The following is a 56,159-nucleotide window of genomic DNA, read 5'->3' as shown; positions in this document are numbered from 1 at the left end:
GACTGGGATCCTGGTTTTTGATCTCCGGAGATAACGGTAACCCAACGGCGAACGCTATGTGGATTGGTGTGATTAGCCTGTTTCCAGAGATGTTTCGTGCGATTACCGATTACGGGGTAACTGGCCGGGCTGTCAAAAATGGTCTGCTCAGTATTCAGTGCTGGAGTCCCAGAGACTTCACACATGACAGGCATCGTACTGTCGACGACCGCCCCTACGGTGGCGGGCCGGGAATGCTGATGATGGTACAACCCTTACGGGATGCTATCCATGCAGCCAAAGCAGCGGCAGGTGAGGGCGCTAAGGTAATTTACCTGTCACCTCAGGGGCGCAAACTTGACCAACAGGGGGTTTGCGAACTAGCGACGGATCAGAAATTAATTCTGGTCTGTGGTCGTTACGAAGGTATTGATGAGCGGGTAATAGACGCCGAAATTGATGAAGAATGGTCAATCGGTGATTATGTGCTCAGTGGCGGGGAACTGCCGGCAATGACGATGATTGACTCGGTGGCCCGGTTTATTCCGGGAGTACTGGGAAAACAGGCATCGGCTGACGAAGATTCGTTTTCTGAAGGATTGCTGGATTGTCCGCATTATACCCGGCCTGAAGTGTTAGAGGGTGTGGAGGTTCCGCCGGTTTTACTGTCGGGCAACCATGCTGAAATTCGCCGCTGGCGCATGAAACAGTCGCTGGGTCGCACCTGGCTGAGAAGACCTGAACTTCTGGAAAACCTGGCTCTGACTGAAGAGCAAGCTAAATTGCTGCGTGAATTTCGTCATGAAAATCAGCAGCAGCAACATGATGATACGGAAGAATAGTCTTCCCTGAATATCAGTTTACCCAGGATAAGAGATTTAATTATGAGCAACATTATTAAGCAAATTGAACAAGAACAGATGAAACAGGATGTACCTTCATTCCGTCCGGGTGATTCCGTGGAAGTGAAAGTATGGGTCGTTGAAGGTTCTAAAAAACGTCTGCAGGCATTTGAGGGCGTGGTTATCGCAATCCGTAACCGCGGTCTGCACTCTGCATTCACTGTTCGCAAAATGTCTAACGGCGAAGGTGTTGAGCGTGTATTCCAGACTCACTCACCGGTAATTGACAGCATTACTGTCAAACGTCGTGGTGCTGTACGTCAGGCCAAACTGTACTACCTGCGTGAGCGTACTGGTAAGGCTGCTCGTATCAAAGAGCGTCTTAACTAAGGTATCGCTAACGCGACATCTGAAAGTTAATAGAGAACAAGGGGTTGACCAATGGTCAGCCCCTTTTTTTTTATTCATTATTCTGTGACCAGCAATCACAACTGTTCAGTGTTATTTAATCGTTCAATTTTTGCTATCAATCAGGCCAGGTGCCATGACAGAGTGTTATAATATAGCAATAACTGCCGTGAAATCAGGTAACTCACCTGCACGGCCCGTCACCCGCCACCGCAGGTGATGGGGACAACGATTACAGGAACGGTCTATGAGTGACGGTAAAACATTAAAAACCCGCCAGGGTGAACATCAGCTCCACCCGGAAACATTAATGACCAGCTACGGCTATGATCCGATGTTATCCGAGGGGGCGGTGAAACCCCCGGTGTTTCTGACGTCCACATTTATTTTCCGTACAGCAGAAGAAGGGCAGGCATTCTTTGATGTCGCCAGTGGTCGTAAGCCCGCGCCTGAAGGCAGCAGGGAAGGGCTGGTCTATTCCAGGTTTAATCACCCGAACAGTGAAATCGCAGAAGACCGGCTGGCCCTGTATGAAGGCGCGGAGCGCTGTGCTCTTTTTTCGTCGGGGATGTCGGCAATAAGCTCGGTACTGCTGACTCTGTGTCAGCCGGGGGATGTGGTCTTAAAAACTCAGCCGTTATACGGTGGTACTGAAACTCTGTTTAATAAAACACTGGCAGGTCTGGGGATCAGCAGCAGTCCGCTGAGCAACTCGCTGGATTATCCGCAGATGCTGTTATCTGCCATGCAGGCGGCGACCGGTGGCCGTATCAGCGTGATTTTTGCCGAAACACCGGCTAATCCGACCAATTCACTGGCGGATGTTCGCTTACTGGCGAAACTGGCGGATGAGCTGGAAACATTACAGGGTTTCCGGCCAGTGGTGGTGTGTGACAATACGCTACTGGGCCCGGTCTTCCAGCGCCCTCTGGCGCTGGGTGCAGATATCAGCGTTTATTCCCTGACGAAATATGTCGGAGGTCATTCGGATCTGGTGGCCGGTGCCGCGATGGGCAGCCGGGCACTGATGGCACCCATCCGCCAGATGCGCAGCGCGATTGGTACTCAGCTGGATCCGCACTCCTGCTGGATGCTGGGCCGCTCACTGGAAACACTGCAGTTACGCATGGAAAAAGCCAATAATAATGCGCAACAGGTAGCTGAATTCCTGCAACAGCACCCGAAAATTACCGCAGTGAATTATTTGCCCTTTAAAGACGCCACCACCGCTGAAGGTAAACTGTTTGCTGAGCAATGTCAGGGGGCGGGCTCAACCTTCTCGTTTGATGTCGGTCATGGCCGGGAAGAGGCATTCCGTTTTCTGAATCACCTGCAGATTTTCCGTCTGGCGGTCAGTCTGGGAGGGACCGAGTCTCTGGCCAGTCATCCGGCCACTACTACCCACTCAGGTGTTGCCCGGGAAACCCGTGAAGCTTTTGCTATTTACGATACCACTGTACGGGTGTCGATTGGTATTGAGCATCCGGCGGATTTAATCGCCGATTTGCAGCAGGCGCTGGATGCTCTGACGTCTGACTGAGTCGAAAAAATCAGGGCCGGTTATTGTGACCGGCCCTGAGATCAGAGTGTATTAACGGGCAACAATAAAACGCTGCTTATCGTCAATATAGCCTTTTTCACCCGCAGGCGCTTCCACCGAGCCGAAGTTCATCTGAGCACGCAATGTCCAGGATGCCGGTATATTCCAGGTCTGCCGGACATCGTCATCTACCAGCGGATTGTAGTGCTGTAGATTTGCCCCGATACCTTTTTCGGCCAGAGCCAGCCAGACGGCATACTGGGCAATACCACTGCTCTGTTCTGACCAGACTGGGAAGTTATCCGCATATGCCGCAAACTGCTGTTGTAATTCGCTAACCACCTGCTGGTCTTCAAAAAACAGTACTGAGCCTGCCGCAGCGGCAAAACTATCAATTTTTTTATCGGTCGCTGCAAATGCATCCGCAGGAACACGTTTTCTCAGCTGTTCTTTGGTCAGGGACCAGAAATGTTTGTGTTGTTCACCGAGCAGAATCAGGGCCCGCGAACTCTGGGAATTAAACGCAGACGGTGAATTTCTGATTGCTGTCTGAATCAGGGCAATAACATCATCTTCTGCCAGTGGCAGTGCCGGACCCAGTGCATAAATAGTTCTGCGTTTTTCAGCCAGTGCATTGAAACCTTGTGACATATGATCTCCTTACTCTTGGGATAACCATTCCGGTATCAGTTCCGGGAGTGGTGAGGATATAAGCTGTCGGAACACAGGATAGCTCATTGCCGGTAGCTCTACCTGTTTATCTTAAGTAATAAACCCGGCGAATAGCATTAAATGTCAGGGGAGCCATTAGTTTAGCTATACTGTTAGCGCAGATTCCGTTCAAAGGATCAATTTAATTAACCTTTACGTGATGCGAATCAAGGCTTATCTGCAGCAGGTCAGTTAACCTTGTGGCCAGCAGATATTACGTGGTCTTTTTACCCTTTTAACAGGAGTTCCATTATGAAAGCAGCAGTCGTTACTAAAGATCATAGTGTTGAAATTGTTGATAAAAAGTTACGTCCCCTGGAGCATGGCGAAGCGCTGCTGCAGATGGAGTATTGCGGTGTGTGTCATACGGACCTCCACGTTAAAAATGGTGATTTTGGCGATAAAACCGGGGTTATCCTCGGTCATGAAGGTATCGGGATTGTTAAACAGATTGGTCCGGGTGTAACCTCGCTTAAACCCGGTGACCGGGCCAGCGTCGCCTGGTTTTTCCAGGGCTGCGGCCACTGTGAATACTGTGACAGTGGTAATGAGACTCTGTGTCGCAGCGTAAAAAATGCCGGTTACAGCGTGGATGGCGGTATGGCCGAAGAGTGCATTGTGGTGGCAGATTATGCGGTGAAAGTACCGGAAGGCCTTGACCCGGCGGCCGCCAGCAGTATTACCTGTGCCGGGGTTACGACTTATAAAGCAGTGAAAGTGTCTAAAATTCGTCCCGGACAGTGGATTGCGATTTATGGCCTGGGCGGGCTGGGTAATCTGGCATTACAGTATGCAAAAAATGTATTCAATGCCAAAGTCGTGGCGATTGATGTCAATGAAGCACAACTGGAGTTTGCCCGTGAAATGGGGGCAGACCTGACCATCAACCCTCTGAAAGATGATGCTGCCAAAGTGATGCAGGAAAAGTTCGGCGGCGCTCATGCGGCGGTAGTCACTGCGGTAGCAAAATCGGCGTTTAACTCAGCAGTATACTGCGTCCGCGCCGGTGGCCGTGTGGTTGCTGTCGGTCTGCCGCCGGAAGCTATGAGTCTGGATATTCCCCGTCTGGTTCTGGACGGTATCGAAGTTGTCGGGTCACTGGTCGGTACCCGTGGTGATCTGGCGGAAGCCTTCCAGTTTGCCGCTGAGGGGAAAGTAGTACCGAAAGTCGAAAAGCGTCAGGTTGAAGATATAAATACTATTTTCCACGAAATGGAGAACGGGAAAATCAAAGGCCGGATGGTGATTGATTTCTGTTCGCACCAGCATTAAGGGTAATCCGTAAGCGGTGTCAGGCACCGGAAAAGGCTCTGACCACAGGTCGGGGCCTTTTTTTTGGTTATCACTCTGCGCTCAGGCGATGCTCCGGGGCAGATAGCGTATTAATAACGGCTCACAGTTTCTGCCAGTTCAGACTATTTTGGTCAGACCAGTTTGTCGGGAAAAGTAATATCATTCACAAAACTCATATGAAGTCTGTGATCTGTGCTGAATATACTTAACAAACGTTTTACCCGGTCGTTAGGATACCGCTGACAACACTGCGTTAACATCAGCAGAACACTTATCTACAGACTGACCGGCAGCCTGATCTATTCAGGAGGAGCTAATGAATAAATCGCCAGAAAAACTCACTGATATGCTGGTGAATCGCCTGCAGCTATTGATTAAACAGCAGTCGCTGCAGGCAGGGATGCGGCTACCTTCTGAACGTCAGCTGGCCAGTGATTTGCAGGTTTCCCGCGCATCTGTACGGGAAGCGCTGCAAAAACTGAATAGTGCCGGGATTGTCTGTACTCAGCGCGGCGGTGGCACCTTTATCCGCAAGCAAATCACCCCCTGGTCTGAACGGGTGATTGTCGAGCCTCTGAAAGCATTACTGAGAGATGACCCGGAATACCGTCTGGATATTCTCGAGGCCAGACATGCGCTGGAAGGCGGAACGGCATGGCATGCCGCGCTGCGGGCGACAGCAGAAGATAAGCAGCGCCTGCAATACTGTTTTGATGCCATGAGTGAGTTACAGGCCGGCAGTGATGCCAGTCTGGTCGCTCAGGCGGATGCACGGTTTCATCTGATGATTGCAGAAGCGTCTCATAACGCGGTGTTGTTACAGACTATGCGCGGACTGTTCGATTTATTACACAGTTCGGTGTTACAGAGCCGCCAGCAAATGTTTGCCAGGCAGGATATTGTTGAGCAGTTGTGCGGACAACACTATCAGCTGCTGCAGGCTATCCTGTCAGGCGATGCTGCAGCGGCAAAGAATGCCGCTAACTGTCACCTTAGTTTCGTGCATAAAACCACCCAGCAACTCGATGAAGACTATGCCAGACAACTCAGAATCATTCGTTTGCCTGACGATCTTCCGCAAAGCCCAGAGAATTGATCATGATTATTTCTGCTTCATCTGATTACCGCGCCGCTGCTGAGCGACGTCTGCCGCCCTTTCTGTTTCATTATATTGATGGTGGTGCTTACAGCGAATACACAATGAAACGCAATACGGATGATCTTTCGCAAATCGCCTTACGCCAGCGAGTCTTAAGGAATATGTCATCCCTGAGTCTGGAAACCCGGCTGTTTAACGAAACATTATCAATGCCGGTGGCTCTGGGGCCGGTGGGTCTGACGGGAATGTATGCCCGCCGCGGAGAAGTACAGGCAGCCAAAGCCGCTTCGGACGCCGGAATACCTTTTACCTTGTCGACAGTCTCTGTTTGTCCGATCGAAGAAGTGGCGCCGGCGATGTCCCGGCCAATGTGGTTCCAGTTATATGTCCTGCGCGATCGCGGATTTATGCGTAATGCACTGGAAAGGGCAAAAGCAGCCGGCTGTACCACCCTGGTCTTTACGGTAGATATGCCCACCCCCGGCGCACGTTACCGTGATGCTCATTCAGGAATGAGCGGGCCGTTTGCAGCATCACGGCGTTACTTACAGTCGGTTCAGCACCCTCGCTGGGCATGGGATGTGGGTGTACTTGGCAGGCCCCATGATCTCGGTAATGTATCGGCTTACCTGGGGAAACCGACCGCACTGGAAGACTATATTGGCTGGCTGGCGAAAAACTTTGATCCGTCGATTTCCTGGAAAGACCTGGAGTGGATCCGTGATTTCTGGGACGGTCCGATGGTGATTAAAGGCATTCTGGATCCTGAAGATGCAAAAGATGCCGTCCGCTTTGGTGCTGATGGTATTGTGGTATCGAATCATGGTGGCCGGCAACTGGATGGTGTCTTATCGACGGCACGGGCAATGCCGGCAATTGCTGATGCAGTAAAAGGTGATCTTACCCTGCTGGCAGACAGTGGTATCCGCAACGGTCTGGATGTGGTGCGGATGCTGGCACTGGGTGCAGATACCGTATTACTGGGCCGGGCATTTATTTATGCACTGGCTGCCCATGGGCAGCAGGGTGTGGAAAATCTGCTGACGCTGATCGCGAATGAAATGCGTGTGGCGATGACACTGACCGGGGCTAAATCGGTGAGTGATATCAGCCGGGAATTACTGGCGGCTAATCACCTGCTGGTGGGATAAATCGTAAATGCAGGCCGCAGTTTGTTACTGCGGCTATACTTAAGTTTTACGAACCTGAACCGGAGGAACTGATGACTATTCATAAACAAGGCTCGGCCCATTGGGAAGGTGATATTAAGGGCAAAGGAACGGTAAGTACCCTCAGCGGTGCTCTGAGCCAGCAGCCTTACGGGTTTAATACCCGCTTTGAAGATAAGCCCGGTACTAACCCCGAAGAACTGATTGGTGCAGCCCATGCCGCCTGCTTTTCTATGGCTCTTTCCCTGATGCTCGGACAGGCAGGTTATACGCCGAAAAGTATTGATACCGTTGCCGACGTGTCACTGGATAAAAAAGGCGAAGGCTTTGCGATTACCCGTATCGCGCTGGCCAGTGAGGTCGAATTACCGGGCATTGATGAGAAAAAATTTGAAGAAATCATCCTGAAAGCGAAAGCCGGATGTCCGGTGTCGCAGTTACTGGATACGGAAATCACCCTCGACTACACGCTAATGAACTGACAGTGATATGTGCCCGCGCTCAGCGGGCCATTATTCTTCATTTTCCGTATCTTCCTTCACCTGGCGGATAAGCCGTTCCCGGCCGGCCAGCGGGCTCAGTGCTGTACCCTTTACCGGACGCCGCACCCGGGTTACGCGGGCAGGATCGGCAGCAATAAATTCAAAGGTCGGGGCATAGTAAAATGGCAGCCAGCCACCGAATCCGCTTTCCCATTCCCAGCGGACAGGGCAGGGCCAGAGAATCTCCTGATACAGCAGATAATATACCCAGCGCCCGGAGGGTTTACGCGGCCGGGATTTTTTTGTTTTCATCTGTTACCCCGGGTCAGCAAAAAGAGTCACCGCACAAATCGCGGGTGACAGACCGCAGCCGGTTTATTGTGGCTGACGATCACGGTGAACTTCTCCGCAGATCAGTACCGCATGGGGGCGCACTTTATGTATGCGGTCGGCCATCTGCTCACAGCTGACCTGGTCCGGAAATATATGTTCAGATACGGGTAATGCATCACAGGCATCGTTACCACAGGCACTGACTAATAATACAAATCCGATTAACATGACTGGCTCCTTAGCGCAGTGTCCTTGTATCGTGATGACCGGAATCTCAGTATAGCATTGTGATTGGTAACATTTTGCTAATCGACTGTTGCTGCCGTTGTCACTGTTGTTTTGTATAAAAAAACTGAAAAAGACGGCGGTTATTCTGCCAGAGATTAAATAACTGCGTTACACTTCCGCCCTGTATATCGTTAATATTATTTCTACAGGTAACATTATGAAAGAAACCAGTTCTCAGCCGATACAGCACCTTAATGAAGCGATCTCCCAGCCCGCACAGCATCCTAAACAGGCGGCATTGCAGTTAGTTATTGAACTGGTTCGCGCCGGAAAACTGAGTCCGTTACAAGGGGATGCTGCCAATATGATTTCGATTTATGAACAGTTCAAAACCCATTTTGAACAGGAACGTGATCGCTGAAACGCCCTGATTTCTCGCGGGCAGGTTGCGGCCTGTCCCCGGTGCCTGCATGCGGTTACAGGGCCGACAGATAGAAAGCCGGTACCAGTGCTATCAGATTATTTAGTGTATGTAAAAATACCGGCAGCGCCAGCCCGCGGCTTTTCAGTCTTGCCCAGCACAGCAACAGTGAAAATAACGTTAATGCGGCCACCGACTGCCAGTGAACATACTGGGTATGCATGGCAGCAAACAGTAAAGACGTCAGTAACATGGCGGCAAAACGGCTTTTCGGAGCCCACAGCAGAAACGTTTGTAATAAAAAACCGCGAAATAATACCTCTTCAAAAACCGGCGCCAGACAGACTGCGGTGATTAACAGGATAAGCTGTGAACTGCGGGGCTGATTTGCCTGCTCGGATAGCCAGATTTCGGGCAGCAGATATTGTGTTTCTGCCACAATCAGTAGCAACAGCAGCAGACTGAATAGCAGTGTTTGCCACGGCTGCAGTGTGCTGAAAGGAATATCGTTCCGGCGCTGACAATAAAAACGGTATAACGGATAAATCACCGCAAATTCAAACACGCAGAGTACCGGAACCAGCAAACCGCTGGCCCGCAGGGCGGCAAAATTAGGAAACAGCGTAATCATCAGTGTTATCAGGTAGTAGATAACAAAACTACCCAGATAAAACGCAGTCAGTGTAATTTTATCTGATTGAGTGTTCATTGTTCGCCCGGTAGTAGGAATCTTCTGAATAGTATCAATGGCACAAATCACTGTCGAGTCAGGCGATGCAATCACCGCCGGGTTTTGTTAATGCATCGGTACAGGCTGAGGTTATAATCACATCTGAGTCTGCCCGGGTCTGCGGGCCAGGTTGTAAAGGTAATATCCGTCCTTTCGGCGGGGGATTTTGTACCATAGATGTTATTAGATGAAGGGCTGTGCCCTGCAATATCAGGACCCGGTAGCGATGTAAAGGCCCGCAACTGTATTACCGGTCCTGTACCTGAGGAATAAAGATGAAAACATATGGCAGAGTATTACTTATCACTGGCTTTCTGTTACTGGCGGGCTGCCAGTCGTCCGCTAAGCCATCACAGACAGCCTATGTCCCTGATGATGATATGTGTGGTGCTTCTGATTATCAGCAGTACCTCGGTAAACCACTGTCGTCGGTGAATAATCTGCGTTTTGATAATCCGGTTCGGGCAATTGGCTATCATTCTGTGGTCGCCATGGATTTTAACCTGCGCCGCCTGAATTTCTTTGCTGACAGCCAGGGAATGATCAGCAGGGTATACTGCGGATAAAAGTGCTGCTGTCATCAGAAAGTCATTATTCACCTCTATACTCTGATGCTGTTCGTTATCAGATGTATTTCCCGCTCCGGCGGGCTTTTTCTGGCGCATCACTTCTGTCACTCTGTTATCCGCAGGGTGAACTTACGTTATTTTCAGCCCGTTTCTGCGTGACGTCCGCCGTTTACCATCACTTTTTTGTCTGCCCGCTGTAAGATAATTGTCAGGTTGTATGTCATAAAATCAATGGCCCGTTGAAACGGATAATTCTTATCATCTGCGCGGATATACTGACGGCGATTTCAGAGAACAATTATCAGCGGGGTCATTATGTTACGTTTGATTAAAATTTCTGCAGTGCTGGGCGTTGTTGTGATGCTTAACGGTTGTATTTTCCCGCCGCCGGGTGGCGGGGGCTGGGGAGGCGGAAGGCCTGGCGGCGGCGGATGGGGCGTCGGCGGGCCTCACTATGGCGATAACGGACGCTGAATAACTGCCGGCAGATAATTGCCGGAGGGCACCCTGGATACCAGGGCCCTCCGGAGATAATATCGCATCTGATCTTTTCTCACCGTTCTGCGTGGCATGATCTGCTGGTATGTCTGCCGCTGACCTGTCGCAAGCAATGATTTCCCGCGAACCCCGTCTTTTTTTGTTTTTTTCTCCTCGTTTGCCAGCCATTTAGTAAAAAAATCTGCATTTTTATTTATTTAATGTTACCGTCAGCAGCAGATAATGCTGAGGTTAATTATGAACAACCTAATCGCTGAGCTGTTAATCAAACTGGCAGAGAAAGACGAAGAGTATAAGCTTCAGACCGAGCGAATGGCAGCTATGGAAGTGATTTTATCGCTCATACTGGAAAGTTTACCTGCGGAGACTGTTTCTTTATTTGAGGAAAAGTTTCAGCAGCAGCTATTGAGTAATAATGATCCATTTTCAATAAAGGCTGAGTCTTTTTCATATAGCCGTTGCCTGGACGCTATATCGGCAATAAAATATCCGTTGTCTGACGGATAATAGCTGTTAAATTACGAATAATATGACTTCCCGCAACACGGGGGGGCTATGGCTATCCGGCCGATACTGTTATTACAGGAGTAAGTAATGAATAAACTGATCAGCAGGTTAATACTGTGTGGGTGCTGCGTCACGGCGTCAGTAACAGCAACTGCAGCCGAAAAAACAGCACAACAACAAAAAATGACTGACTGTAATCATCAGGCCAGTTCTCAGAGCCTGAAAGGGGATGCCCGTAAGGGTTTTATGAGTACCTGCCTGAAAAAAGAGAATAACAAAGCTGGTCTGACCACACAGCAGCAAAAAATGAAAACCTGTAACGCTGATGCCAAACAAAAAGCATTGAAAGGTGATGCGCGTAAGTCATTTATGAGTGGCTGCCTGAAAAAAAGCTGAGTATACCCTTGTTGCTATGATGTCTCTGACAGACAGTCTCAGTCAGAGACTGTCTGTCAGATTTTTATTTGTAACATTTATTCTGTGATATATATTCGCACTTGCGGCTAAGAAAATCTTCCGTATTACCCTAAAATTCCGCCGCAGTTTAATTTACCGCTATTTAATTACGGTAATGCTTTGCTTATTCTCAGCATAATTAAGGAAGAGAACGATGGCAGCGCTTATTATTATTTGCGTTTTTTTTATCAGTGTATTTTATGCCCATTCCCGCGGAAAAATAAGACAGAAGTTTTCCAGGCAATTATTTGATCATTCAACCTTTATGGCCCCGGTAAACATGTTTATGACCGGGTTCTCGGCATTGCCATCAAAGCAGGCATGGTTTCCCGCAGATACGTTTGCTGAGCTGCAGCCTTTACGTGATAACTGGCAGGTTATCAGAGATGAAGCGGTGAACCTGCAAAGCCATATTAAAGCCGCGACGGCAAACAACGATGCCGGTTTTAATACCTTCTTTAAGCGCGGCTGGAAGCGTTTTTATCTCAAATGGTACGGTGATGCTCACCCGTCCGCTGAGCAGCTTTGCCCGGTGACCACCCGGCTGGTCAGTTCTATTCCCTGTATCAAAGCTGCAATGTTTGCAGAGTTGCCCGCCGGCAGCTATTTAGGCAAACACCGCGACCCTTATGCCGGATCAGTGCGTTACCATCTGGGGTTATCAACACCGAATGATGAACAGTGCTTTATTGAGGTCGATGGTGTGCGCCGTAGCTGGCATGATGGTGAGGCGATGATTTTTGACGAAACTTTTGTTCACTGGGCACAGAATGATACCGGACAGACCCGCATTATTTTGTTCTGTGATATAGAAAGACCGATGAAATGGCGCTGGGCGCAGGCAGTAAACCACTGGGCAGGACAAACATTAATGTCAGCGGCGGCATCGCCTAATGATGATAGTGACCGTACCGGCACCATTAATCGGTTATTTAAATACGTAAATGCCGCCCGTGATGCGGGACAAAGACTCAAAAAGCGGAACCGTAAACTTTATTACCTGCTGAAAAATGGTGTGATTACACTGATTTTTCTGGGACTGATTATCTCGGTCTTTAAACACTGGTGATCCGTGTTGCCGGATACTTTGCGGTATCCGGCAATACACAACCGCTATTTTTTACTTAATGCTTCTGACTTTTCGATACATTTCTGCATTGCCAGCATAATAGCCGAACGGAAGCCCTGACTTTCCAGAGTCTGAACCGCTTCGATAGTGGTGCCGCCGGGCGAACATACACTGTCTTTTAACTGTGCAGGATGCTGCCCGGTTTCCAGTACCATCTGTGCTGCCCCTTTGACGGCCTGTGCCGCGAAAGAATAAGCCTGCTGCCTCGGCATCCCGCCCAGAACGGCGGCATCCGCCATGGCTTCAATCATCATAAACACATAGGCCGGTGATGATCCGCTGACGCCGACGACCGGATGAATCAGGTATTCGCTGACCTGTTCTGCTTGACCGAAGCTGCGGAATATTTCGAGGATCGTTGCGGTTTCTTCCGGACTGACCAGGGCATTCGGGGTGACCGAACTCATTCCTTCACCGACTAATGCCGGCGTGTTCGGCATGATACGGATAATTTTACGATCATGACCAAGGATATCGGCTAAGGAATCCAGAGTGACACCGGCTGCAATCGAAACCACCAGGGTCTGTTTACTGATCTGCCCGGCAATGTCGCCCAGTACTTTACGGATAACATTGGGTTTCACTGCCACGACCAGAATATCCGTTTCGCGGGCAATCACTTCGGCACTTTCGGCAGCATGCAGACCATACTCCGCGGACATCTGCTGGTTAGTTGCCACTTTACGGTCAAACACCCAGATATTTTCCGGCGTAATCACCTGGCTTTTAACAATACCGTTAATGATTGCTTTGGTCATATTACCGCAACCGATGAAACCAATTTTTTTATTCAGCATTACCTGTCCTTTGTTGTCGTCGGAAAGCCGCAGTGTGCCTGCGTGATATCAGGTTATCTTTTCCCGGGGGCTGACAGCAACCGGTAAACGGATAAACAGTTGTCCCCGGTGGCCATAATAGTCCACAATTCCGGCTCCGTCCCTTTAGGAGGTATTATGGCTATCTGGGTTGACGCTGATGCCTGCCCGACAGTAATCAAAGAAATACTGTATCGCGCAGCAGAAAGAACACAAACACATATTACTTTTGTCGCTAACCAGTCACTGCGGCTGCCGGCATCACCCTGGCTGCACAGTCTGCGGGTCGCCGCGGGGTTTGATGTGGCCGATAATGAAATTGTCCGCAGGCTGATCCCCGGTGATTTGGTGATCACCGCTGATATTCCTCTGGCGGCGGAAGTGCTGGAAAAAGGGGCTGACGCGCTGAACCCGCGGGGAGAGCGCTACTCTCCGGCGACGATCCGCGAACGCCTGACAATGCGTGATTTTATGGAAACGCTGCGGGCCAGTGGCATTCCTTCCGGCGGTCCGCCGGCACTGAATCAGAAAGACCGGCAGTTATTTGCGAATGAACTGGACAAATGGTTCAGACAGCCCTGAGGCTGCCTGAAACCGGGACGACAGGGGGGAGTTACAGGAAACTATCGTCGTCATCATTAAAGCTGTTATCACCAAAGAAGCTGTCAAAGCCACCGCCGTTATTATTATCATCCCAGCTGGCATTGTCTGCAGGATGCTCGTTGCTGCCGTAATTAAAGGTATCCAGATTCTGATCGTAATCCGGCGTTTCCGGCGGTGCTTCATTAATAATGTTTACAATCTCTTCCGGCTGAGAATGGTGGAACATGCTGGTCAGCATATCTGCCAGTACCACCCCGCCGGCAACACCTGCAGCAGTTTGTAATGCCCCCCCCAGGAAGCCGGTAGTACGGCCCGCTGCCGGAGGTGCAGTGTAGGCTGGTTGTTGCTGAGGCTGCTGTGGTGCCTGTTGCGGATTACCCCATGCTGATTGGGCTGGAGCCTGCTGGCGTTGCTGTGAGTTGCCACCGCCAAATAAACCGGCCAGAAAACCACCACTGCTCTGAGGCTGCTGCTGTTGTTGCAGCTGTTGTAAACGGGTTTCCAGCCCGGCGACCTGATCATTCAGCTTTTTCAGTGCTGCTTCCTGAATAAGTAACGCCTGTGACATATAGTAGGCTGCTGCAGGCTGGTTTTGCAGATGGTTTTTGATTAACTGTTCTGCCCCGGGGTCTCGTGGTCCGCTTTGGGTTTCTGCCTGTTGTAAACGGCTAAACAGACTATCAATCAGTTTTTGTTCTTCGCTCTGCATGGTGAAACCTCTTTTTATCATCTTTATTACACCCCGGCTGTATATCAGTGAGGGTGGTTGTGACTGTCTGTGACTCCGGGTGCCGGTGTTGGTCACTGCTGTTACCTGCACCCTGCAATTATTGTTTGGTGACTGCACCCTGTTAAACAGTTATGCCGGAGTTATATATGGGGGTGCCGGCCGGTAAAGTAAATGCAAACGCAGTAAAAAAATATTGCGGCATCCTGCCCGGCCATGATTATGATGTTTTCCGCCGCTGGCGGTTGTCGGTGGGTGGCTGTCAGGGGCAATTCCGGTTATCATGCACAGGTTTACATCCAGTCACTTTAACTATCCCGGCGGAGGATCGGCCTTTATGTCATTACCCATCTATCTGATAGGTGCGCGGGGTTGCGGAAAAACAACCATCGGCCATCTGTTATCACAGACACTGGGCTATGCATTTAATGATACGGATCATCATTTGCAATCGTCGCTGCAATGCACCATTGCCCAAATTGTGGCCGAACAAGGGTGGGAAAGCTTTCGGGATAAAGAGTCAGCGTCACTGATTCAGGTGACGACAGCATCAGCAGTGATTGCAACCGGCGGCGGTATTATCCTGCGTCCGGAAAATTGCCAGCATATGCGTGAACATGGCCGGGTTTTCTGGCTGAAAGCTGAACCGCAGGAACTGGCTAAGCGCTTAACGGTGGATCCGGAGGCCGGGCAGCGTCCGACCCTGACAGGCAGACCGATCACCGAAGAAATGAGCGATGTGCTGAAAATCCGCAGTCCGCTTTATTCATCCACAGCTCACCATATTATTGATGCTTCCCGTCCTCCTCAGGAAGTGGTGGATAATATATTGCAGGTATTATCACAACAGCGAGCCGGTTAACCTGCCCCGGTTCGCCTTTCTGCCGGTAGCCTGTTATACCGGCCATTTTTCCGCAGTTGTTCTCTGGTCTGCTATTTTAAAGAAACTTTGCCCGTTCCTGATACCAGAAACCAGCCGAAACTGCTCTGTCAGCCCTGAGCGGTAGCGGAAATGGTTAAGCTGATGATGTGGCTGATTATTTACGTGACAAGTCGATCTGACAGCTTTTACACTGTCTGCAACATCCTGCTGACGATTAAGGAAACTGCATGCTGAAGTCTAATGAGTACTTTGAAGGTAAGGTCAAATCGATTGGTTTTGAAAACACCCTGTCAGGCAGCGCCTCTGTCGGTGTTATGTCTGCGGGCGAATATACCTTTGGTACCGGTAAGCCGGAAGAAATGACGGTAGTCAGTGGATCACTGAAGGTATTGTTACCGGGTGAAACCGAATGGCGCTGGTATGAAGCAGGACAGGTATTTAATGTGCCGGGGAACAGTGAGTTTTATTTACAGGTTGCTGAAGACAGTGCTTATCTGTGTCGCTATCTGTAAATGATGGTACGCCATGCTCTGCCTGTGCAGGGCATGGCGCGGTGATCAGCGCCGGGCTTCGCCGCCCAGGGCTTCCACCAGTGCTTCGGTAAACATCGCCAGCTCACCGGTCATCAGGGTAAAATCCGCATCAAAGCGTAAGGCCTGATCTTCCCGGTCGATATCATCATTTTGTTCACGCAGCGTTTCGCTGAATTTCAGCCTTTTGAGTGAACCGTCATCACAAACCATAAACTGTAATCGCTCCTGCCAGTCGAGGGCCAGTTTTGTCACCCGTTTTCCGGCCTCGATATGCAGGGCAATTTCGTCACTGACCAGCGCCTGTTTTTTACAGCGGATCACGCCACCTTCTTCCAGAGTCGCTTTCAGTTCGGCTTCATCCAGCAGGGTAAAACCTGCCGGCAGGCTGCCGGAACGTACCCATTCGGTCAGCGTCAGTTCGACGGGCGTTTCCAGTGTCAGCGGGACAACCGGCAACGAACCGAGACTTTTGCGCAACAATGCCAGCAGGTCTTCTGCTTTTTTGGCACTGGCGCTGTCGACCATAATCAGCTGGTGTCGGGTATCAATCCACAGCCAGGTCTGGCTGTAGCGGCTGAAAGCGCGCGGCAACAGGCTATGGATCACTTCATCTTTCAGGGAATCTTTCTCAGTTTTTTTCAGCTTACGTTGCTGGGTAGCTTCCAGATGACTGATTTTGGCCTCAAGGGCTTGTTTGATCACCGGGGAGGGCAGGATTTTCTCTTCTTTACGGGCGCAGAGCAGCATCTGACCGTTACTGACATGGACCAGTGCGTCGGCCTTATCATTCAGTGGTGCTATCCAGCCGGTTTTTACCTGATCCTGGCTGCCACAGGGGGTGAAACTGCATGCCTCCAGTTGCTTTTCCATGTCATCGGCAGACAGCGGGATTTCACGGTTGAGACGGTAAACCATCATATTTTTAAACCACAGCATCTGAGTTCCTTAAGCCAGCATTTCCGGAATGTCTGACAGATGATACCCAATCACTGGCCTGGTTTCAGCAACTACTGTAATAAATAACAGTATCTGAAAGGGGCAGGTGATATAACCGGCGGATAAATATCACCTGCCCGCGGGCTTATTCCTGACTCATCAGTAACGCATCGTGCGGCGCCTGTCGGCGCTGGTTGCTGGTCAGGCGGAAGTACAGATAACCGGCCGCCATGATCACCACAAACAGCAGTGCGATGACCGGGTTAAACCACACCATTGAAACCAGGCAGACCACTGCCAGCAGCAGGGCGATCGCCGGGACCAGCGGGTATCCCGGCGCACGGAAACTGCGAATCATGGCCGGTTCAGTGCGGCGCAGGCGGAACAGGCTCAGCATACTCATGATATACATAACAATGGCACCAAAAACGGCCAGAGTGATCATCGCGGCGGTCAGGGACATGCCCTGCAGGTGGATCCAGTTATCGCTGAAAATAGCGGCAATACCTATTACTCCACCGGCGAGGGTTGCCCGGTAAGGCGTCCTGAAACGGGACAGTTTCGCCAGCGGCCGGGGCAGATATCCGGCACGGGCCAGGGCAAAAAATTGCCGGGAGAACCCGAGAATAATCCCGTGAAAACTGGCCACCAGACCGAACAGACCAATCCATACCAGCATATGCATCCAACGGGAATGTTCACCGACGATCATTTTCATTGCCTGTGGCAGCGGATCATTAATATCGGACAGCTTACGCCAGTCTCCGGCTCCGCCAGCCAGCAGCATCACGCCTATTGCCAGTACCACCAGGGTCAGGATCCCTGCAATATAAGCCCGCGGGATATTTTTACGCGGATCTTTTGCTTCTTCGGCGGCCATGGCGGCACCTTCAATGGCCAGGAAAAACCAGATAGCAAAGGGAATTGCGGCAAAAACCCCGCTGATGGCCTGCAGACCGAAACCATCTGCACCGGCCCAGCCATGGGCTGTAAAATTGGTCAGGCGGAACCCCGGAGAGACGACCCCCATAAAAACCAGTAATTCGATCACTGCCAGGATGGTGACAATCAGCTCAAACATAGCGGCCAGCTTAACGCCCAGAATATTGAGGCTCATAAATACCAGATAAGCAACTACCGCTGCAATTTTCGGGTCCAGAGCCGGAAACTGGACATTCAGATAGGCACCGATAGCCAGTGCAATCGCCGGCGGGGCAAAGACAAATTCGATCAGCGTCGCCAGCCCGGCAATCAGGCCGCCGGTTTCCCCGAATGCTCTGCGGCTGTAGGCAAAGGGGCCGCCCGCGTGAGGGATAGCGGTGGTTAATTCGGTAAAACTAAAAATAAAGCAGCCGTACATCAGGGCTATCAGCAGTGTGGTCATCAGAAATCCCAGAGTACCGGCGACACCCCAGCCATAACTCCAGCCAAAATATTCGCCCGAAATCACCAGGCCGACGGCAATTCCCCATAAGGAAAAGGTGCCGAGGGTGGGTTTGAGTTTTGTTGTCATGTGTCTGTCCCCGTCGTGTGTTGGCACTCCGCCGATACTCTGTCCGGCGCAATAAGCTGTCTGCCGGATAATGCCGCGCAGCGGGGGGCAATACCTGACCGCAGTTGTCACAATTCTGTCATTTGAAGTCAACTTCCTCCCGCGACCGGCAAACATTGTCGTGCAAAGCCAGGTTTTGTTACTGGCGGGTCAGGAAACCGGCCCTTTATCGCAGGCATGCTTACGCAGGGACTACGGACTCAAACAACGACCGGGGTGTTGATAATGGAAGTAAAACAAAATGATTCGATGACAGATCAGCAACTGATGCAGATAGCCAGTAAAGCCTTATCCGCGTATCCGCAACTGGCTGACGGTGAGCTTTCGCTGATTTGTCGTTCTGAGAATGCCACCTTTCTGCTGACAGTGGCGGGCCAGCGCTATGCCCTGCGGTTACACCGTGCCGATTATCATGATAAAGCAGATATTGTCAGCGAGTTACTGTGGCTGGATGCCCTCAGAGACAGTGGTATTGAGGTGCCGGAGGCGGTCTGTGACGGGCAGGGTGAGCGGGTACAGACCATCAGCACCCCTGATGGCAGTGTGCGTCATGTGGTGATCTTTTACTGGATGGCCGGTGAAATGCCGACCACCAATGTTGATCCGGCCGCATTCCGTGCCCTCGGTGAGGTCACTGCCGGGCTGCATCAGCACAGCCGCCAGTGGCAGCGTCCGGAGGGATTCCGTCGTATCTGCTGGGATCACGATAGCATGGTGGGAGAGCACGGACACTGGGGGCGCTGGCAGGATGCTCCGCGGCTGGCCGCCAGTGATCATCCGCTTATTTTTCAGGCGCTGGACAAAATTAACCATCGCCTGACGGCCTATGGTCAGCAGCAACAGCGTTACGGACTGATCCATGCGGATTTACGTCTGACTAACCTGCTGCATCATCAGGGCCAGACCAGAATTATTGATTTTGATGACTGTGGTTTTGGCTGGTATATGCATGATCTGGCTGCAGCCATCAGTTTTTGTGAGCATCACCCGCGGGCCGCAGACTGGATTGATAACTGGCTGACGGGTTATGAAAAAAGCGGCCATATCAGTGACCAGGATATGGCGATCCTGCCTGATCTTCTGATGCAGCGCCGCCTGCAGTTAAGTGCCTGGATGGGATCTCATGCCAGAACAGAAATGGCCCGCGGACTGGAACAACACTGGTCAGCAGACACTGTCCGCCTGTGTCGCCGTTATCTGGAAACGGATCGCTGGCCGGTGGGGCAGTAATGCACCAGCTCAGTGCGCTGTGCCGTGACGGGGAACCCTGAACCGCCGGGGCTGCCGCAATACGGGGTTTTTACGCTGGTACGTAAATTGCATCACCTGCGACAGTTCAGAATATATCGGGGGGATCATGGAACAGCCAGTTGCGCTTTTACAGCAGAGTTCGCAGGCCGTTTGCGGTTTAATCAGCGGCAACCGCGGAGTACTGGCCGCCGCGGCCACCGGTCTGAGTGATTTTATTTGCGGGCAGGGCGGCGATGCAGACAGAATTTTCGGGCTGAGTGGTGTGGATCCGGAGTTACTGGGCAGCCCGACCCTCAGTCTCGGGCTGGTGAATTATTGCCGCGTACTGGAAGAAGCTGCCCGTCACTCTGCCAGTGACAATTTTGGTTTGCATTATGGCCGCCAGTTTAAACCTCAGGCACTGGGACTGATTGGCTATATTGGCCTCTGCTCGCCGACACTGGATATTGCCCTGCACAATGTGGTTCAGGCATTTCCCAGCCATCAGCACGATACTCTGGTCCGGCGGGTAGATAAGGGGGATCACTGGCGGCTGGATTATCAGGTACGCCACGGGGCTATTCTGTGCCGCCGTCAGGATGCAGAACTGACGATGGGGATGTTTATGAATCTTATCCGCCATTCCGCCGGCCAGCACTGGGCCCCGCGTGAAGTCCATTTCGAACACTCCCGCCCTGAAAACTGGCACGAGCACTGCAAAATATTTGATGCGCCGGTCTATTTTGACCAGCCTTATAATTCATTACTGATTGCTAAACGTGACCTGCAACGCAGCATGCCGGATAACGATCCTATGTTACTGATGGTTATGCAGGATGCTTTGCAACGCCTGAATCTGACCCGTGAAAGTCAGGGGCTGACCGGAAAAGTTCGTGCGGCTATCCATCTGTTACTCAGCAACGGAGAACCGGCACTGGAAACCGTCGCGGAGAATCTTGGTCTGTCTGCCTGGACTTTACAACGCAGGTTACGGGAGCACAATGTGAGTTTCTCTGTGCTGGTGGATAATGTACGCAGCGAACTGGCGACCCATTATCTGCAACAGAAATCCCTGTCCGTATCGGCGATGGCGATGTTGCTGGGGTATTCTGAAGTGAGTGCTTTTTCCCGCGCCTGCCGGCGCTGGTTTGGTATCAGTCCCCGTCAGTGGCGCCGCCAGGAAAACCTGACGGCGGAAAGTCAGTGATTTCAGGGCGCCGGTAATTCCAGTTTACTGTAGCCCAGTCCGTTCACCTTGATCACTTTAATCTGCAGCGGAATACGCTCTTTCATGGCCTCGACATGGCTGATGACTCCGATGATTTTTCCGCTGGCATTGAGGCTGTCCAGTGCATCCAGCGCTATATCCAGGCTGCCCGTGTCGAGGGTGCCGAAGCCTTCGTCAAGGAACAGCGACTCAATACGGTTTTTGTCACTGACGAGATCCGATAAGGCCAGTGCCAGTGCCAGGCTGACCAGAAAACTCTCCCCGCCGGACAGGGTACGGGTATCCCGCTGATTATCGGCCTGCCAGGTATCAATCACCGATAGCTCCAGGGCATCGGATGCCTGACGCTGTAACAGATAACGGCCATGTAAACGTGCCAGTTGCTGGTTAGCCAGCCAGACCAGATGATCCAGTGTCAGTCCCTGGGCAAAGCGGCGGAACAGTGAGCCGGTGGCTGAGCCTATCAGACGATTAAGCTGATCCCAGTCGGCCAGCAACCGTTGTTGCTCATGGATCTGAGTCAGCAACTGCTGTTGTTGCTGACGGTAACGGTCATCGGCCTGTAACTGCTGACGGATTTCCCCCTGCTGATGCAGATTATCTTTTAACTGTTGCTGCAATTGCTGTTGCCGCTGGCTGAGAAGATCGCCATCGTCATGGCTGTCCGCCGGGCGCTGTTGCCGGTGTTGTGTCAGTGCCTCCGTGGCCTGCCGGAGCAGAATGTCAGTCTGGCTGAGGGCCTGTTCCCGTTGCTGCAACTGGCTGCGTAACTCACTGGCCTGCTCACTGTCCAGTAAGGCATCGGTAAATGCCTGCTGGCTGTCGAACCCTTGCTGTTGCAAAGCCGCAGAGAACTGTTGCTGACAGTGTTCAGTCTGTTCCCTGAGTTGCCGGACCTGCAGTTCCAGCTGGTGATGCTGACCGGTTATCTGACTCAGCTGATTCTCTGTCTGCTGCCATTGTTGCTGCAGGGTGCGGGTTTGTTGCTGCTGATGCTGAACCTGTTGCTGCAGTGTCTGGCGGGCCTGTTCCGTCTCCTGATCGCCAAATAATTCTCTGCGCTGTTTCCTGAGGGTGGTCAGCTGTGATAACTGCAGGACCAGTAGCTGCTGTGCCTCTTTCAGTAACTGCTGTTGCCCGTTAATTTCCTGTTGCAGGCTGTCCAGTGCCGTTGTCAGACGGATATGTTCCGGCTCACTGTCGCGGAGTTGCTTTTCGTTTTCCTGCCAGTCACGCCACAATGCCTGTTGTTGTGTAAACCACCGGGCCGCAGCGCTGGCATCATCGGGCAGGGTTAGCTGATAGTGGCTGAGGTCGGTACGTAATTGTCCGGCCAGCGACTCCGCCTGTTGACCGGCCAGCTGACTGCGGGACTGGTGCTCCGTGGCTGTCTGCCGGCTGTTATCTAATTGCTGTCCCAGCAGTCCGGATTGTTGCTGATGCGCCTGTCGTTTTTCTTTACTCTGGTAGAGAGCATCCCGCGCCTGCTGGCTGGCGGTTGCTGCCTTTTCACGTTGTTGTAAACGCTGACGGGCCTGTGATTCACCGTGTTCAGCGGCCTGAATATACGCCTCCAGGGCTGCACTATCGCTGAGATCACAGTCCAGTTGCGCCGTTTGTGTCAGTTGCTGCCACTGTGTCTGCAGTGCTGCCAGCTGGCCGGTCAGTTTTTCTGTGTCGTGGTTTAATTGCTGTCCGCGATCCGCGGCCTGGGCTAACCGGGCTTTACACCCGGTTCCCTGTTCCCGTAGTTCGGCGACAAGGTTTTCCAGCCGGCGTTTCTGTTGCAGGTTTTCATCCGGTTGCAGCTGGCTGTACTGCTCTGCTGCCGGATGGGCAGATGATCCGCACAGGGGACAGGGCTGCCCCTCTTCCAGTTGCTGACGCAGTGCTGACAGATTAATAATTTTTGCTTCCAGCTCACACAGCGTTGTGATGGCCTGTAATTGTTTTGTCTGTTCTGTGAATGACTGTCGGCAGCGGACCAGGGTCTGTTCATCCTGGCTGATTTGTTGCTGCAGGGCTGCCTGTTCAGCCTGCAGGCGAGTAAGTTGCTGCTGCACAGGCGCTGCGCCGGAGGCCAGCCGTAATAACTGCTGGTGGCGGGCACGTTGTGTCTGATATTGCTCCAGTGTCTGGCGCAGTTGCTGGCTGGTGATATCGTTTTCCAGGTGTGCCTGCAGGGTTTCACAGCGCTGTAGTTCGGCGGCAGCCGCAGTGGCGGCCTGCTCCAGCGGCGCGGCATTACGGTTCAGGGCTGTCAGGGCTGTCTGCTGCTCTGTTATCCGCTGTTGCAAAACAGACAATTGCTGTTCTGCCTGGCGGGCACTCTGTTGTTGTTGCTGCCACTGGGTCTGCTGGTGCTGCCAGACGGACAGAGAAGGGCCATATCCGGCAATCTTCAGATGTTGTTCACGCCAGCTCAGCCACTGGCTTCGCCGGGCTGTCAGCACCTGCAATTGGTGCTGTCCGGCAGTATGCTGCTGCTCAGACTGTGCCAGCGTCTGTTGCTGGTGCATAAGCTGCTGTTGTGTGGTATCGGATAACTGTTGCTGTGCAGTGATTTTCTGGTCGAGAGGGATCACCTGTCCGGTCAGCAGGCTCTCCAGTTGTTGCTGTTGTTGTTGCAGTTTCTCCAGCCCGGATTCGCTGTTTTCATGCTGGCGGTGTGCCTGTTGCTGAGCGGCTTCGGCCTGCTGCCGTCGGGCAGCGGATACCTGCAAAGCTTCCGTCTGTTGCTGTTGTTGTTGCAGATAACGCTGCAGTTGTTGCCAGTTATCCCGGATTTTTTCGGCCGGTTGATTGTCAGCCAGCCGTTGCCGTATCGGCTCTGCCTGTTGCCATAAACGGCTGGTTTCCTGATGCTGCTGTTCGCGTTGTTGTTGCTGGCTGACCAGTGACTGATCCTGCTGTAGCCAGTGCTGTGCCTGGCTGATACGCTGACTGTCTTGCTGTAATTGCAGTTCACTCTGTTGCAGCAATGTCTGCTGTTCAGTGATCTGCTGGCGGGTCTCTTCATCCAGCAAGACGACGCCGGAGACCCCGGCCTGCAGGGTATCAAGTTGCTGTCGCAGCTGTTTATGTTTTTCAAATACCGTCTGAGATATCTGTCCGTAAATTTCGGTGCCGGTCAGCTCTTCAAGCAACTCGGCTCTGTCTGCTGAAGGGGCATTCAGGAAGGCGGCAAACTGCCCCTGGGATAACATCATTGAGCGGGTAAAACGCTGAAAGTTCAGTCCGGACAGTTGCTCCGTCAGCCGCAATTTGTCCTGAATTTTATCAGCAACAATGACGTTATCGCTGCAACGGGCCAGTTCGACACGCGGTGGCTGCAGCTTACCGTTATGCTGTCCGCGGGCACGGTTCTGGCTCCAGAAGGCTCGCCAGGCTTCACCTTTAATTTCGAATTCGACTTCCGCCAGACATTCACTGGTACCCCGTGTCATCAGCTCGTTTTGTGCCGGGGTAATACTGCCGAGGCGCGGGGTCTGGTGATATAACGCCAGACAAATGGCATCCAGCAGGGTGGTTTTACCCGCCCCCGTATCACCGGTAATGGCAAACAGTCCGTTACCGGCGAAGGGCGGCTGCCGGAAATCGATAGTCCACTCGCCACGCAGAGCATTGAGGTTTTTAAAACGCAGAGTCAGTATTTTCATCAGCAGTCCGGCTCCTGTCCGGTATGTTGCAGCTGTTCCAGTGTCTGACGGTAGAGGGTCATCAGCCGCAATTGATCCTGCTGCGACAATTGTTCCTCTGCCGCCAGGCGGCGCTGAAATACCTCTTCGGGGGTCAGTTCATTCAGGGTTTCATTATTTATCCGGCGGATCCCGGCAACGGAACGGTCGCGACTGCGCCGGAGTAACAGCACTTCTGCCGGCAGCCCGTCGGTGATAGCTTCAATACGCTGTTGCAGGTCACTCAGGTATTCCTGCTGTGTCACTTCAATATCCAGCCACACTGGCCGGCCATTACTGTCAGCGGTTAACGTGTGCAGCTGCCGTTCTATCTCTTCCAGCGAACCTTTCACTGTTTTCATCTGCTGAAAGCACGGGATCGGCAGGGGGGTGACCGTTAATGGCTGACCCTCGCCGCATTCCACCAGGCAAACACTTTTTTCATCAGCCGGTTCATCAAAGCTCAGGGCTATCGGCGAACCACTGTAACGAATATGAGCCTGACCAGCGACCTGTTGAGGGCGATGAATATGCCCCAGGGCGATATAATCGGCCGGCGGAAAGGCCGATGCGGGGAAAGCATCCAGGGTACCGATATAGATATCCCGTACCGAATCACTGCTGCTGGTGCCCAGCGCTGTCAGGTGGCCGGTGGCAATAATAGGTAATGCTGGCAGGCCCAGAGAGGTACGTAGATCCAGGGCCGCCCGGTAGCATTGCTGATAATGATCAGTTATGGCCTGCAACAGATTTTGCTGTTTCTGGTGACTGTCCAGCCCTGCCTGACTGAGCTGGATATCCCGTGGCCGTAAATAAGGGATTGCACACAGGATAGCTGCAGGCTGTTGCCGGGCATTTTTAAGAATAACCAGCTGCTGATCAACCTCTTTTCCGGCGCTGGCGATGACCCGGGTATTCAGGCAGGCCAGCAGTTCCCTTGACTCATTGAGCATAGCGACCGAATCATGATTCCCGGCCAGAATCACCAGCTGGCAGCCGGTTTGCTGCAAAGCCACCACAAAATGGTTATATAGCTCACGTGCATAACTGGGCGGGGAGCCGGTATCGAAAATATCTCCGGCAACAATCAGTGCGTCCACCTGATGCTGAGTAATTTGCTGTAATAACCAGTCAAGAAAAGACTGATGCTCAAAAGCCCGGCTACGGGTATAAAAAAACTGGCCCAGATGCCAGTCAGAGGTATGGATAATCTTCATAATACTCCCGGTTTCACCCTGCTGACGGCAGTATACCCTGTTGTCAGTCGCGAGATAAAAAAAGCGTTACCCTGGCCAGTGGCCGGGCCGGAAACGGCAGATAACCAGGGTAATTGTATTATCTCGCTAAACTAATAAAGACAGTAATAGTTAATGTTTATTATCAGTCAGTCGGAAAATAAGCTGGCATTTATTCATAAAACTGTCATAAAACTGTCTCATAATGAGGCCGCAACTTCGGAAATGCCCGGAGATATCCGCTGGAGAAACAATGGCTAAACGCATTCTGGTCGTAGAAGATGAAGCTCCTATCCGCGAAATGTTATGTTTCGTGCTGGAGCAGAATGATTATCATCCTGTCGAAGCTGAAGATTATGACAGTGCAGTTAAAAAACTGATTGAACCCTGGCCGGATTTAATTCTGCTGGACTGGATGTTGCCGGGAGGCAGCGGAATTCAGCTTATCCGCTACCTGAAAAAAGAGGCCATGACCCGCGATATTCCGGTGGTAATGCTGACAGCGAAAGGAGAAGAGGAAGACCGGGTGCGCGGGCTGGATGCCGGCGCTGATGATTATATGACTAAGCCATTTTCCCCGAAAGAATTGATCGCCAGAATCAAAGCCGTTATCCGGCGTATTTCACCGATGGCCGATGATGAGTTAATTAATATCCGGGGGCTGACACTCGATCCGACATCTCACCGGGTTATGTCCGGCGAAACTCCGGTAGAAATGGGGCCGACGGAGTATAAATTACTGCACTTTTTTATGACCCATGCGGAACGGGTATATAGCAGGGAGCAGCTGCTTAACCATGTGTGGGGAACCAACGTGTATGTGGAAGACCGGACAGTTGATGTCCATATCCGGCGACTGCGTAAAGCCCTCGAAGTGACCGGCCATGAGCGTATGGTACAGACAGTCCGTGGGACAGGATACCGGTTCTCTGCCCGTTACTGAATGGAGAGTGACTCGTGCTGGACAAACTTTCGTGGCGCACTCTGATCCTTGAGTTTTTGCTGGCCTGTGTGGCGGGTGCAGTTGCCGGCCTGCTGACAGGGCAGCTGGCCTGGGGCCTGCTACTGGCGGTGGTAATATTACTTTTCTGGCATTTTTTCCAGCTGATGCGGCTGTCTCACTGGCTGTGGGTTGACAGAACCCTGACTCCGCCGACCGGGAAAGGCAGCTGGGAACCATTGTTCCATGGCCTTTATCTGATGCAGGCGCGTAACCGGCGGCGGCGCAGTGAACTGAGAAATCTGATCAAACGTTTTCGCAGTGGTGCTGAATCTCTGCCAGATGCACTGGTGATGACCACCGAAGAGGGTAATATTTTCTGGTGTAACGGGCTGGCGCAGCAACATCTCGGCCTGCGCTGGCCGGAAGACAATGGCCAGAACATTCTTAACCTGTTGCGTTACCCTGAATTTTCGCGTTATCTGCAGACCAAAGCCTTTGATATGCCCTTCACCCAGCAGCTGAACAACGGTCACCATATGGAGTTCAGAATTATGCCTTATAGTGAAGGACAGTGGCTGATCAGTGCCCGCGATATGACCCAGATGCGTCAGCTGGAGAATATGCGGCGTCACTTTTTTGCTAATGTCAGCCACGAGCTGCGTACCCCGCTGACGGTCATCCAGGGCTATCTGGAAATGATGGAAGATAAGCAACTGAACGAACAGATGTACCATAAAGCAGTCGTTACTATGCAGGAACAGTCACGGCGTATGGAAGGCCTGGTCAGGCAGTTAATGACCCTGACAAAAATAGAAGCAGCGCCGGTACTGAATATGAAAGAGGTGATTGATGTCCCTGCCATGTTGCATATGCTGCAGCAGGAAGCGGAGACACTGAGTCATGGCCGGCAGCGGGTACATTTTTCTATTGATGAAAGCCTGAAAGTATTTGGCAATGATGAACAGCTGCGCAGCGCCATATCGAATCTGATCTATAACGCTATCAGCCATACTCCCGAAAATACCGGTATTGAAATTATCTGGAAGCGCAGTACCGGCGGGGCGGTTTTTTCCGTCTCCGATAATGGTCCGGGCATCCCGGCAGAGCATATCCCCCGGCTGACAGAGCGTTTTTACCGGGTGGATAAAGCACGGTCGCGTAATACCGGCGGCAGCGGACTGGGGCTGGCAATAGTCAAACATGCGCTGGGTCATCACGGCACACGGTTATCAATTACCAGTGACCCCGGCCGTTGTACCTGTTTTAGTTTCTCCCTGCCTGCCCGGTTAGTTGTTAACGCGGACAGTATGGCCACTGACAGTTGACATTGACGACATGCCACTGAGGTGGCATGTTTTACGCGGTTTCCCGGACAAACCGACCGACTTTATCGTGGTATTTTGTATGAGCCTGCCAGCACGGGTACCAGTACACCGACGCCCGCGGATGAAAAATATTCAGGGGTGATGAGTTTTATTCAATTGATGACGGTACCTTGCCATGGGATTCTGAACTTAATATAGCCATCCAGATGGCTTTTTTAGGGTAACTTTCCGTCAATTGCCGGAACCAGGAGAATAATTATGCAAAGAGATCACGCCCCTTTTCGTGCCGATATTGCAGGCAGTTTTTTGCGCCCTGAGTCGATAAAACAGGCACGGGCACAATTTTCAGCAGGAACCCTGGATGCCGAAGCATTACGTCAGGCAGAAGATGCCGCGATCCTTGAAGTGGTACAGAAGCAGCAGGCTGCCGGATTACAGGTCGTAACCGACGGTGAGTTTCGCCGGGCCTGGTGGCATTTTGATTTCTTTGAAGGACTGGAAGGCGTCGAAGCCTTTGAAGCCGACCAGGGTATTCAGTTTAACGGGGTGGAAACCAAAGCCCGCGGGGTACGTGTGACGGGTAAACTGGGCTTTAAACAGCATCCGATGCTGGAGGATTTCCGATACCTGCAAAGTATTGCCGGTGACTCCGTTGCTAAAATGACTATTCCCAGTCCGAGTGTGTTGCACTTTCGTGGCGGCCGTCGCTATATCGATGAACAGGTGTATCCTGATTTAACAGAATATTTTGATGATTTAGCCACCACCTGGCGGGATGCTATCCGCGCCTTTTATGATGCCGGCTGCCGTTATCTGCAGCTTGATGATACGGTCTGGGCTTACCTCTGTTCGGAAGAACAGAAAGCACAGGTCCGTGCCCGCGGTGAGGATCCGGAGCTGCTGGCGGCGACCTATGCCGGTGTACTGAATAAAGCGCTGATCGGTAAACCTTATGATTTGACCGTTGCGTTGCATATCTGCCGGGGTAACTTTCGTTCGACCTGGATCTCTGAAGGCGGGTATGAACCTGTGGCAGAGGTTTTATTCGGTCAGGTGAATGTTGATGCTTTTTTCCTGGAATATGATAACCAGCGTTCCGGAGGCTTTGAACCACTAAGGTTTATTAAACCCGGTCATCAGCAGGCAGTGTTAGGCCTGATTACCACTAAAAATGGCACACCGGAAGATCCCCGGCAAGTGAAAGCCCGTATAGCAGAAGCGGCCCGCTATCTCAGTCTCGATCAGATTTGTCTCAGCCCGCAATGCGGATTTGCCTCCACTGAAGAAGGCAATACTCTGACAGAAGACGAACAATGGCAAAAAGTCCGTAGTGTGGTAAAGATTGCCGGCGAAGTCTGGTGATCTTACCGCAATATAATGCACAAAAGGCGCAACTGTGGCGCCTTTTGTGTATCAGCCATAGAATAAATGCATATATTTGTCGGAAAGAGAACAAATAATAAACATATCATCGTCCTGAACCTGCGGGTAATCCCGTCATATTCACTGCTTTTCATTTTATATATGACATATCCTACTAGTTTACTGATCTGATATTGCCTTTCTTCCCTATAAAAGTTTTACTTATGGGCGTTGTCATTCACTTCCGGTGAAAAAAAACAATCCTAATTTCACCCGTTACCGGTGATTTGCGCCCTCACGGGGCTGAGAGCTGTGGTGAACTGCTGTTCACGGAATAATGATGATCAAACCCAACTTCCAGGTATTTTCAGCACATGATGTGCAGAGTAATTTATGACTAAAAGTTTAACTTCTAAAGATATCCTTGCGCTGGGCTTTATGACATTTGCCCTGTTTGTCGGCGCAGGTAATATTATTTTCCCGCCTATGGTGGGTATTCAGGCCGGAGAACATGTCTGGACCGCAGCGATTGGTTTTCTGATTACCGCAGTAGGGCTCCCGGTACTGACCGTGGTTGCTCTCGCCAGAGTCGGTGGCGGGATTGATGCTCTGAGTTCACCGATCGGTAAGGCTGCCGGACTGGTACTGGCGACCGTATGTTATCTGGCCGTGGGGCCGCTATTTGCGACACCACGTACTGCGACTGTGTCCTTCGAAATCGGTATTGCTCCGCTGGCCGGTGACGGGGCGCTTCCGCTGCTGATTTACAGCCTGATCTATTTCGCGCTGGTGATTCTGATTTCTCTCTATCCCGGAAAACTGCTCGATACCGTCGGTCATTTTCTTGCTCCTCTGAAAATTATTGCTCTGGCAGTTTTAGGTATTGCGGCGATTCTCTGGCCGGCTGGCGGAGAAATTCCGGCAGTGGAAAGCTATCAGCAGGGTGCATTTTCTAACGGATTCGTTAATGGTTACCTGACCATGGACACACTGGGCGCGCTGGTATTTGGTATCGTTATTGTTAATGCCGCCCGTTCACGTGGTGTTGAAGACAAAGGACTGCTGACCCGTTATACGGTACTGGCGGGTGTTATTGCCGGAATCGGTCTGACGCTGGTCTATCTGTGCCTGTTTAAACTGGGTTCAGGCAGCGGGCATCTGGTGGCACAGAATGCGAATGGCGCTGCTATTCTGCATGCTTATGTACAGCAGACTTTTGGTGGCGCTGGCAGTCTGTTCCTTGGCGCTCTGATTTTTGTTGCCTGTATGGTTACTGCGGTCGGTCTGACCTGTGCCTGTGCTGAATTCTTCGCCCGGTTATTGCCATTATCCTATCGTGCGCTGGTTTTTATCCTGGGACTGTTCTCTATGCTGGTTTCCAACCTCGGACTCAGTCACCTGATCCAGTTATCTATTCCGGTACTGACGGCGATTTATCCGCCATGTATCGTGCTGGTACTGCTGAGCTTTACCCTGCGCTGGTGGAATAGCAGCAGCCGGATTATTGCACCGGCAATGACGGTCAGTCTGGTGTTTGGTATGATTGATGCGCTGAAAGGCAGTCAGTTTAAAGACTTACTGCCGGGATTCTGTCAGAATCTGCCGTTAGCCGATCAGGGATTATCCTGGCTGCCACCGACAGTGGTAATTGTGTTGCTCTGTGCGATTATTGACCGAATGAAAGGAAGCCGGCAGGCAGAAGTTCGCCAGTAACCACAGAAATTAACGAGTAAACCACGGGCCTGCCCGTGGTTTTTCTTTTTACAGGTACGGGTTGTTATGCAAAATAAAAATAAGCTCAGCCGCGGGCTGACCACCAGACACATTCGTTTTATGGCGTTAGGCTCGGCCATCGGAACCGGATTATTTTATGGCTCAGCGGATGCGATCAGAATGGCGGGGCCGAGTGTCTTGCTGGCCTATGTGATTGGCGGCGCGGTAGCCTATCTTATTATGCGGGCACTGGGTGAAATGTCGGTGAATAATCCGAACGCCGGTTCTTTCTCCCGCTATGCCCGTGATTATCTTGGCCCTATGGCCGGGTATATCACTGGCTGGACCTATTGTTTTGAAATCCTGATTGTCGCGATAGCCGATGTCACCGCATTCGGGGTGTATATGGGCGTATGGTTCCCTGAGGTACCGCACTGGATTTGGGTACTGAGTGTGGTGCTGATTATCGGGGCGATTAATATTATGAGCGTGAAGGTGTTCGGCGAAGTCGAATTCTGGTTCTCGTTTTTTAAAGTCGCCACCATTATTATCATGATCCTTGCCGGTCTCGGCATGATTGTCTGGGGGATTGGTAACGGCGGACAGCCGACCGGTATCAGTAACCTGTGGAGCCATGGCGGATTTTTTGCCCACGGCGTTACCGGTATGCTGCTGTCATTGCAGATGGTGATGTTTGCCTACGGCGGGATAGAGATTATCGGTATTACCGCAGGTGAAGCAGATAAACCGGAGAAGTCGATTCCGCAAGCGATCAACTCGGTACCCTGGCGTATTCTGGTGTTCTATGTCGGCACACTGTTCGTGATTATGTCAATTTATCCGTGGGATCAGGTCGGGACTAACGGCAGCCCGTTTGTACTGACATTTCAGCATTTAGGCATTGCTGCCGCCGCATCATTACTTAATTTTGTGGTGATTACCGCCTCTTTATCGGCGATTAACAGTGATATTTTCGGTGTTGGCCGAATGCTGCACGGTATGGCCGAACACGGTGATGCGCCTAAAGTCTTCCTGTCAGTTTCCAAACGCGGAACGCCCTGGCTGACTGTGGTTGTGATGATGGTGGCACTGTTAATCGCGGTACTGCTTAATTATCTGATGCCGGAAAAAGTCTTCCTGGTGATTGCTTCACTGGCAACGTTCGCCACTGTCTGGGTATGGATCATGATCCTGTTATCACAGATTGGTTTCCGCAAAAAAATAGGTCACCAGGGGGCCGAAAAACTGCGCTTCCCGTTACCCGGTGGTCCGCTGATGTCAGTACTGGGGATCCTGTTTCTGACGTTTATCATTGCAATGATTGGCTACTTCCCGGACACACGGTTGTCATTGTATGTCGGGGCTGGCTGGGTGGTTTTATTGCTGCTGGGCTATCGTTTTGTGAAAAAAGGGACCGCAGGAGCAGAACAGGCGTAATCACAGGACCGGCCCGCTTCCCCGCGGACCGGTCTGCCGGTCTGTCTGTCAGGATGATATGTCCTGGCGATGTGCAGCGGTTTCTGCGGTCACGACAGCAGCCAGCTGGCTGCCCAATGAGCGCACATCGCTGCCGGTAGGGCTTTGATGTACCCGCAGGCCAAACACCGGCAGTGCCGCGTAGATATAGTCAAAAATATCACTCTGAATTTGTTCGTATTCAGTCCAGACGGTGGTATTGGTAAACGCGTAAATTTCGATCGGCAAGCCGTTTTCAGTCGGTGCCAGCTGACGAACCATCAGCGTCATCCCCTGATGGATTTTAGGGTGGATACGCAGCCAGTTCTCCAGCCAGATCCTGAACGTTCCCACATTGGTCAGTGCCCGGTAATTGAGCGGAGACTGGCTGTCTTTGGCATTTTCGGCATTCCATTCAGACACTTCTTCCCGCATTTTGTCCAGATAAGGCACCAGCAGCCGGGCTTTACTGAGCTGATCAGCTTCCTGCGCGGACAAAAAGTGGATACTGGTCGTATCAATATTAATGCTGCGTTTTATCCGCCGCCCGCCGGACTCAGACATTCCTCGCCAGTTTTTAAAAGAGTCAGAGATCAGGGCATAGGCCGGAATAGTGACAATCGTATTATCCCAGTTACGGACTTTAACGGTGGTCAGATTGATATCGATTACTGCACCGTCCGCACCATATTTAGGCATGTCCAGCCAGTCATTCAGTTTCAGCATATCGTTTGCTGCCAGCTGGATACCGGCCACCAGTCCGAGGATCGGATCTTTAAAGACCAGCATTAATACGGCGGTCATGGCACCCAGCCCTGTCAGCAAGACCCCCGGTGATTTACCCAGCAGTACCGAAATCATCAGAATGCTTATCAGGATAGCAGTCACCAGTTTGACGCTTTGCAGAATTCCCCGCAATGGCAGCTGGCGTGCCAGCATACTGTTGGCAGAAACGTGCTGAATAAAATCCAGCAGCGAAAACCCAATCAGCATGGCAAACAGAATGGTCCAGAGTTCCCCGACGGTCATCAGGGTATTGAACACGGCCGTATTATTGTCGAGCATGATTTGAGTCAGCAACTGGAATAATATTCCTTGTATCATCCAGGCGACACGGTGAAATAACTGGTTACGTAACAGAGCCTTTGGCCACTGGTGGGGGCTTTTTTCTGCCCGGTATTTAAATACCGGCAGCAGGCATTTGTGCAGTATCAGATGAATAATCAGTGAAATAAAAATAATCGCCACTATGACTGCAACCACCGCGAATGTATTGGTGTAGTGCGTCAGTCCTAACGCCAGAAGCCAGTCGGTAATTTGTTGTTGCATAAGTCTCCCTGTGTTTATGTTATCTCATCAGGGTAAGCTTAAAGCCTCCGGCGACAGAGTGCGAATAACAAAACCCGATATCGGCGGGGAATACATTTCTTTACTCTCAGTTGGGGGGGAGGGGCAGAGGATGACGGGGGAAGGAACAGATAAAAAATAACCCGCCGGAGCGGGTTATCAGCCAGCGGTATTACAGTTTACCGGCGTTGGCTGTCAGATATTTAGCGACGCCTTCCGGGGATGCGCCCATACCTTCCTGGCCTTTTTCCCACTGTGCAGGACATACTTCGCCATGCTCTTCGTGGAATTGCAGCGCATCAACCATACGCAGCATTTCGTCGACGTTACGGCCTAATGGCAGATCGTTAACTACCTGATGGCGAACTACACCGTCTTTGTCGATCAGGAATGAACCACGCAGTGCAACACCTGCATCCGGATGTTCGATGCCGTAAGCCTGCTGGATTTCACGTTTGATGTCCGCAACCATGGCATATTTTACCGGGCCGATACCGCCATCGTTGATAGGGGTGTTACGCCATGCGTTATGCACAAATTCAGAGTCGAAGGAAACACCAACCACTTCCACACCACGCTTCTGGAACTCAGCATAACGTTTGTCGAACGCGATCAATTCGGAAGGACAGACAAAGGTGAAGTCCATTGGCCAGAAGAACAGCACCACAGGTTTACCTGCAGTGTGTTTTTTAAAGTTGAAATTTTCAACAATTTCACCATTGCCCAGTACGGCAGCAGCCGTAAAGTCAGGGGCCTGACGGGTAACCAGTACCATAATCACTCCAATCGCTTAGGGGTTAAAAAAACTGGCGTAGCAGAGCAGCCAGCTCTCGCAAAAATTATCCTGTTACTTGCAGACAAGAGTATGACAGCCAGCGCAGGCTTTTACAGCCTTTTTTCGCTAGCCAATTGCATAAGTCCGGGATAAAACTCAGAAAAAAGCTGATCGAGGGCGGCGTAGTTGTCGGTAAAATCCTGATAAGAGTGGCGTAACTTTTCCAGTTTAGGTCGTCTTTTGGCCATTCCTTGTAACACGACTTCCAGCCGCTCTTTACGGGCATATTTTTCCAGCCACCGTTCAGGCCACATCCACTGATTCAGGGCGCGAAATTCTGCCGGGGTACGGGTTAAAAACGGCCGGATTTGTTGTTCCGCCTGATCACAAAAATCGCCCAGCGCGATGTCCGGACAATAAAGGTTCCAGTCGCGGGCGAGGAAATGATCCCAGATAACGTCCAGAGTGACGGGCGATACGCGGCGGGTTTCCTGACGGAATAGCTGGCGGGCGGCACGCACTTCCGGCAACTGGTCGGTCAGGCTGTCGAGCCGGCGGTGCAAACGAATACCATCAGCCACCGGAACATCCCACTGCTGCGAGGGGTCGCCACGGACAAAATCAGCCATCAGATTCCCTAACAGAGAGCTTTCTGAGAGGGTGGCAAGGTGCAGGTGCGCTAGAAAATTCATAGGCTATTATAGGCAAATCTTTAGCGTCACAGCCAGTGGTTCAGTAATGGCTGCTTTTCCGCTACACTATGTCGCCTGTTTTTTTGCCCGGAATATTCCGCCATGCGCGTAGCTGATTTTAATTTTGACCTGCCAGAGTCATTAATTGCTCATTATCCCCAGCCCAACCGGAGTGGTTGCCGTCTGCTATCCCTTGACGGTCCCGGCGGAGAGGTGACTCACGGGGTTTTTACCGATGTCCTGGACAAGCTGAACGCCGGTGACTTACTGGTTTTCAATAATACCCGCGTGATCCCTGCGAGAGTATTTGGTCGTAAAGCCAGTGGCGGTAAAATTGAAGTACTGGTTGAGCGTATGCTGGATGATCACCGTGTGCTGGCCCATGTCCGTGCCTCAAAAGCGCCTAAACCCGGCAGTGAATTACTGCTGGGGGATGATGAAAGTATCAGCGCGACTATGGTCGCCCGGCACGATACGCTATTTGAAATCGCTTTCAGGGATGACCGGGCAGTGCTGGATATTCTTAACCAGGTCGGTCATATGCCCCTGCCGCCGTATATCGATCGGCCGGACGAAGAGTCTGACCGGGAGTTGTATCAGACCGTGTATAGTGCCCGGCCGGGAGCGGTTGCGGCGCCGACCGCAGGGCTGCACTTTGATGAGCCGTTGTTACAGGCCCTGCGTCAGAAGGGCGTGGAAATGGCCTTTGTTACCCTGCATGTCGGGGCGGGGACCTTCCAGCCGGTCAGGGTGGATACCATTGAAGATCATAAAATGCATTCTGAGTATGCAGAAGTGCCTCAGGATGTGGTGGATGCTGTTCTGGCCTGTAAAGCCCGGGGTAATAAAGTGGTTGCGGTCGGCACCACCTCGGTACGTTCTCTGGAAAGTGCTGCCCGCGCGGCTGAACAGGCATTAATTGCCCCGTTTTTTGATGACACGCAAATTTTCATCTATCCGGGATATCAGTATCAGGTGATTGATGCTCTGATCACTAACTTCCATCTGCCTGAATCAACCCTGATTATGCTGGTATCGGCATTTGCCGGGTACCACCAGACAATGGAGGCCTATCGTCAGGCCGTAGAGCAGCAATATCGCTTTTTCAGCTATGGCGATGCGATGTTTATTACTAAAAACCCGGCCGCTGCTGAGCAGCAGGTCGGGGAGTAAACCTGCGGCTGGCCAGGTGTCAGCCGTTATCCGGATGTTTAATTATTAACATCAGACTGTTTCTCTGGTGGAGGTTGTGTGAAGTTTGAATTAATGAACACCGAAGGCCGTGCCCGTCGCGGCCGGTTAGTATTCGATCGTGGTGTGGTGGAAACGCCGGCGTTTATGCCGGTCGGGACTTACGGCACGGTCAAAGGGATGACTCCGGAAGAAGTCAGAGATACGGGTGCACAGATTATTCTGGGCAATACTTTTCATCTGTGGCTGCGTCCGGGTCAGGAAGTTATGAAGCTGCACGGTGATCTGCATGATTTTATGCAGTGGCAGGGGCCGATTCTGACTGATTCCGGCGGCTTCCAGGTCTTCAGTCTCGGGGATATTCGTAAAATCACCGAAGCAGGTGTGCATTTCCGTAACCCGATTAACGGCGATAAGATTTTCCTCGACCCGGAAAAATCCATGGAAATTCAGCATGATCTCGGTTCTGATATCGTGATGATTTTTGATGAGTGCACCCCTTACCCGGCGGATCACGACTATGCAAAACGCTCTATGGAGATGTCTCTGCGCTGGGCGAAACGCAGCCGTGACCGTTTCGATGCACTGGGTAACAAAAATGCATTGTTCGGTATTATCCAGGGCGGTGTTTACGAAGATTTACGAGATGTCTCTGTTAAAGGGCTGGTAGATATAGGATTTGATGGGTACGCTGTGGGCGGTTTGGCTGTCGGTGAGCCGAAAGAAGACATGCACCGCATCCTTGAACATGTCTGTCCGCAGATTCCGGAAGACAAACCCCGCTATCTGATGGGGGTGGGTAAACCGGAAGACCTGGTGGAAGGTGTGCGCCGTGGTGTGGATATGTTCGACTGTGTGATGCCAACGCGTAATGCCCGTAACGGCCATCTGTTCGTTACCGACGGGATTGTCAAAATTCGTAATGCGAAGCATAAAGACGATACTTCGCCGCTGGATGCCGAATGTGACTGTTATACCTGTCGTCATTACAGCCGTGCATATTTGCATCACCTGGACCGTTGTAATGAAATTTTAGGCGCAAGACTGAATACTATTCACAATTTGCGTTACTATCAGCGTCTGATGGCGGGTTTACGTAAAGCTATTGAAGACGGTAAATTAGAGCACTTTGTGGCTGACTTTTACCAAAGGACCGGCAAAGACGTCCCGGCCCTGAACGTTTGACTATAAATCCAATGAGGGAAATTTAATGAGTTTTTTCATTTCTGACGCAGTTGCTGCTGCCGGTGCTCCGTCTCAGGGAAGTCCGTATTCTCTGGTGATCATGCTGGTGGTTTTCGGATTGATTTTTTACTTTATGATTTTACGCCCACAGCAAAAACGTTCTAAAGATCATAAAAAACTGATGGACTCGATTGCTAAAGGCGATGAAGTACTGACTAACGGCGGACTGGTCGGCCGTGTCAGTAAAGTTTCTGATACCGGATATGTGGTTATTGCGCTTAACGATACGACTGAAGTCGTGATCAAACGTGATTTCGTAGCTGCCGTTCTGCCGAAAGGCACAATGAAGGCGCTGTAATTTTTTCTCCCCTAAGGGAATTGCCGTGTTAAACCGTTATCCTTTGTGGAAGTACATCATGCTGATCGTGATCCTTATCGTCGGTCTGGTATATGCACTTCCCAACCTGTATGGAGAGGATCCGGCCGTGCAAATCACTGGTGCGCGGGGTGCCGCCGCCAGTGAGCAAACGTTGGATCAGATCCAGAATATTCTCCGCCAGGACAAGATCCAGAGCAAATCCATTGCCCTGGAGAATGGTGCCATTCTTGCCCGTTTCTCTAATACTGATATCCAGTTACGTGCCCGTGAAGCACTGGTCAGCGGATTAGGCGAAAACTATGTTGTCGCCCTGAACCTGGCTCCGGCGACACCGCCATGGTTAGCCATGCTGTCTGCCGAACCGATGAAACTGGGGCTGGATTTACGGGGCGGTGTTCACTTCCTGATGGAAGTTGATATGGATACTGCACTGGGCAAGCTGCAGGAACAGAACTCAGACAGCCTGCGCAGCGAGTTGCGTGACCAGAAAATCCCTTATACCACCATTGGTAAAGCCGATAACTATGGTGTCACTATCAGTTTTGCTAATCAGGCTGACCGTGACCGTGCCATCAGTTATCTGAGTCCGCGCCACAATGACTTAGTGATTAAGAGCAACGGCAGCACTGGTTTAAGTGCCGTGATGACCGATGCCCGGCTGAGCGAAGCCCGTGAGTATGCGGTACAGCAAAATATTAATATTTTGCGTAACCGTGTGAACCAACTGGGTGTTGCCGAACCTCTGGTTCAGCGTCAGGGTTCTGATCGGATTGTGGTCGAACTGCCGGGTATTCAGGATACGGCCCGTGCTAAAGAAATTCTTGGTGCGACTGCTACCCTGGAATTCCGTCCGGTCAATACCAGTGTCGATGCGGCTTCTGCGGCGCAGGGACGTATTCCCGGCGACTCAGAAGTGAAAATGACCCGTGATGGCCAGCCGGTTGTGCTGTACAAACGAGTGATTCTGACCGGTGACCATATCACTGACTCTACCTCCAGCATGGATGAGTACAATCAGCCTCAGGTAAATATTTCCCTCGACAGTGCCGGTGGAAACATGATGTCTGATTATACCAAAGATAATATCGGCAAACCGATGGCGACCCTGTTTGTGCAGTATAAAGACAGTGGTAAGAAAGATGCCAAAGGCCGTGCGATTCTGGAGAAAGAAGAAGAAGTGATTAACGTGGCGAATATTCAGTCACGTCTTGGAAACAGCTTCCGTATCACCGGTATCAATAATCCGAACGAAGCCCGCCAGTTATCTTTACTGTTGCGTGCCGGTGCGCTGATTGCACCGATTCAGATTGTTGAAGAAAGGACCATTGGCCCGACGATGGGACAACAGAATATCAACCAGGGTCTGCATGCCTGCCTGTGGGGACTGATTGCATCCATTCTGTTTATGGTTATCTACTACAAAAAATTCGGTGTTATTGCTACCTCGGCGTTAATTGTAAACCTGATACTGATTGTCGGTATCATGTCCCTGCTGCCGGGTGCGACACTCACTATGCCGGGTATTGCAGGGATTGTACTGACCCTTGCGGTGGCAGTAGATGCTAACGTATTGATTAATGAACGTATCAAAGAAGAACTCAGAAATGGCCGCAGTGTTCAGCAGGCGATTCATGAGGGATACCGTGGTGCGTTCTCCAGTATCGTTGATGCCAATGTCACAACCCTGATCACCGCGATTATCCTGTATGCTGTCGGTACCGGATCAATCAAAGGATTTGCGATTACGACGGCCATTGGTGTGGCGACCTCCATGTTTACAGCGATTGTGGGCACACGTGCTATCGTGAACCTGCTGTATGGCGGCAAACGTATCAATAAGCTGTCAATTTAGGAGTGGGTAATGGCACAGCAATATGATGTTGAGCAACTAAATTATGGCCGTAAAGTGTATGACTTCATGCGCTGGGATTATCTGGCCTTCGCCATTTCCGGGTTACTGCTGGTAGCTTCTGTGATTGTTATGGGCGTCCGTGGCTTTAACTGGGGTCTGGACTTCACCGGTGGTACTGTTATTGAGATCACTCTCGAAAACCCCGGTGAACTGGATACTATGCGCCAGGCGTTGCAACACGCCGGCTTTATGGAGCCCCAGGTCCAGAACTTTGGCAGCAGCCGTGATGTCCTGGTGCGGTTATCGCCAAACGCCGGTAATTCCGGCCAGGAATTAGGCAATAAAGTGGTGTCTGTGATTAATCAGGCAACCCATCAGACGGCGGTGGTCAAACGGATTGAGTTTGTCGGTCCGAGTGTCGGCAGTGACCTGGCGCAGGCCGGGGCAATGGCGCTGCTGGTGGCACTGATTTGTATCCTGGTGTATGTCGGTTTCCGTTTTGAATGGCGTCTGGCGCTGGGGGCGGTACTGGCCCTTGCCCATGATGTCATCATTACTATGGGGATACTGTCTCTGTTCCATATTGAGATTGACCTGACGATTATCGCGTCTCTGATGTCGGTGATCGGTTACTCTCTGAATGACAGTATTGTGGTATCGGACCGTATCCGTGAGAACTTCCGTAAAATCCGTCGCGGAACGCCTTACGATATCGTCAACGTATCACTCACCCAGACCCTGAGTCGTACCATTATGACGTCGGCGACCACTCTGGTGGTTGTTCTGATGTTGTTCCTGTTTGGTGGTGAGTTGCTGAGAGGCTTCTCTCTGACCATGCTGATTGGTATTACTATCGGTACTGTGTCCTCTATTTATGTGGCTTCCGCGCTGGCGCTGAAGCTGGGCATGAAACGTGAACATATGCTGGTGCAGAAGGTCGAAAAAGAAGGTGCTGATCAGAAATCGCTGCTTCCTTAGTCGCGGTTTCCAGCGGTTCTGATAAAAAAGGCAGCCTGATGCTGGTCACTTAAGGTGACCAGCATTGTTTTTAAAGGGGGACCCCCGGGTTTCCTGTTCGTGTTCCGGCTGACGTCCCGGCGGCAGTTTCAGCATTCCCGGATGGCGGTACATGTGTTTCAGATGCTCCGGAACACCCCGATGAAACAGCCGTAATATCACTCTGCTGATACTCAGTTGGCAGGCCAGACAGTCCCCCTGACAGTTTTTATCTGGCCATTTCCGGTAATTTACTTCGCTGCGTTCACCGGTTACCAGACTCTGTCTGCTGTGCCAACGCTGACTAAACATGAAACCCTTTTATACCAGACAGTGGATCGTTTAACCGCTCGTTAAACGATTGGCATGGGTCTGTGCTGGCTGAACTGATGAGCAGGTTAATAAATCAGTAACGGAGTTTCTGTATAAGACTGAATCAGAGAGTGAGGATCCGCCGGTTCCGGTAACCCACAGTAAACAGTGATGTGAATAGTGATAAACAGGGCACTGACGGTGCCCTGATCGTTTTTTTAAAGAATGACTGACAGACTCTAAAGATCGTTTTTCACGACCACCTTATCCGCACCCGGCAAAGAATACACATTTTCCTGATACCACTTCTCAGACAATTTCGCCAGCGTACCATCTTGTTTTAGCGACCGGAGGATATTATCAATCTTACTGATCAGTACCGGGTCTTCCCCTTTTTTGTACAGAACAATGGTCGGAAACAGACCGACACTGGCTGAAGCTTTGATATTTAAAGGTACTTTCCTGATCAGTGACAGGTAGCCACCGATAGGATAGACAGCAGCGTCATATTCACCTGAATCGACCGAGCGGAACATATCTAAAGCGGATTCTTCACCTGAAGGTGTCAGCGTAATCGGGGTTGCCGGATGCGCACGGTTGTACTGCTCAATGACAGTATAACGGGCATCATTAACATTAATCGGGTTTAGTTTTTTATGCTTTTTGGCAATATCGTCCAGCGAGTTGATACTGTTATCATCTTTTCTTACAATCAGCCTTAAATCACTGATGCCGGTAGGCTGATGTGAATAATCAAAACTTTTTGCACGATCTTTATTCAGATAAAAATGGTTTGATGAAAGATCGTAAGCGCCCGTTTTGAGTCCGGTCAGAATAGCATCCTGAGACACGGTGCTGTAGGTGAATTTATATTCCGGCAATTTCTTCTGAATAATTTTCAGCAGATCACCATCATAACCTGAAATGACTCCGTTCTCATCCACATAAGAGAATGGATAGTTATTGCTATCCATAGCGACATTTATCTGTTGCGTAGCTGCCTGAGCAAAAGAGTAAAACGATGATAATGCCAGCCCTGAAACTATCAGAGCGCTTGCAAGTGACTTTTTAAATGACATGAGTATTCCTTTTAATATTTTGCCAGTGTTTTTTTAATAATAAGATCGATAGCGTTTGAAAAAAACAAACCCAGGACAACAAACACAATATAAACAATCAGGTAGGAGCCGACATAATTAAATGTCCGGGCTGAAATGATATTCGATTTAGCAACCACATCAATGACCCCGATGGTGGAAGCTAATGCCGAGTCTTTAATCAAATCCATTATAACGTTACAAAATGCCGGACTATTCGTGGCCATCATTTGTGGAAAAATAATTCGCCGAAAACTGCTGAACTGGGGAAGATTAACGGTTCTGGCAGCTTCTGATTGCCCGCTGTCTACTGAAAACCAGGCAGAACGAAAAAACTCAGAAAAATAACCAGAGTATACAAATACCAGTGAAGCAATTGCCGCCACATCCGCGGGTAATTTCAGTTTCCAGGCAGATACTCCGTGAATACCCATCATGTTAAATACCGCAACCAGCAGATAAGGCAGGGTATAAAATACCATATACATCAGAACAATAACCGGGATGGAACGGGTCAGTGACAGGTAAAGGAAAATAATATTCTGCCAGCGACGGTGTTTTACCTTCAGACTTATAAGGCAAACCACTCCGCCGGCAATCAGTGAGAATAACAATGATAACAGAATAATTTGCAGCGTTTCGCCTAATCCGCTAAGGATAAATGGCGTGGCGCTGAATAAAAATGACATATTCATACTATTTACCCGTAATGATCTGGTATTTATTTTCCAGAATCTTCAGCAGACCAGCAATGATCATACTGAGTAACCAGTAAATCAGTAGCGTGCTTATAAATGACTGAATTTGTAGCATTCCATAACTGGCATTAGAAATTCGCTTCGCCAGACCGAACACATCATTAATCCCCACCAGATTCACCACGGAAGTCATTTTTACAATGGTAATCAAAAGATTGGCAAAGCTTGCCACCGAAATTACACAAGCCTGCGGTAAAATGATTCTAAGAAACCCGGTCAGTGGCGGAATATTACTGGCAGTAATAGCTTCTGCCTGCCCGCTATCAACCGACCGAATTCCCGAGCGGATAATCTCAGAAAAATAAGCCCCGGCAATCGCCGCAATTGCCCCGATGGCATACCAGATGTCACGGACAGCAGTGATGTCAGCGCCGGCTTTCTGCAACAGGAATTTGCCGCCAAAATAAAACAGCAGGATAACGATCGGTATAGGCGAAGCTCTCATCACTCCGGTATACAGGCCATACAGAGTTCTGCCCGCCACACCGCATGACCTCAGCGCCAGCAGCAGCAGTCCAGTCACAAAACCAGTCAGCACCGAAAACAGGATAATTTCCAGCGTGGTTCCCAACCCGAGCAATAATTTAATAAAAACTTCGCTGAAGATTTCCATATTAGTAATGCGTTACTTTATCAACAAAGTTACGGGTACGTTGATTTTTCGCCCCATGAAAAATTACCTGCGGCGTGTCAGATTCAATAATTTTCCCGTTTTCCATAAACACCACCTTACCGGAGACTTTTTCGGCAAAGGAAAATTCATGAGTCGAGATGATCATGGTCTGACCCGCAGCGGCAATCTTGCGGATAAGCTGTAAAACACCACCAATATTTTCAGGATCCAGCGCCGATGTGGGTTCATCAAGCAGTAAGATTTCTGGTTGCAAAGCCAGTGCTCTGGCGATACCTACCCGCTGTTTCTGGCCACCGGATAAATTTCGAGGGTATTCGTCGGCTTTGTCAGTCAGCCCCACTTCTTTTAAATAATTAACCGCAATTTCTTGTGCCTTGCGTGCTGCAATTTTCTTGCCGTAAATAATACCTTCGGTAATATTTTTCAAGGCGGTTAGATTATTAAATAAGTTATAGTTTTGAAAAACCATACCCGTTTTCTTCCGGATATGTCCTTCCTGTTTTTTATTTTTAACCTCAAAGTCAATAGTAGTTCCTGATATTTCAAGGATCCCGCTATCGGCCGGTGATAATAAGTTAAGTGTTCTTAGGAGAGTTGTTTTCCCCGAACCACTCGGGCCAATCAGTGTGATTATTTCTCCCCGCTTTGCTTCCAGTGATACCTGACTGAGAATCTCTTTGTTAGCTATTTTTTTCGTAAGGTTACGGGCAGAAAAAATTGTTTCCTGCGACATTATTCGTCTCTCCAGCCAAGCTTTTTTGCCACCACGTCGATCAGTAGTTCCAGTGAACGGTTACTTAATCGATAATCAGGCTCAATAGTGTGTGACTGGAAGGCGATATGAGTTGCACGCTCCAGCACACTGTCTTCCGCCAGTAAACGACCTACCTGGTCCGGAGTGCCGTAATAAGCATCTTTAATGGTGGAAAATTCATTCAGGGCACAGTAATCCTGGCTGGCCGGATCGGTATATTTCTCTTCGAATTTTTTGATAAATCTTTCCAGCCATTGCTGGCCCTGACTGTGCTCATCGACAACCAGTACGGTGCGGGACACCATAATTCGCGGTTCCGTCCCTGCGGGTAATGCAGCCAGATAGCTGTCAATAATCCGATGCTGGATAGCCAGTAACGACATCTCTCCTCCGGCCACACGTGGCTGGGTTCGGGATAGCATCAGACTATATCCCGCGGCTCCTGCCTGAGCAGCGCCTTGCTCAGAAAACGTTGCCAGCCAGGTTTTCTGCTGCAAATTTTCCGGCGCCGGATAGAGTTGCTGTTTATTACGCAGAATTTCCTGAAACCGGGCAAAGTTATCACCAAAGATTTTCCGGCGATTCGCGGCCTGTAAACCGAAACCGTTAAACGTGGCATCGGTGGCTCCGCTACCCAGGCCCAGCTCCAGACGCTGGTTATGCAGTAAATTGAGTACGGTAGCGTCTTCAATCACCCGCAGAGGGTTTTCAAAGGACAGGGTAATTACTGCGGTACCGAGAGTAATGTTATTTGTGACCTGACCAGCGGCTGAAAGCAGGACAAACGGTGACGGTAAACCACCTTCTTCACGGTCAAAATGGTGCTGTGCTATCCAGGCATTATCGTATCCCAGCTTTTCCGCGAGTATAATTTGTTGCAGTGCAATCAGATAACGTTGCTGTGCAGAAGTATCATCCAGCAGACGGGTAAGAAAGCCTAACTGTTTTTTCTTGCTGACTAAAGACATAACCATACCATTAATTATTTCATTATTTATTTTCCTTTTTTAAATTATCAGTATTAAAAACCTGCCGCAATCCACTGCTAAATAACCTATTTTTCTATTGTTATGTGTTTTTTTGCTTTAGAGGTTTTTTTGATTTTGCTGATTTGTTTTTATGAGCTATTTGGTTTATTCCGTCATTGAATATGTATTTATTTCACGAAGGATTTGATGCCGGATAAAGATAAAAAATCACCCCGCATTGTTTTTAAAGGGGGGCGCGGATTACTCCGGCTGACGTCCCGGCGGCAGTTTCAGCATTCCCGGATGGCGGAATGTCAGTTCCATTTAAAAAGGGCTCCATGATAAACATGGAACCCTTTTATACCAGTCAGTGGATTTTTTAACCGATAGTTGAATGATTGGCAGTAGTCTGTGCGGGCGGCTTTTTTTAATCAGCGGGCCGGCGGATAATCGGGCCGGAACTGATGCACATTGACCAGCAGAGATTGCTGTGACCGGAGTGCTACCCCGTGCAGAGTAAAACGGACTTCACTGCCGGGAGGCAGCCTTTCCGGCTGGTACAATTCCTGCGGTGCCTGTTTCTGTGGCTGTGGGGTGCGGTAGTCCTGTGCCGAAGAGACTACCGACACGATTGCGCTGAGCTGAAAGGGCGGTAATACCTGCGTTCCGCTATTTTTCACCTGCAGCACCGGCTGGCTGCTGTCACTGTCAGACGTCAGTTGCAGTAACAACCTCGCCCTGTCAGCTTCCAGCACTACCGGGCTGCCGGCGGCCGGTAACAGCCAGGCTCCGTGGGTCGATTGTGCATTCAGCCGGTGCTGAAAGGCCAGGGCTGCTGATTGCTCAGACAAATGGCTCAGGGACTGGTTAAGCTGTCCGACCGTTGTGCCCAGCGTCTCTGCCGGACGGACGTTATGACTGCATCCGGCCAGCAGAAGTGAGGACATCACTACACCCGGTAGCGTTTTTTTCATCATCCGGGGTTAATCGCGGGGAATACGCAGTGCCTGGCCGGGGTAGATTTTGTCCGGGCTGGAGAGCATTGGCTTATTCGCGTCAAAGATTTTGTTATATTTACCGGCATCCCCGTAACAGTGCCTGGCAATTGCACTCAGAGTATCGCCGGATTTGACCGTATAAAACTCCGGTGCAGTTTCCGTATCGCTGCTGCTGATTTTGTCATCAACATGGGTGATACCCGCAACATTACCCACCGCAACCAGAATTTTTTCTTTCAGCTCCTGGCTCAGGCCGTCGCCGGAAACAGTGGCTGTGCCGTCGTTTACGGTCACTTTTACTTTGTCGCTGTCCGGTATTCCCAGTTTAGTCAGGTGATCCTGGATTTTAGTCCCTGCATCTGCAGAGACTGCATCCCATAGTTTCTCGCCTGCTTCTTTAACAAAACTAAATAATCCCATCATTCCTCCTCAGGTTTCACGGTCTGTAAAATCGGGCTGCTACTCGTTAAGCATAGCGACTTATGGTTATAAGTAACAATAAGATGATTAGCCAAAAACAATATTACAGTCGCTGAATACATTTAGTTAACCCTGACTTCGCGTTACACTAGCGCTATTCAATATCAGTCTCCGGGAATATGCCATGCATTGTCCGTTTTGTGCCGCAGTGGACACCAAAGTTATAGACTCACGTCTGGTCAGCGAAGGATCATCTGTCCGGCGTCGCCGCCAGTGTCTGGTTTGTCACGAACGTTTTACCACTTTTGAAGTGGCTGAACTGGTGATGCCCAGAATTGTAAAAAGTGATGATGTCCGCGAACCTTTTGATGAAGAAAAACTGTTGCGCGGCATGATGAAGGCGCTGGAAAAACGGCCGGTCAGTGCTGATGATTTGGACAGTGCAGTTCACCGGATCAAAGCTCATTTACGGGCAACCGGCGAACGTGAGGTACCCAGTAAGATGCTGGGTAACCTGGTCATGGATGAATTAAAAATGCTGGATAAAGTCGCGTATATTCGTTTTGCTTCTGTATATCGCAGTTTTGAAGATATTCGTGAATTTGGTGAAGAGATTGCCAGACTACAGGACTGACAGCATGTCTGATGAAAAATATATGGCCCGGGCCCTTGAGCTGGCCAGCCGGGGACGTTTCACCACCGCACCTAACCCGAATGTAGGTTGTGTGATTGTCCGTGAAGGTAAGGTCGTGGGAGAGGGCTGGCACCAGCGTGCCGGTGGTCCTCATGCGGAAGTGCACGCTCTGCGTGCCGCCGGCGAACAGGCAAAAGGGGCAACCGCCTATGTGACCCTGGAGCCCTGCAGCCATTTTGGCCGTACGCCGCCGTGCTGTGATGCCCTGATTGCTGCCGGGGTCTCGCGGGTCGTTGCCGCTATGCAGGATCCGAATCCTCAGGTCGCTGGCCGTGGGTTGTACCGCTTACAGCAGGCGGGGGTTGAGGTCCGCCATGGCGTCATGTCACAGGCGGCAGAGGACATTAATCGCGGCTTTCTGAAACGGATGCGTACCGGTTTTCCCTGGCTGCAACTGAAATTAGGCGCCTCTCTGGACGGACGCACGGCGATGGCCAGTGGCGAAAGCCAGTGGATTACGTCTGCGGAATCCCGTCGTGATGTACAGCGTTTCCGTGCTGCCAGCCATGCGATCCTCAGCACCAGTGCCACAGTGATTGCCGATGACCCGGCACTGACCGTCCGGGCTCAGCAACTGGACAGTGACAGTCTGGCTCTGATGGGCGATAGCCGGGATATTCGTCAGCCAGTCCGGGTGATTATTGACCGTCAGCAGCAGTTATCTCCGGCATTACAGGTATTTTCTCAGCCGGGGGAAAGCTGGCTGATGCGCTCACAACCTGCCGGAGAATGGCCTGAGGACGTGCGACAGTTTGTTGTGCCTCAGCACCAGGGGGGCACCGACCTGGTAGCAATGATGATGCTGCTGGGACAACAACAGATAAACAGTGTCTGGACTGAAGCCGGGCCGACCCTGGCCGGAGCATTGCTGCGTGCCGGGCTGGTAGATGAAGTGATTGTTTATCTTGCCCCGAAGCTGTTGGGGAATGAGGCCAGAGGGCTGTGTGCTTTACCCGGCATGACCGCGTTAAAGGATGCGCCGGCCTTCCGTTTTGAAGATGTGCGCCGTATTGGCCCTGATTTGCGGGTTATTTTACGTCCTGATTAAGAGTTTGCGCAAAAGCGAGAGCAGAGCGCTAAAGAGTATGCTAAAATTCGCCCCCCTTGCCGGGCGACCCAACTAATACCTGAAAGGAAACCTATGAAAATTATTGAAGCTGCAGTAGCAACACCCGACGCAAATATTGCCATTGTGATTGCCCGTTTTAATAACTTTATTAATGACAGCCTGCTGGAAGGTGCGATTGATGCGCTGAAACGTATTGGTCAGGTGAAGGCTGATAACATTACTGTGGTCTGGGTTCCGGGCGCTTATGAATTACCACTGGCAGCCCGTGCGCTGAGTAAAACCGGCAAATATGATGCGGTGATCGCACTGGGAACGGTAATCCGTGGTGGTACGGCTCACTTTGAATTTGTCGCCGGTGAAGCCAGTTCAGGTATCGCCAGTGTGGCAATGAACAGTGATATTCCGGTGGCATTCGGAGTATTAACAACCGAAAATATCGAGCAGGCTATTGAGCGTGCTGGTACTAAAGCGGGTAATAAAGGTGCCGAAGCGGCACTGACCGCACTTGAAATGATTAATGTATTAAAAGCTATTAACGCCTGATTTTAAGGGGAATTTTGTGAAACCTGCTGCTCGCCGCCGTGCCAGGGAGTGTGCCCTTCAGGCACTGTACTCCTGGCAGTTATCCAACAATGACATTGCCGATGTGGAATACCAGTTTCTGGCGGAACAGGACGTCAAAGATGTTGATGTTAACTACTTCCGTGAATTACTGGCAGGTGTCGCGACCAACAGCGCCTATCTTGATGATTTGATGAAACCTTATCTGTCCCGTCGTCTTGACGAGCTGGGGCAGGTGGAAAAAGCGGCCCTGCGTATCGCGCTCTATGAGTTAAGCAAACGCTCGGATGTGCCTTATAAAGTTGCTATCAATGAGGCTATTGAACTGGCGAAAGTGTTCGGTGCGGAAGACAGCCACAAATTTGTAAATGGTGTTCTGGATAAAGCAGCGCCACAAATTCGTCCTAATCGCAAGTAACGATCTTAAGGCCGGTTCTCCGGCCTTTTTTATACCTGTTTTTAACTTACCTGCTGAGTGAACCCGCTTATGTCCTGTGGCGAATTTGAGCTCATTGCTCGTTATTTTAATCGTGTCACCAGTTCCCGTCGCGATGTGGTTAAAGGCATCGGTGATGACTGTGCTTTGCTGGCAGTCCCTGAAAAAAAGGTACTTGCTATCAGTACTGATACTCTGGTGGAAGGTATACATTTTTTACGGGATATTCATCCGTCAGATCTGGGTTACAAAGCGCTGGCTGTTAATCTGAGTGATCTGGCGGCGATGGGGGCTGACCCGGCGTGGCTGACTCTGGCACTGACCCTGCCATCCGCGGATGAAGACTGGCTGCAGGCCTTCAGTGACAGCTTATTTGAGCTGCTGGATTACTACGATATGCAGCTGATTGGCGGGGATACCACCCGAGGTCCGCTGAGCATGACGCTGGGGATCCATGGGCTGGTACCGACAGGACGGGCACTGAAACGCTCAGGTGCTAAACCCGGCGACTGGATTTTTGTTACCGGAACCCTGGGAGACAGTGCTGCCGGACTGTCCCTGTTACAACACCATCATAAAATAGCCGATCCTGCTATCCATGAAGCCCTGATCAAACGCCATCTGCGCCCGGTGCCGCGCATCCTTCAGGGCCAGGCCTTGCGTGACCTGGCAACATCAGCAGTCGACATTTCTGACGGCCTGTTATCTGACCTCGGTCATATTCTCAGAGCCAGCCGCGTCGGTGCCAGGCTGAATATTGATGCTATTCCGCTTTCATCGGCGCTGCTGGACGGTTTTGATAAACCGCAGGCCTTGCGCTGGGCACTGAATGGCGGAGAAGATTATGAGCTATGCTTCACCGTGCCGGAAGTTAACCGCGGTGCACTGGCCGTCGCCCTTGACCATCTGGGGACGGGGTATCATTGTATCGGGCAGATAGCCCCTGAAGCGGACGGGCTGGTATTGCTGGAACAGGGCAAGCCGGTTAAAGCTGACCTGAAAGGATATGATCATTTTGGCAGAAAATAGACGACAAATACTTTCACGTATTCATCTGAGTAATCCCTGGCACTTGCTGGCTACCGGTTTTGGCAGCGGACTGAGTCCGGTCATGCCAGGTACTGCGGGGTCACTGGCAGCCCTGCCATTCTGGTATTTGCTGATCCTGCTGCCTCAGGATATTTATTATCTGGTGGTCCTGTTCGGGATTTGTGTGGGTGTTTACCTGTGTCACCGTACCGCGAAGGATATGGGGGTCCATGATCATGGCAGTATTGTCTGGGATGAGTTTATCGGGATGTGGATCACCCTGATGGCGATCCCTAATCATCACTGGCAATGGGTGGCGGCTGGCTTTGTCGTTTTCCGGGTGCTGGATATGTGGAAACCCTGGCCTATTCGCTGGTTTGACCGAAATGTCGGTGGCGGGATGGGGATTATGATTGATGATATTGTGGCGGGGATACTCTCTGCTGCGCTGCTGTTTGTCGTGGCCCGTTATTTTCCGACGCTGTTACCGGTCTGACGCTGTCCTCTTGTGTACCGGAAACTGTACGGACAGGGCAGTCAGCCCTGTCCGCCATCAGGCGGTTACTGGTTCAGCCACTCAGTAATTGCTGACTGAATGCCTTCGGCATCCAGGCCCAGATCCTGACGGATTTCTTCCTGAGTTCCCTGAGGAATAAATTTATCCGGCAGACCCAGATTTAAAACCGGTATCATACGCCGGGCAGCCATCAATACTTCATTCACTCCACTGCCAGCACCGCCACTGATTGCACCTTCTTCCAGCGTCACAATACTTTCATGCTGTCCGGCGATTTGCAGGATCAGAGCATTATCCAGCGGTTTCACAAAACGCATATCCACCAGGGTGGCATTCAGGGCCTCTGCTGCGGCTTCTGCTTCCGGTAACAGGGTACCGAAGTTAAGAATAGCCAGTTTCTCGCCCTGGCGTTTAATCACCCCTTTACCCAGCGGCAGTAATTCGGCAGCACGGCTATCCAGCCCGCGACCAGTCCCCCGCGGATAACGGACCGCGGCCGGCCCCTGCTGATAGTGGTAGCCCGTATGCAGCATATCCCGGCATTCATTCTCATCACTGGGTGTCATGATCAAAAGCCCGGGGATACAACGCAGGAAAGCAATATCAAATGCGCCCTGGTGAGTCTGACCGTCAGCACCGACAATGCCGCCACGATCGATAGCAAACAACACCGGCAGTTTCTGGATCACCACATCATGGATCAACTGGTCATAAGCACGTTGCAGGAAAGTTGAGTAGATAGCGACTACCGGCTTATATCCACCCACAGCCAGACCGGCAGCAAAGGTCACCGCATGTTGTTCAGCAATCGCAACATCAAAATATTGCCGCGGATATTCCCGTGAAAAACGCACCATTCCGGACCCTTCACGCATCGCCGGAGTCACAGCCATCAGCTTACTGTCTGTCGCCGCAGTTTCGCATAACCAGTCACCGAAAACCTGCGAGTAGGTTGGCGTGCCACCCTTGCTCTTGGGTAACTCCCCCCTCGCCGGGTCAAATTTAGGCACAGCATGCCATGCAATAGGATCTTCTTCTGCCGGGGCGTAGCCTTTGCCTTTTTTAGTAATGATATGCAGGAACTGTGGTCCTTTCAGGCTGCGCATATTGGTTAATGCGCTAACCAGTCCTGTGACATCGTGCCCGTCCACCGGACCAATATAGTTAAAGCCCAGTTCTTCAAATAACGTCCCCGGAGAAACCATCCCTTTCAGGTGCTCTTCGGTGCGTTTTACCAGTTCTTTAATCGGGGGCAGGCCGGTCAGTACCCGTTTCCCGCTTTCACGCAACCATGAATAAGTTTTACCGGACAGGATCTGTGCGACACGGTTATTCAGTGCGCCGACATTTTCTGAGATAGACATGTCGTTATCGTTCAACACAACTAACATATCAGGCTTGATATCACCCGCATGGTTCATGGCCTCAAACGCCATTCCGGCGGTCAGGGCTCCATCGCCAATCACACAGACAGTACGGCGCTCGGCGGCTTCTTTTTCTGCGGCAACCGCCATTCCCAGCCCGGCACTGATGGAGGTGGAAGAGTGTCCGACACTCAGCACGTCATGCTCACTTTCTTCACGCCACGGAAACGGATGCAGGCCATTTTTCTTACGGATAGTCCCGATGCGGTCACGGCGACCGGTCAGAATTTTATGCGGATATGCCTGATGCCCTACGTCCCAGATCAGGTGATCAAAAGGGGTGTTATAGACATAATGCAAAGCCACCGTCAGTTCCACGACCCCCAGGCCTGAGGCAAAATGTCCGCTGGACTGGCTGACACTGTCAAGCAGGTACTGGCGTAACTCATTGCACAGGGCCGGGAGTTTCTCTTTTGGCAATAGACGTAATTCCTGCACTGTGCCTGCCAGCGCCAGTGTCGGGTATTGGGTGGTATCAAAACTCATCAGTGACTCATTATAGATGTTATTTATCACGTTCAATTATATAACCCGCCAGGGCCCTTAATAAGGCCGTATCTAAAGATTGTGCGGCGAGTCGATCCAACGCTTCTATGGCTTCCTGGTGTAAAAGCCGGGCTTTCGCCCGCGCACCGTCCAGCCCCAGTAATGCCGGATACGTGCTTTTTCCCAGCGCCAGATCAGCGCCCTGGCGTTTACCGATAACGTCTGTATCGCCGACAACATCCAGAATGTCATCCTGCACCTGAAAGGCAAGGCCGATGGCATTGGCGTAACAGTCGAGGTCCGGCAGCAGGGCTCTGCCGCGTTCACCGGCAGATAAAGCCCCGAGCCGGACGGCGGCGCGGATCAATGCGCCGGTTTTATGGCGGTGGATAGTTTCCAGCGCCTCTAAAGAAACGGACTGACCTTCGGCGGCCAAATCCAGTGCCTGACCACCACACATCCCGCCGGCACCACTGGCGGCAGCCAGTTCAGAAATCATTGCCAGCCGTGACTGGTCTGAAACACCCGGCATTGGCTTGTCAGCCAGTGCCGTAAAGGCGACAGTTTGCAGGGCATCACCGGCGAGTATTGCTGTATCTTCACCGAATGCGATATGGCAGGTGGGTTTACCCCGGCGCAATGCATCGTCATCCATTGCCGGTAAGTCATCATGGATCAATGAATAGGCATGAATACATTCAATGGCCGCCGCCGGAATATCCAGCGCCTGTGGCGGTGTTCCCAGCATTTCGCCGGTGGCATAGACCAGAAACGGACGCATCCGTTTGCCGCCTAACAATACGCCGTATTGCATTGCCTCTGCCAGAGGAGAACTCTGAAAAGGCAGGTCACGCAGTAGTATTGTTAATGCATTATCTACCCGCTGACGGCAGGTGGTGAGTAAGGTCGAAAAATCCATTAATTCTTTTCCGGGCTAAAAGCAGTTAACTCAGCGTCATTATCCGGTTTGAGCAGGATTTGTACCCGTTGCTCGGCTTTTTGTAACGTTTGCTGACCGGTTTTTGCCAGTTTAACCCCTTTTTCGAATTCATTCAGGGCTTCTTCTAACGGTAATTCCCCCGTCTCCAGACGCCGGACGATAGTTTCCAGTTCCTGTAAAGCGCTTTCAAAGCTGACAGAGGGTTCGGTTTTTTTTGGCATAGTCAGTACCGGCTCAATGAGTTATTTAATCATTTGTGGTCGCTTATGGTAGCTGACCATGAACGATTAGCAAAATGATCAATGTGACGGAGGTAGCAGAAGCAGACTCTTAACAAAGGTGATATACTTGTGCATCCTGGACGCGGGACAAGAAATTGCCGCCCGCAGTACCCTGATTTTAACAGTTAAGTGTGTATTTATTAACACTTATTTCCCAGAATAAGCCTGTGCCGCCATGAAGTTTATCATAAAACTGTTTCCGGAAATTACGATTAAGAGTCAGTCCGTACGACTGCGTTTTATTAAAATTCTTAACGGAAATATTCGCAATATCCTGAAAACCATCGACGAAGAAATTAAAATCGTTCGTCACTGGGACCATATTGTTGTCCGCTCTAAGCGGGAAGATCTGAAACCGGTTATCGCCGAAGAACTGACCCGTATCCCCGGAATCCATCATGTTCTGGCGGTTGAAGAACAGACCTATACGGATGTCCATAATATCTTTGAGCAGACTCTCGCTTTATACGGTGACAGCCTGCAAGGGAAAACATTCTGTGTGCGCGTAAAGCGTCGCGGTAAACACGATTTCAGTTCCCAGGACGTGGAACGTTATGTCGGTGGCGGTCTGAACCAGAATATTGCCTCTGCTTCCGTGAAACTGACCCATCCGCAGGTGACCGTTCATCTGGAAATTGAAGATGACCGTCTGTTACTGATTACTGAGCGTTATGAAGGTATCGGTGGCTTCCCTATCGGTACCCAGGAAGACGTATTATCCCTGATTTCCGGCGGGTTTGATTCCGGGGTTTCCAGCTATATGCTGATGCGCCGTGGCTGCCGTGTACATTACTGCTTCTTTAACCTCGGAGGAGCAGCCCACGAGATTGGCGTACGTCAGGTCGCACACTATCTGTGGAACCGTTTTGGGCGCTCGCACCGTGTGCGCTTTGTGGCGATCGATTTTGAGCCGGTAGTCGGTGAAATCCTCGAAAACGTTGATGACGGTCAGATGGGGGTGGTACTGAAGCGGATGATGGTACGTGCGGCCTCTATGGTGGCAGAGCGCTATGGTGTCCAGGCGCTGGTGACCGGTGAAGCCATTGGCCAGGTCTCCAGCCAGACCCTGACTAATTTACGTCTGATCGATAATGCCAGTGATACGCTGATCCTGCGGCCACTGATTTCCCATGACAAAGAACATATTATCAATCTGTCCCGAGAGATCGGTACTGAAGACTTTGCCCGCACTATGCCGGAATACTGCGGTGTGATTTCCAAAAGCCCGACGGTCAAAGCCATCAAGAGCAAAATTCTTGCCGAAGAGGAGAAGTTTGACTTCAGTATCCTTGATAAGGTGGTGCAGGAAGCCAGCAACCTCGATATCCGGGAAATTGCAGAGCAGACCGCCGATGAAGTGGCTGAGGTCGAGACAGTAGCATCCTTTGCCGGGAATGACAGTATTCTGGATATCCGTTCCATCGATGAGCAGGAGGACCGGCCTCTGCGTGTCGGAAATGTTGATATTCAGTCACTGCCGTTCTATAAGCTGAGCAGTCAGTTCGCGGGACTTGACCAGAGCCGGACCTGGTTATTGTATTGTGAACGCGGAGTGATGAGCCGTTTGCAGGCCCTGTACCTGCACGAGCAAGGCTACACCAATGTGAAAGTTTATCGTCCTTAACCGTATGTTGTGCTAAAAAAGCCCGCGCCAGTTCACTGCCGCGGGCTTTTTATTGGTTCATCGCGTTTTACCGGGGAACGCTGCTTTTATCTTCAGGAAGAAGTAGTCATTATCCCGGTATCCATATGC

General features: G+C 51.1%; 59 protein-coding genes (1 of these 59 running past the window's edge). 36 read left to right on the top strand and 23 right to left on the bottom strand.

Annotated elements, in window-relative coordinates:
* The 4 genes from rimM to JK198_RS12465 form a co-directional block, all read left to right on the top strand.
* Window positions 1-21: the 3' end of a ribosome maturation factor RimM gene (gene rimM, locus JK198_RS12480; RefSeq protein WP_212709045.1), read on the top strand. 528 nt of this gene lie to the left of the window's left edge; only the last 21 of its 549 coding nucleotides appear in the window; its start codon lies off the left edge, out of view; it ends in the stop codon at window positions 19-21.
* Window positions 22-56: 35 nt separating this feature from the next.
* A complete protein-coding gene (trmD, locus tag JK198_RS12475) occupies window positions 57-821 on the top strand; it encodes a tRNA (guanosine(37)-N1)-methyltransferase TrmD (protein ID WP_212709046.1) in 765 nt (254 codons plus the stop codon).
* 42 nt (window positions 822-863) lie between these two features.
* Window positions 864-1,211, top strand: coding sequence for a 50S ribosomal protein L19 (gene rplS, locus JK198_RS12470; RefSeq protein ID WP_212709009.1), 348 nt, complete (start codon window positions 864-866; stop codon window positions 1,209-1,211).
* 265 nt (window positions 1,212-1,476) lie between these two features.
* Window positions 1,477-2,769, top strand: a complete 1,293-nt coding sequence (locus JK198_RS12465; protein ID WP_212710695.1) for a cystathionine gamma-synthase family protein — start codon at window positions 1,477-1,479, stop codon at window positions 2,767-2,769.
* A gap of 51 nt (window positions 2,770-2,820) precedes the next feature.
* Here JK198_RS12465 and JK198_RS12460 read toward each other — a convergent pair whose 3' ends face one another.
* Entirely contained in the window at window positions 2,821-3,420 is a 600-nt protein-coding gene (locus tag JK198_RS12460) for a nitroreductase family protein (RefSeq protein ID WP_212710694.1), read from the bottom strand.
* Window positions 3,421-3,732: 312 nt separating this feature from the next.
* Between JK198_RS12460 and adhP the strand changes: the two genes are divergently transcribed.
* From adhP to JK198_RS12440, 4 genes are all read left to right on the top strand, one after another.
* On the top strand, window positions 3,733-4,752 hold the full coding sequence (adhP, locus tag JK198_RS12455; protein ID WP_212709006.1) for an alcohol dehydrogenase AdhP: 1,020 nt from the start codon (window positions 3,733-3,735) through the stop codon (window positions 4,750-4,752).
* Between the two features lie 337 nt (window positions 4,753-5,089).
* Window positions 5,090-5,869 carry a transcriptional regulator LldR gene (lldR, locus tag JK198_RS12450; protein WP_212707877.1) on the top strand — a complete coding sequence of 260 codons (780 nt, stop codon included), beginning with the start codon at window positions 5,090-5,092 and terminating at the stop codon, window positions 5,867-5,869.
* A 2-nt stretch (window positions 5,870-5,871) separates the two neighbouring features.
* Complete coding sequence (gene lldD, locus JK198_RS12445) at window positions 5,872-7,023, top strand: FMN-dependent L-lactate dehydrogenase LldD (RefSeq protein WP_212707878.1); 1,152 nt, start codon at window positions 5,872-5,874, stop codon at window positions 7,021-7,023.
* Between the two features lie 71 nt (window positions 7,024-7,094).
* A complete protein-coding gene (locus JK198_RS12440; RefSeq protein WP_212707879.1) occupies window positions 7,095-7,523 on the top strand; it encodes an OsmC family protein in 429 nt (142 codons plus the stop codon).
* 30 nt (window positions 7,524-7,553) lie between these two features.
* On the opposite strand, the gene JK198_RS12435 is transcribed toward JK198_RS12440, so the two are convergent.
* Both JK198_RS12435 and JK198_RS12430 read right to left on the bottom strand, forming a co-directional pair.
* Window positions 7,554-7,835: a hypothetical protein gene (locus JK198_RS12435; RefSeq protein WP_212707973.1), complete on the bottom strand. Its 282-nt coding sequence runs from the start codon at window positions 7,833-7,835 to the stop codon at window positions 7,554-7,556.
* Between the two features lie 63 nt (window positions 7,836-7,898).
* Complete coding sequence (locus tag JK198_RS12430; protein ID WP_212707880.1) at window positions 7,899-8,084, bottom strand: hypothetical protein; 186 nt, start codon at window positions 8,082-8,084, stop codon at window positions 7,899-7,901.
* 217 nt (window positions 8,085-8,301) lie between these two features.
* Here JK198_RS12430 and JK198_RS12425 point away from each other — a divergent pair, with 217 nt between their 5' ends.
* A complete protein-coding gene (locus JK198_RS12425) occupies window positions 8,302-8,505 on the top strand; it encodes a hypothetical protein (protein ID WP_212707881.1) in 204 nt (67 codons plus the stop codon).
* 55 nt (window positions 8,506-8,560) lie between these two features.
* Here the strand turns inward: JK198_RS12425 and JK198_RS12420 are convergent, their stop codons facing one another.
* The gene (locus tag JK198_RS12420; protein ID WP_212707882.1) at window positions 8,561-9,214 is read right to left on the bottom strand and encodes a CPBP family intramembrane glutamic endopeptidase; all 654 of its coding nucleotides are present in this window, start codon (window positions 9,212-9,214) and stop codon (window positions 8,561-8,563) included.
* A 296-nt stretch (window positions 9,215-9,510) separates the two neighbouring features.
* Between JK198_RS12420 and JK198_RS12415 the strand changes: the two genes are divergently transcribed.
* The 5 genes from JK198_RS12415 to lpxO all read left to right on the top strand — a co-directional run bounded on the left by JK198_RS12415 (window position 9,511) and on the right by lpxO (window position 12,334).
* Window positions 9,511-9,801 (top strand): I78 family peptidase inhibitor, encoded by a 291-nt coding sequence (locus JK198_RS12415; protein ID WP_212707883.1) that lies wholly within the window; start codon window positions 9,511-9,513, stop codon window positions 9,799-9,801.
* Window positions 9,802-10,119: 318 nt separating this feature from the next.
* Window positions 10,120-10,278: a hypothetical protein gene (locus JK198_RS12410; protein WP_212710693.1), complete on the top strand. Its 159-nt coding sequence runs from the start codon at window positions 10,120-10,122 to the stop codon at window positions 10,276-10,278.
* 261 nt (window positions 10,279-10,539) lie between these two features.
* Entirely contained in the window at window positions 10,540-10,809 is a 270-nt protein-coding gene (locus JK198_RS12405; RefSeq protein ID WP_212710692.1) for a sigma-S stabilization anti-adapter protein IraP, read from the top strand.
* A gap of 87 nt (window positions 10,810-10,896) precedes the next feature.
* Window positions 10,897-11,205, top strand: a complete 309-nt coding sequence (locus JK198_RS12400) for a PsiF family protein (protein ID WP_212710691.1) — start codon at window positions 10,897-10,899, stop codon at window positions 11,203-11,205.
* A 214-nt stretch (window positions 11,206-11,419) separates the two neighbouring features.
* Complete coding sequence (gene lpxO / locus JK198_RS12395) at window positions 11,420-12,334, top strand: lipid A hydroxylase LpxO (RefSeq protein ID WP_212707887.1); 915 nt, start codon at window positions 11,420-11,422, stop codon at window positions 12,332-12,334.
* Window positions 12,335-12,378: 44 nt separating this feature from the next.
* Here lpxO and proC read toward each other — a convergent pair whose 3' ends face one another.
* Window positions 12,379-13,191 carry a pyrroline-5-carboxylate reductase gene (gene proC / locus JK198_RS12390; RefSeq protein ID WP_212707888.1) on the bottom strand — a complete coding sequence of 271 codons (813 nt, stop codon included), beginning with the start codon at window positions 13,189-13,191 and terminating at the stop codon, window positions 12,379-12,381.
* 156 nt (window positions 13,192-13,347) lie between these two features.
* On the opposite strand from proC, the gene JK198_RS12385 reads away from it, so the two are divergent.
* The gene (locus JK198_RS12385; RefSeq protein ID WP_212707889.1) at window positions 13,348-13,791 is read left to right on the top strand and encodes a YaiI/YqxD family protein; all 444 of its coding nucleotides are present in this window, start codon (window positions 13,348-13,350) and stop codon (window positions 13,789-13,791) included.
* Between the two features lie 31 nt (window positions 13,792-13,822).
* Here the strand turns inward: JK198_RS12385 and JK198_RS12380 are convergent, their stop codons facing one another.
* Window positions 13,823-14,521 (bottom strand): DUF2076 domain-containing protein, encoded by a 699-nt coding sequence (locus tag JK198_RS12380; protein ID WP_212707970.1) that lies wholly within the window; start codon window positions 14,519-14,521, stop codon window positions 13,823-13,825.
* 355 nt (window positions 14,522-14,876) lie between these two features.
* Here JK198_RS12380 and aroL point away from each other — a divergent pair, with 355 nt between their 5' ends.
* Both aroL and ppnP read left to right on the top strand, forming a co-directional pair.
* Window positions 14,877-15,401 (top strand): shikimate kinase AroL, encoded by a 525-nt coding sequence (aroL, locus tag JK198_RS12375; protein WP_212707890.1) that lies wholly within the window; start codon window positions 14,877-14,879, stop codon window positions 15,399-15,401.
* A 248-nt stretch (window positions 15,402-15,649) separates the two neighbouring features.
* Window positions 15,650-15,934: a pyrimidine/purine nucleoside phosphorylase gene (gene ppnP, locus JK198_RS12370; RefSeq protein ID WP_212707891.1), complete on the top strand. Its 285-nt coding sequence runs from the start codon at window positions 15,650-15,652 to the stop codon at window positions 15,932-15,934.
* Between the two features lie 45 nt (window positions 15,935-15,979).
* Here ppnP and rdgC read toward each other — a convergent pair whose 3' ends face one another.
* Both rdgC and eat read right to left on the bottom strand, forming a co-directional pair.
* Entirely contained in the window at window positions 15,980-16,891 is a 912-nt protein-coding gene (rdgC, locus tag JK198_RS12365; RefSeq protein ID WP_212707892.1) for a recombination-associated protein RdgC, read from the bottom strand.
* 145 nt (window positions 16,892-17,036) lie between these two features.
* On the bottom strand, window positions 17,037-18,404 hold the full coding sequence (gene eat, locus JK198_RS12360; protein WP_212710690.1) for an ethanolamine permease: 1,368 nt from the start codon (window positions 18,402-18,404) through the stop codon (window positions 17,037-17,039).
* A gap of 264 nt (window positions 18,405-18,668) precedes the next feature.
* Here eat and JK198_RS12355 point away from each other — a divergent pair, with 264 nt between their 5' ends.
* Together JK198_RS12355 and JK198_RS12350 are read left to right on the top strand one after the other, a co-directional pair.
* The gene (locus tag JK198_RS12355) at window positions 18,669-19,673 is read left to right on the top strand and encodes a phosphotransferase (RefSeq protein ID WP_212707894.1); all 1,005 of its coding nucleotides are present in this window, start codon (window positions 18,669-18,671) and stop codon (window positions 19,671-19,673) included.
* Window positions 19,674-19,800: 127 nt separating this feature from the next.
* Window positions 19,801-20,880 (top strand): AraC family transcriptional regulator, encoded by a 1,080-nt coding sequence (locus JK198_RS12350; protein ID WP_212707895.1) that lies wholly within the window; start codon window positions 19,801-19,803, stop codon window positions 20,878-20,880.
* Window positions 20,881-20,882: 2 nt separating this feature from the next.
* Here JK198_RS12350 and JK198_RS12345 read toward each other — a convergent pair whose 3' ends face one another.
* Window positions 20,883-24,560, bottom strand: a complete 3,678-nt coding sequence (locus tag JK198_RS12345) for an AAA family ATPase (protein ID WP_212710689.1) — start codon at window positions 24,558-24,560, stop codon at window positions 20,883-20,885.
* Window positions 24,560-25,795 carry an exonuclease subunit SbcD gene (gene sbcD, locus JK198_RS12340; protein WP_212710688.1) on the bottom strand — a complete coding sequence of 412 codons (1,236 nt, stop codon included), beginning with the start codon at window positions 25,793-25,795 and terminating at the stop codon, window positions 24,560-24,562. Before sbcD ends, JK198_RS12345 begins: the two co-directional genes overlap by 1 nt.
* Window positions 25,796-26,066: 271 nt before the next feature.
* Here sbcD and phoB point away from each other — a divergent pair, with 271 nt between their 5' ends.
* From phoB to proY, 5 genes are all read left to right on the top strand, one after another.
* Window positions 26,067-26,756: a phosphate response regulator transcription factor PhoB gene (gene phoB, locus JK198_RS12335; RefSeq protein WP_212707898.1), complete on the top strand. Its 690-nt coding sequence runs from the start codon at window positions 26,067-26,069 to the stop codon at window positions 26,754-26,756.
* Between the two features lie 14 nt (window positions 26,757-26,770).
* Window positions 26,771-28,081 carry a phosphate regulon sensor histidine kinase PhoR gene (gene phoR / locus JK198_RS12330; RefSeq protein WP_212710687.1) on the top strand — a complete coding sequence of 437 codons (1,311 nt, stop codon included), beginning with the start codon at window positions 26,771-26,773 and terminating at the stop codon, window positions 28,079-28,081.
* Window positions 28,082-28,339: 258 nt separating this feature from the next.
* Window positions 28,340-29,443, top strand: coding sequence for a cobalamin-independent methionine synthase II family protein (locus JK198_RS12325; protein WP_212710686.1), 1,104 nt, complete (start codon window positions 28,340-28,342; stop codon window positions 29,441-29,443).
* A gap of 393 nt (window positions 29,444-29,836) precedes the next feature.
* On the top strand, window positions 29,837-31,156 hold the full coding sequence (gene brnQ / locus JK198_RS12320) for a branched-chain amino acid transport system II carrier protein (RefSeq protein WP_212707901.1): 1,320 nt from the start codon (window positions 29,837-29,839) through the stop codon (window positions 31,154-31,156).
* 66 nt (window positions 31,157-31,222) lie between these two features.
* Complete coding sequence (gene proY, locus JK198_RS12315) at window positions 31,223-32,593, top strand: proline-specific permease ProY (protein WP_212710685.1); 1,371 nt, start codon at window positions 31,223-31,225, stop codon at window positions 32,591-32,593.
* 48 nt (window positions 32,594-32,641) lie between these two features.
* On the opposite strand, the gene JK198_RS12310 is transcribed toward proY, so the two are convergent.
* The 3 genes from JK198_RS12310 to JK198_RS12300 all read right to left on the bottom strand — a co-directional run bounded on the left by JK198_RS12310 (window position 32,642) and on the right by JK198_RS12300 (window position 35,425).
* Window positions 32,642-33,940, bottom strand: a complete 1,299-nt coding sequence (locus JK198_RS12310) for a mechanosensitive ion channel domain-containing protein (RefSeq protein WP_212707903.1) — start codon at window positions 33,938-33,940, stop codon at window positions 32,642-32,644.
* Window positions 33,941-34,130: 190 nt separating this feature from the next.
* The gene (locus tag JK198_RS12305) at window positions 34,131-34,733 is read right to left on the bottom strand and encodes a peroxiredoxin C (protein ID WP_212707904.1); all 603 of its coding nucleotides are present in this window, start codon (window positions 34,731-34,733) and stop codon (window positions 34,131-34,133) included.
* 110 nt (window positions 34,734-34,843) lie between these two features.
* Window positions 34,844-35,425: an ACP phosphodiesterase gene (locus JK198_RS12300; protein ID WP_212710684.1), complete on the bottom strand. Its 582-nt coding sequence runs from the start codon at window positions 35,423-35,425 to the stop codon at window positions 34,844-34,846.
* A 102-nt stretch (window positions 35,426-35,527) separates the two neighbouring features.
* Between JK198_RS12300 and queA the strand changes: the two genes are divergently transcribed.
* From queA to secF, 5 genes are all read left to right on the top strand, one after another.
* Window positions 35,528-36,598, top strand: coding sequence for a tRNA preQ1(34) S-adenosylmethionine ribosyltransferase-isomerase QueA (gene queA / locus JK198_RS12295; protein WP_212707906.1), 1,071 nt, complete (start codon window positions 35,528-35,530; stop codon window positions 36,596-36,598).
* A 78-nt stretch (window positions 36,599-36,676) separates the two neighbouring features.
* Window positions 36,677-37,801 (top strand): tRNA guanosine(34) transglycosylase Tgt, encoded by a 1,125-nt coding sequence (tgt, locus tag JK198_RS12290; RefSeq protein WP_212707907.1) that lies wholly within the window; start codon window positions 36,677-36,679, stop codon window positions 37,799-37,801.
* Window positions 37,802-37,826: 25 nt separating this feature from the next.
* Window positions 37,827-38,159: a preprotein translocase subunit YajC gene (yajC, locus tag JK198_RS12285; protein WP_212707908.1), complete on the top strand. Its 333-nt coding sequence runs from the start codon at window positions 37,827-37,829 to the stop codon at window positions 38,157-38,159.
* Window positions 38,160-38,184: 25 nt separating this feature from the next.
* On the top strand, window positions 38,185-40,032 hold the full coding sequence (gene secD, locus JK198_RS12280; protein ID WP_212707909.1) for a protein translocase subunit SecD: 1,848 nt from the start codon (window positions 38,185-38,187) through the stop codon (window positions 40,030-40,032).
* Window positions 40,033-40,041: 9 nt separating this feature from the next.
* Window positions 40,042-41,010, top strand: coding sequence for a protein translocase subunit SecF (secF, locus tag JK198_RS12275; RefSeq protein ID WP_212707910.1), 969 nt, complete (start codon window positions 40,042-40,044; stop codon window positions 41,008-41,010).
* Window positions 41,011-41,579: 569 nt separating this feature from the next.
* Here secF and JK198_RS12270 read toward each other — a convergent pair.
* From JK198_RS12270 to lysM, 7 genes are all read right to left on the bottom strand, one after another.
* A complete protein-coding gene (locus JK198_RS12270) occupies window positions 41,580-42,419 on the bottom strand; it encodes a transporter substrate-binding domain-containing protein (RefSeq protein ID WP_212707911.1) in 840 nt (279 codons plus the stop codon).
* A gap of 11 nt (window positions 42,420-42,430) precedes the next feature.
* Window positions 42,431-43,132 (bottom strand): ABC transporter permease subunit, encoded by a 702-nt coding sequence (locus tag JK198_RS12265; protein WP_212710683.1) that lies wholly within the window; start codon window positions 43,130-43,132, stop codon window positions 42,431-42,433.
* A gap of 1 nt (window position 43,133) precedes the next feature.
* Complete coding sequence (locus JK198_RS12260) at window positions 43,134-43,808, bottom strand: ABC transporter permease subunit (RefSeq protein ID WP_212707913.1); 675 nt, start codon at window positions 43,806-43,808, stop codon at window positions 43,134-43,136.
* A gap of 1 nt (window position 43,809) precedes the next feature.
* Window positions 43,810-44,562, bottom strand: coding sequence for an amino acid ABC transporter ATP-binding protein (locus JK198_RS12255; RefSeq protein WP_212710682.1), 753 nt, complete (start codon window positions 44,560-44,562; stop codon window positions 43,810-43,812).
* Complete coding sequence (locus JK198_RS12250; RefSeq protein ID WP_212710681.1) at window positions 44,562-45,551, bottom strand: LLM class flavin-dependent oxidoreductase; 990 nt, start codon at window positions 45,549-45,551, stop codon at window positions 44,562-44,564. Before JK198_RS12250 ends, JK198_RS12255 begins: the two co-directional genes overlap by 1 nt.
* A gap of 431 nt (window positions 45,552-45,982) precedes the next feature.
* On the bottom strand, window positions 45,983-46,498 hold the full coding sequence (locus tag JK198_RS12245) for a DUF3251 domain-containing protein (RefSeq protein ID WP_212710680.1): 516 nt from the start codon (window positions 46,496-46,498) through the stop codon (window positions 45,983-45,985).
* Between the two features lie 36 nt (window positions 46,499-46,534).
* Window positions 46,535-46,969 (bottom strand): peptidoglycan-binding protein LysM, encoded by a 435-nt coding sequence (lysM, locus tag JK198_RS12240; RefSeq protein ID WP_212707971.1) that lies wholly within the window; start codon window positions 46,967-46,969, stop codon window positions 46,535-46,537.
* Between the two features lie 184 nt (window positions 46,970-47,153).
* On the opposite strand from lysM, the gene nrdR reads away from it, so the two are divergent.
* The 6 genes from nrdR to pgpA all read left to right on the top strand — a co-directional run bounded on the left by nrdR (window position 47,154) and on the right by pgpA (window position 51,254).
* A complete protein-coding gene (nrdR, locus tag JK198_RS12235) occupies window positions 47,154-47,603 on the top strand; it encodes a transcriptional regulator NrdR (protein WP_212707917.1) in 450 nt (149 codons plus the stop codon).
* A 4-nt stretch (window positions 47,604-47,607) separates the two neighbouring features.
* Complete coding sequence (ribD, locus tag JK198_RS12230) at window positions 47,608-48,711, top strand: bifunctional diaminohydroxyphosphoribosylaminopyrimidine deaminase/5-amino-6-(5-phosphoribosylamino)uracil reductase RibD (RefSeq protein ID WP_212707918.1); 1,104 nt, start codon at window positions 47,608-47,610, stop codon at window positions 48,709-48,711.
* A 93-nt stretch (window positions 48,712-48,804) separates the two neighbouring features.
* Window positions 48,805-49,275, top strand: coding sequence for a 6,7-dimethyl-8-ribityllumazine synthase (gene ribE, locus JK198_RS12225; protein ID WP_212707919.1), 471 nt, complete (start codon window positions 48,805-48,807; stop codon window positions 49,273-49,275).
* 16 nt (window positions 49,276-49,291) lie between these two features.
* On the top strand, window positions 49,292-49,711 hold the full coding sequence (nusB, locus tag JK198_RS12220; protein ID WP_212707920.1) for a transcription antitermination factor NusB: 420 nt from the start codon (window positions 49,292-49,294) through the stop codon (window positions 49,709-49,711).
* A gap of 69 nt (window positions 49,712-49,780) precedes the next feature.
* A complete protein-coding gene (gene thiL, locus JK198_RS12215; RefSeq protein WP_212707921.1) occupies window positions 49,781-50,758 on the top strand; it encodes a thiamine-phosphate kinase in 978 nt (325 codons plus the stop codon).
* Window positions 50,736-51,254, top strand: a complete 519-nt coding sequence (pgpA, locus tag JK198_RS12210) for a phosphatidylglycerophosphatase A (protein ID WP_212707922.1) — start codon at window positions 50,736-50,738, stop codon at window positions 51,252-51,254. The genes thiL and pgpA overlap by 23 nt, the downstream gene beginning before the upstream one ends.
* A 65-nt stretch (window positions 51,255-51,319) precedes the next feature.
* Here the strand turns inward: pgpA and dxs are convergent, their stop codons facing one another.
* Genes dxs through xseB form a run of 3 tightly spaced genes read right to left on the bottom strand, consistent with a single transcriptional unit; the run spans window position 51,320 to window position 54,346 of the window.
* On the bottom strand, window positions 51,320-53,185 hold the full coding sequence (gene dxs / locus JK198_RS12205; protein WP_212710679.1) for a 1-deoxy-D-xylulose-5-phosphate synthase: 1,866 nt from the start codon (window positions 53,183-53,185) through the stop codon (window positions 51,320-51,322).
* Between the two features lie 19 nt (window positions 53,186-53,204).
* Window positions 53,205-54,104 (bottom strand): (2E,6E)-farnesyl diphosphate synthase, encoded by a 900-nt coding sequence (gene ispA / locus JK198_RS12200; protein WP_212707924.1) that lies wholly within the window; start codon window positions 54,102-54,104, stop codon window positions 53,205-53,207.
* The gene (gene xseB, locus JK198_RS12195) at window positions 54,104-54,346 is read right to left on the bottom strand and encodes an exodeoxyribonuclease VII small subunit (RefSeq protein WP_212707925.1); all 243 of its coding nucleotides are present in this window, start codon (window positions 54,344-54,346) and stop codon (window positions 54,104-54,106) included. The genes ispA and xseB overlap by 1 nt, the downstream gene beginning before the upstream one ends.
* A gap of 235 nt (window positions 54,347-54,581) precedes the next feature.
* Between xseB and thiI the strand changes: the two genes are divergently transcribed.
* Window positions 54,582-56,030 carry a tRNA uracil 4-sulfurtransferase ThiI gene (gene thiI / locus JK198_RS12190; RefSeq protein ID WP_212710678.1) on the top strand — a complete coding sequence of 483 codons (1,449 nt, stop codon included), beginning with the start codon at window positions 54,582-54,584 and terminating at the stop codon, window positions 56,028-56,030.
* Window positions 56,031-56,159: the final 129 nt, after the last annotated feature.

The sequence above is a fragment of the Tatumella sp. JGM91 genome (assembly GCF_018257575.1).
GTDB classification, from domain to species: Bacteria; Pseudomonadota; Gammaproteobacteria; order Enterobacterales; family Enterobacteriaceae; genus Tatumella; species Tatumella punctata.
This window is presented reverse-complemented; position numbering and strand designations above follow the sequence as displayed.

Excerpts from the sequence above, each read along its gene's own strand:
- thiI (WP_212710678.1), top strand. The coding sequence starts at position 54,582 with ATGAAGTTTATCATAAAACTGTTTCCGGAAATTACGATTAAGAGTCAG.
- JK198_RS12310 (WP_212707903.1), bottom strand. The coding sequence starts at position 33,940 with ATGCAACAACAAATTACCGACTGGCTTCTGGCGTTAGGACTGACGCAC.
- queA (WP_212707906.1), top strand. The coding sequence starts at position 35,528 with ATGCGCGTAGCTGATTTTAATTTTGACCTGCCAGAGTCATTAATTGCT.
- ribE (WP_212707919.1), top strand. The coding sequence starts at position 48,805 with ATGAAAATTATTGAAGCTGCAGTAGCAACACCCGACGCAAATATTGCC.
- ispA (WP_212707924.1), bottom strand. The coding sequence starts at position 54,104 with ATGGATTTTTCGACCTTACTCACCACCTGCCGTCAGCGGGTAGATAAT.
- eat (WP_212710690.1), bottom strand. The coding sequence starts at position 18,404 with ATGACAACAAAACTCAAACCCACCCTCGGCACCTTTTCCTTATGGGGA.
- JK198_RS12325 (WP_212710686.1), top strand. The coding sequence starts at position 28,340 with ATGCAAAGAGATCACGCCCCTTTTCGTGCCGATATTGCAGGCAGTTTT.
- JK198_RS12245 (WP_212710680.1), bottom strand. The coding sequence starts at position 46,498 with ATGTCCTCACTTCTGCTGGCCGGATGCAGTCATAACGTCCGTCCGGCA.
- rplS (WP_212709009.1), top strand. The coding sequence starts at position 864 with ATGAGCAACATTATTAAGCAAATTGAACAAGAACAGATGAAACAGGAT.
- pgpA (WP_212707922.1), top strand. The coding sequence starts at position 50,736 with ATGATCATTTTGGCAGAAAATAGACGACAAATACTTTCACGTATTCAT.
- JK198_RS12400 (WP_212710691.1), top strand. The coding sequence starts at position 10,897 with ATGAATAAACTGATCAGCAGGTTAATACTGTGTGGGTGCTGCGTCACG.
- proC (WP_212707888.1), bottom strand. The coding sequence starts at position 13,191 with ATGCTGAATAAAAAAATTGGTTTCATCGGTTGCGGTAATATGACCAAA.
- JK198_RS12270 (WP_212707911.1), bottom strand. The coding sequence starts at position 42,419 with ATGTCATTTAAAAAGTCACTTGCAAGCGCTCTGATAGTTTCAGGGCTG.
- JK198_RS12350 (WP_212707895.1), top strand. The coding sequence starts at position 19,801 with ATGGAACAGCCAGTTGCGCTTTTACAGCAGAGTTCGCAGGCCGTTTGC.
- JK198_RS12265 (WP_212710683.1), bottom strand. The coding sequence starts at position 43,132 with ATGAATATGTCATTTTTATTCAGCGCCACGCCATTTATCCTTAGCGGA.
- lysM (WP_212707971.1), bottom strand. The coding sequence starts at position 46,969 with ATGGGATTATTTAGTTTTGTTAAAGAAGCAGGCGAGAAACTATGGGAT.
- lldD (WP_212707878.1), top strand. The coding sequence starts at position 5,872 with ATGATTATTTCTGCTTCATCTGATTACCGCGCCGCTGCTGAGCGACGT.
- sbcD (WP_212710688.1), bottom strand. The coding sequence starts at position 25,795 with ATGAAGATTATCCATACCTCTGACTGGCATCTGGGCCAGTTTTTTTAT.
- JK198_RS12415 (WP_212707883.1), top strand. The coding sequence starts at position 9,511 with ATGAAAACATATGGCAGAGTATTACTTATCACTGGCTTTCTGTTACTG.
- dxs (WP_212710679.1), bottom strand. The coding sequence starts at position 53,185 with ATGAGTTTTGATACCACCCAATACCCGACACTGGCGCTGGCAGGCACA.
- JK198_RS12440 (WP_212707879.1), top strand. The coding sequence starts at position 7,095 with ATGACTATTCATAAACAAGGCTCGGCCCATTGGGAAGGTGATATTAAG.
- adhP (WP_212709006.1), top strand. The coding sequence starts at position 3,733 with ATGAAAGCAGCAGTCGTTACTAAAGATCATAGTGTTGAAATTGTTGAT.
- yajC (WP_212707908.1), top strand. The coding sequence starts at position 37,827 with ATGAGTTTTTTCATTTCTGACGCAGTTGCTGCTGCCGGTGCTCCGTCT.
- JK198_RS12255 (WP_212710682.1), bottom strand. The coding sequence starts at position 44,562 with ATGTCGCAGGAAACAATTTTTTCTGCCCGTAACCTTACGAAAAAAATA.
- thiL (WP_212707921.1), top strand. The coding sequence starts at position 49,781 with ATGTCCTGTGGCGAATTTGAGCTCATTGCTCGTTATTTTAATCGTGTC.
- secF (WP_212707910.1), top strand. The coding sequence starts at position 40,042 with ATGGCACAGCAATATGATGTTGAGCAACTAAATTATGGCCGTAAAGTG.
- JK198_RS12345 (WP_212710689.1), bottom strand. The coding sequence starts at position 24,560 with ATGAAAATACTGACTCTGCGTTTTAAAAACCTCAATGCTCTGCGTGGC.
- JK198_RS12305 (WP_212707904.1), bottom strand. The coding sequence starts at position 34,733 with ATGGTACTGGTTACCCGTCAGGCCCCTGACTTTACGGCTGCTGCCGTA.
- ribD (WP_212707918.1), top strand. The coding sequence starts at position 47,608 with ATGTCTGATGAAAAATATATGGCCCGGGCCCTTGAGCTGGCCAGCCGG.
- lpxO (WP_212707887.1), top strand. The coding sequence starts at position 11,420 with ATGGCAGCGCTTATTATTATTTGCGTTTTTTTTATCAGTGTATTTTAT.
- phoB (WP_212707898.1), top strand. The coding sequence starts at position 26,067 with ATGGCTAAACGCATTCTGGTCGTAGAAGATGAAGCTCCTATCCGCGAA.
- JK198_RS12260 (WP_212707913.1), bottom strand. The coding sequence starts at position 43,808 with ATGGAAATCTTCAGCGAAGTTTTTATTAAATTATTGCTCGGGTTGGGA.
- JK198_RS12420 (WP_212707882.1), bottom strand. The coding sequence starts at position 9,214 with ATGAACACTCAATCAGATAAAATTACACTGACTGCGTTTTATCTGGGT.
- JK198_RS12435 (WP_212707973.1), bottom strand. The coding sequence starts at position 7,835 with ATGAAAACAAAAAAATCCCGGCCGCGTAAACCCTCCGGGCGCTGGGTA.
- JK198_RS12405 (WP_212710692.1), top strand. The coding sequence starts at position 10,540 with ATGAACAACCTAATCGCTGAGCTGTTAATCAAACTGGCAGAGAAAGAC.
- JK198_RS12380 (WP_212707970.1), bottom strand. The coding sequence starts at position 14,521 with ATGCAGAGCGAAGAACAAAAACTGATTGATAGTCTGTTTAGCCGTTTA.
- JK198_RS12300 (WP_212710684.1), bottom strand. The coding sequence starts at position 35,425 with ATGAATTTTCTAGCGCACCTGCACCTTGCCACCCTCTCAGAAAGCTCT.
- JK198_RS12425 (WP_212707881.1), top strand. The coding sequence starts at position 8,302 with ATGAAAGAAACCAGTTCTCAGCCGATACAGCACCTTAATGAAGCGATC.
- JK198_RS12430 (WP_212707880.1), bottom strand. The coding sequence starts at position 8,084 with ATGTTAATCGGATTTGTATTATTAGTCAGTGCCTGTGGTAACGATGCC.
- JK198_RS12460 (WP_212710694.1), bottom strand. The coding sequence starts at position 3,420 with ATGTCACAAGGTTTCAATGCACTGGCTGAAAAACGCAGAACTATTTAT.
- ppnP (WP_212707891.1), top strand. The coding sequence starts at position 15,650 with ATGCTGAAGTCTAATGAGTACTTTGAAGGTAAGGTCAAATCGATTGGT.
- trmD (WP_212709046.1), top strand. The coding sequence starts at position 57 with ATGTGGATTGGTGTGATTAGCCTGTTTCCAGAGATGTTTCGTGCGATT.
- aroL (WP_212707890.1), top strand. The coding sequence starts at position 14,877 with ATGTCATTACCCATCTATCTGATAGGTGCGCGGGGTTGCGGAAAAACA.
- JK198_RS12250 (WP_212710681.1), bottom strand. The coding sequence starts at position 45,551 with ATGTCTTTAGTCAGCAAGAAAAAACAGTTAGGCTTTCTTACCCGTCTG.
- JK198_RS12410 (WP_212710693.1), top strand. The coding sequence starts at position 10,120 with ATGTTACGTTTGATTAAAATTTCTGCAGTGCTGGGCGTTGTTGTGATG.
- JK198_RS12385 (WP_212707889.1), top strand. The coding sequence starts at position 13,348 with ATGGCTATCTGGGTTGACGCTGATGCCTGCCCGACAGTAATCAAAGAA.
- JK198_RS12355 (WP_212707894.1), top strand. The coding sequence starts at position 18,669 with ATGGAAGTAAAACAAAATGATTCGATGACAGATCAGCAACTGATGCAG.
- rdgC (WP_212707892.1), bottom strand. The coding sequence starts at position 16,891 with ATGCTGTGGTTTAAAAATATGATGGTTTACCGTCTCAACCGTGAAATC.
- JK198_RS12465 (WP_212710695.1), top strand. The coding sequence starts at position 1,477 with ATGAGTGACGGTAAAACATTAAAAACCCGCCAGGGTGAACATCAGCTC.
- proY (WP_212710685.1), top strand. The coding sequence starts at position 31,223 with ATGCAAAATAAAAATAAGCTCAGCCGCGGGCTGACCACCAGACACATT.
- nrdR (WP_212707917.1), top strand. The coding sequence starts at position 47,154 with ATGCATTGTCCGTTTTGTGCCGCAGTGGACACCAAAGTTATAGACTCA.
- xseB (WP_212707925.1), bottom strand. The coding sequence starts at position 54,346 with ATGCCAAAAAAAACCGAACCCTCTGTCAGCTTTGAAAGCGCTTTACAG.
- brnQ (WP_212707901.1), top strand. The coding sequence starts at position 29,837 with ATGACTAAAAGTTTAACTTCTAAAGATATCCTTGCGCTGGGCTTTATG.
- lldR (WP_212707877.1), top strand. The coding sequence starts at position 5,090 with ATGAATAAATCGCCAGAAAAACTCACTGATATGCTGGTGAATCGCCTG.